Genomic DNA, 57671 nt, shown 5'->3' on the forward strand with positions numbered 1-57671 from the left:
TGGAAAGCGGCAAAACAACAATAGCGAAAATTATTAAGAGAAATGAGCCGGGTGGAAGAGTGCCTATCTGGCTAATGCGTCAGGCTGGCAGGTCTCTTCCTGAGTACCGCAAAGCAGTAGAAAATATGAATAATTTTATGGAGATATGCTACAACACAGATTTAGTGACAGAATTGACGTTACAGCCGGTGACAAGATTTGACATGGATGCGGCGATAATTTTTTCAGACATTTTAATAATAGCTGATGTTTTGGGTTGTGACGTGAATTTCGTACGCGGTGTAGGTCCAATAATAAAACCCGTGGAAAGTCCTAAGGAATTGAAGGGTCCACAAGAAATTGAAACTAAAACCTTACCAATTCTAAACGCTATAAAAAAAGTCAGAAGCCAATTACCAAAAGAAAAATCTCTCATAGGATTTGCTGGTGGACCATGGACAGTAGCCTCATACATCATAGAAGGTGGGAGCAGCAAAACTTTTTCCAAAGTATTAAATTTTTATCCTTCGTGTTTGAAGGAAATAATTGAACGAATAACGGAAGTAACGATTATTTATCTAATTAAACAGATAGAATTTGGAGCAGATGTTATTCAGCTATTTGACAGTAATGCTGGTGCGTTGTCGGAACCATTGTTTAAAGAATATGTTATCGAACCAACAAAGAGAATTATCTTGGCAATAAAGGATAGATTTTCTGATTTTCCAATAATAGGTTTTCCAAGGTCTGCTGGAAATCTTTATAAAGATTACTGCGAACAAACAGGTGTATCTGCAGTAAGTATAGATTATAATGTTCCAATAAAATGGGCGAAAGCGAATCTAAACATCCCTCTACAAGGAAACCTTGATCCTAATCTTTTAGCCTATAATAAAACGGAAGCAATCAAAGAAGCAAAACGTATAATAGATTGCTTTAGAGATTTACCCTTCATATTTAATCTCGGACATGGAGTACTCCCTGATACTCCAGTTGAAAATATTGCTGCGTTGGTAAACCTGGTAAAAAGCTACTAATACAATACACAAAATTCTAGCTTTTTTGTTGTACGGGGTTTATCATTTGAATTTAGCTTCAGTAAGATATGTCAGACCTTGCAAAAAGAATGTCCCTAATAAAACCATCACCTACGATTGCTGTAACTGATAAGGCAAATAAGTTGAAAAATGAAGGAAAAAAGATCTGTGTTTTAGCTGCAGGAGAACCGGATTTTGATACTCCAGATCATATAAAAAAAGCAGCTATTCAAGCAATAAGTGAAGGTAAGACTAAATATACTGCTGTTGATGGAACGCGTGAGCTGAAAGAAGCAATAATTAATAAGTTAAGAAAGGATAATAACCTCGAGTACACGCTTAACCAAATCTGTGTTGGTACAGGTGCTAAGCAGGTGTTATTCAATTTGTTCATGGCAACAATTAACTCTGGAGATGAAGTTATTATTCCAGCTCCTTATTGGGTTTCATATGTTGATATGGTAAGTCTTTTTGGCGGCTTGCCAGTTGTAGTAGAATGCAAACAAAATTTTAAACTGACAGCGGAATTATTGAAAAGCAGGATAACTAAAAAAACTAAATGGTTAATTCTTAACTCACCGAACAACCCTGCAGGAGCTGTGTACACATGTGATGAATTGAAAGACATAGCACAAATATTGCTTGAATATCCACATATGAATGTCGTTACAGATGATATTTATGAGCATATAATATACGACGAAAAGTTTTTTACTATCGCTCAGGTTGAGCCGAAGCTTTATGATAGAGTTTTTGTAGTCAATGGAGTATCAAAAGCCTATGCAATGACAGGCTGGAGAATAGGGTATATTGCAGGTAGAAGTGATGTGGTAAAAGCTATCTCTACGCTGCAGTCTCAAAGCACTTCTAATCCAAATTCGATAGCACAAGCAGCAGCAGCAGCAGCATTAAACGGTGATCATAGTTTTTTGAAAGAAAGAACAAGGATTTTTAAGAGTCGTAGAGATTTTATGGTGAAAGAGCTAAATTCTGCCCCGGGATTATCAGCGTCTGTTCCACAAGGTGCGTTTTATTTATTTGTCTCATGTGAAGGATTGCTCAGTAAAAGCACAAAAAGTGGTAAGATAATAAATAATGATTTAGATTTTACTGAATACTTACTGGGAGATCATTTGGTTGCTGTGGTTCCAGGAATTGCATTTGGTCTAGAAAATTTTATCAGAATTTCTTATGCAACCTCTCAGGAACAATTAGAAATTGGATGTGATAGTATTACTAAAGCGTGCCAGGAGTTAAAATGAAATAGACTATCCATAAGTTGTATATTTTGCCATACTTCGCCAAGGTTATTTTGAATGTTCTAACTTGTGTTTTTCTATGGAAGGCATTTTTATTGATTGAGCAAGTGTCTTTCTAATATTGAATTCCTCATTTTTTTCATTTTGTTGCAGTAAGTTAATGTTATTTATTTTATTTACTAAATCTTTCCCCTTTTCCAGAGTCTTTAAATCACTTTCGTTAATGTGATGTTCATTGTAAAATTCTGCAACAATTTCTTTTCTTTTCGGATAAGTATTTAAAAATTCCGACACCTGATGTTTAGCAACAGCTTGAATAAATTTCTTATTAAATCTTGAATCGTTATATAGATCTTCTAAATTTTCATCGTAGTGTTTTGCTTCATTTACAGCAAGCTTTATTATCTCTTCTATACCACTTAGAAGTTTCCTATACAATTTGTCGTATCTATTGCCTAGCACGTGTGTAGCGAATGTTTGTTCAATGTATTTTGTTATGTAATTTTGCGGCGTATTATCTATCGTGCTTATATTCATCAGCCTGCTTTAATATTATATTAACTATTTTACACATAAAAAGGTTAATATTGAATTAATAGAATACTTCTGAAGTCAAATTTTACTGAAAATTATGGTATTTAAGATATAATTGTCAGCATGAAATAAAAACATAAATAAAATGGATCTTGTAACAAAAGTGAAGCTCAAGATAAAGATGAATAAGGGTAAAATCATAAATATACTTATCATTTGTGGTGTAATTTTTTTCATATACCTTATTCATGAGCCAGTTGTAGATATGGTAGAAAAAATTATAAGTAAAATAAAAGGTCTCTTTTAAAAATAGAAAAAGTGAACTTTTTCCATCATCCAAACTTGAACCTGGAAAATTTAGTTAATGCATAAACTACTTATGTTGGCTATGAGTTCAACTGTATAAAATTCCGGTAAATTAAAATAAGTATTCATAAAAATATTGTTTTCTATAAACAGAGTATCTATAATGCTAGCTTTGGGGTAAAGTATTGCAGAGGAATTTTTTAATCTGGTTGTTGGCGTCACTGTTTTATGCATACCAATATATATTACGCGTAATTCCAAATATTATAATTCCTGAATTGGTAGTAAGGTTTAATATAGGAACAACAGAAATAGGACAATTTTGTGGACTGTATTATGTAGGTTATGTGTTAGCACATATTCCTGTAGGTATTCTTTTAGATAGATTTGGTTCTAAAGTTGTTATACCGATTTGTATTGCATTAACATCTTTAGGTGCTTTACCTTTAGTCAGTTCTAATGATTGGAGTTATTCTATTATTGGAAGAATAATTACTGGTATTGGATCCTCTGCTTCAGTACTTGGACTCTTTAAAATAATAAGAATCTATTACCATAGAGAAAAATTTGCCATGATGTTCAGCATATCGGTTATTATTGGCATTTCAGGTGGTGTATTTGCCACCAAACCATTACATGTCTTACTTGATAAGTTTGGGTGGGATTATTTATTTACTGTGTGTATAATGCTTGGATTATTGCTTGCTTTAACTACCTTTATATCTATACCTAAAGTTGGCACCTCAGACGAAGAATTAAATATTAAAAATTTAAGCAAAGTTATATTTAATAAAGATATTTTATTGATAGGTTTGTTTGGCGGTTTTATGGTTGGACCATTAGAAGGCTTTGCAGATGCGTGGTCCGCAACATTCTTGCATGAGATGTACGCTATAGATAGACACATTGCATATAGCATTTCAAAATGGATACTAATAGGCTTTGGCTTTGGGCATTTATTACTTCCTTACATATTAGCAAAAAATCCAACCAAGCACTATGAAATAATAATTTCTTGTGCTATGGCCATGATAATTGTGTTCTTATTACTTTTTATATGCAATATTAGTGAACTCCTGGCATGTATATTACTATTCATTATTGGTCTTGCTTCTGCATACCAAATTGTTTTTACTGCTAAAGTTGTAAGTTGTGTAAAAAACGAAGCAGTAGCAAGTGCAGGATCTGTAGGTAATTCCATAGTTATGAGTTTTGGTTATTTTTTTCACGTCATTATTGCAAATATAATGAATTTTTATTGGAACGGTGAAATTATCGATGGAAAGCCATTTTATGGAACTGATGTAATGGTTAAGTCTATGTTAATAATACCTATATGCCTACTAATAGGAATGATAGGCTTTTGGTTACTTAAAGTTATAAGCTGTAAAAAGAGCTAAGCAGATTTAGATGATTAATATAGTATTGTTTTTTATAACTAAAGTATCTATAATCCTAAATTTTAGCTGAGATTCATGTTGCAGAGGAATTTTTTAATCTGGTTGTTGACGTCACTGTTTTATGCATACCAATATATATTACGCGTAATTCCAAACATAATTGCGCCTGAATTAATAACAAAATTTAACATAAGTATTGCAGATGTTGGCCATTTTGGTGGGTTATACTATGTAGGCTATACGCTAGCTCATATACCTATTGGTCTTTTCCTTGATAGATTTGGACCAAAGTTTGTTTTACCTGCTTGTACCGTTTTGACATTTACCGGAACACTACCGCTTATATGCTTTGATGAGTGGAGTTATTCAATAATTGGAAGAATAATTGTGGGAATTGGGTCATCCGCTTCGGCAATTGGAATCTTTAAAGTTGCAAGCATGTATTTTGCGCAAGAAAAATCAGCAAGAATGGCCAGCTTATCTATAATTATAGGAATTTTGGGAGGGATATGTGGCGGGTTACCTTTAGACTTCTTACTCGATAAATTTGGCTGGAATTATGTTATCTATACATTCTCAGCATTTGGGTGTTTACTTGCTCTTTTGCTGTTCTTAGTAACGCCTGAAAGCAATGCTCAACAGGAAAAAGTTAGCATTAGAGACTTAAAAAACATACTTTTCAACAAGCATATTATTCTAATTAGCTTTTTTGGTGGACTCATGGTCGGTCCAATGCAAGGTTTTGCCGATGGTTGGGTGAAAGCATTCTTTTTTGAAGTATATAAAATGAATGAAGACTTGGCATCTTCTCTCTCTTCCGTAATATTGATAGGAATGTTAACAGGATCATTCTCTTTGGCTTATTTATTGGAAAAATATAAAAATAAGCATTATGAAGTAATAATTGCATGCTCATTTGCAATGATCGCTAGTTTTCTTTTGCTTTTTACTCAGATTGGTGGCTTGTATGTTGTATTACCTACGCTTTTTATTATTGGCTTCACATCTGGATATCAGGTGGTTACCATTTACAAAGCGATAAGTTATGTAAATAATAACTTAGTAGGCCTGGCTACAGCTGTGTCAAACATGATAGTTATGGTTTTTGGCTATTTTTTTCACACTGGGATCGCAAAAATAGTAGATTTGTGTTGGGATAGAACAATAATACAAGGAAATCCTGTGTATGGTGCTGAATTGCTGATAAAAGCAACATCAGTTATTCCTGTATGTTTGCTGGTGGCTGTTTTTGGGCTCTTATGGTTAAAAAATAAAGATTTTAGAGAAGTTGATTGTAATAAGTAGATAATTTATCGAAGGCTCGTATGATAAAATCGTTAGATGTACTAATTTAAGGCTCTTGTTATTATGAAATATAATACTTTATTTTACTTTGATATTTTTGTTTTAATTGTAATAGGGTTTTATTAGGTGGTAGGTATGTCGAAAAGTAATTTTTTTGTATGGTTGATAGTATCTCTTTTCTATGCATACCAGTATGTGTTACGTGTCATGCCAAACATAATTGCGCCTGTATTAATAACAAAATTTAATATAAGCATTGCAGATTTAGGGCAATTTAATGGTCTCTACTATGTGGGATTTACACTAGTTCATATCCCTGTTGGTCTTTGTTTTGATAGATTCGGTCCAAAAATTGTTTTACCTATTTGTGCTGTCTTGGTATCTATTGGAACATTACCTCTTGTGTGCTTTGATGAGTGGTATTATTCAGTATTAGGTAGAATAATTGTTGGGATTGGCTCGTCTGCGTCAGCAATAGGAGTATTTAAAGTTGCCAGTATGTATTTTTCGCGAGAAAAATCAGCAAAAATGGCAAGCATATCTGTTATTATAGGGCTATTAGGGGCAATATATGGTGGTCTACCAATAGAACTTTTGCTTGATGAGTTTGGTTGGAATTACGTAATTTATATTCTTTCAGGGTTTGGTTTCTTACTTGCTTTATCTTTATTTTTAGTTATTCCTTACAATGCTTACGACTTTCGAAAAGAAAAAATTAGCATGAAGGATCTAAAAACTGTGCTTTTCAATAAATATATCATTCTAATTAGTTTTTTTGGTGGCTTAATGGTAGGTCCACTAGAAGGTTTTGCTGATGCTTGGACAAAAGCTTTTTTATGTGAGGTATATCAAATGGCCGGTGATCTAGCGTCTTCAATTTCTTCTGTTATATATGTAGGATTTGCAGCTGGATTGCTCTCTTTTGCTCACATATTAGAAAAATACCCAAATAGACATTATGAAGTTATTATTGTCTGTTCCTTTGCAATGATTGCTAGTTTCCTTTTACTTTTTACACGGGCTGGCGGATTGTATATTGTATTGCCTGCACTTCTTGTTATAGGTTTCGCTTCTGGATATCAAATAGTAACACTGTACAAAGCATTAAGTTATGTAAATAATAACTTAATAGGATTAACTACAGCTGTATCAAATATGATAGTTATGGTTTTTGGCTACCTCTTTCACACTGGAATTGCGAAGGTAATAGGTTCTTATTGGGATAAAGCGATTATACATGGAAGTCCTATTTATAGTGCTGAATTGCTGATAAAAGCAACATCTATTATTCCTGTATGTTTGCTGGTGGCTGTTTTTGGGCTCTTATGGTTAAAAAAGCAGGACAAGCAGTCTTAAAATTGCTTGTGCATCTTAAAATTAAAGCGAGGTTTGATCTATGATGAGTGTTTTAAAAAAAATCTGTGGCTCTAAAAATAGTTTAAAGTCTTTTGATAACGAGGTTTATCAGTCTATAGAAAAAGAATTGCAACGCCAAAGATCACAACTGCAACTAATTGCATCAGAAAATTTTGCAAGCAAAGCGGTAATGGAGGCACAAGGCTCTTTTCTGACTAATAAATACGCAGAAGGTTATCCAGGTAAAAGATATTACTGTGGTTGTGAGCATGTGGACAAAATTGAAAGTCTGGCTATAGAGAGACTTTGTAAGTTGTTTGGTGTAAAATTTGCAAATGTTCAGCCTCACTCTGGTTCTCAGGCAAATCAAGCAGTGTTTGCTTCACTGCTTACTCCAGGTGATACAATACTTGGATTGTCACTGAATTGCGGTGGGCATCTAACTCACGGTGCGGCGCCAAGCCTTTCTGGTAAATGGTTTAAGTCGATTCAATATACAGTGAATAAAGACACTTACTTGCTGGATATGGATGAGATAGAAAAGCTGGCGCTGGAGCATAAACCAAAATTGATCATAGCTGGTGCTTCTGCTTATCCGAGAAAAATGGACTTCAAGCGCTTTCGCGAAATTGCAGATAAAGTTGGTGCTTATTTGCTTGCAGACATTGCCCACTATGCGGGGCTTGTTGCAGCAAGTGAATATCCATCCCCTGCTGAATATGCACATGTTATGACTTCCACGACTCACAAAACTTTGCGTGGTCCTCGTGGTGGAATAGTGATGACCAATGATGAAGCATTACACAAAAAAATTCAATCTGCAGTTTTTCCAGGATTGCAGGGCGGGCCACTTATGCATGTGATAGCTGCAAAAGCTGTTGCATTTAAAGAAGCATTGGCGCCAGAATTTAAAACTTATAGCAAGAAAGTCGTGGAAAATGCGAAAGTACTAGCTCAAGAATTGCAAAAGCATGGACTCGACATTATAACCGGTGGCACTGACTCTCATATAGTGCTAGTTGACTTAAGATCGCAGAAATTAACTGGAAAAGACGTTGTAGATAGCCTTGAGAGGGCTGGCATTACCTGCAATAAAAACTCTGTGCCATTTGACACAGAAAAGCCAACCATCACCTCAGGGCTCCGTTTTGGCACCGCTGCTGAGACAACACGCGGACTTGAGGCAGAAAATTTTAAAGAAATAGCTGGTCTAATGAATGAAGTAATTCAAGGATTAATCAGCGGAAATAGCCCTGATATTGAAAGAACGGTGAAAACTAAAGTTGAAAAGATTTGTAGTAATTTTCCTATTTATTAATTTATGTGGTGTCATCCAAGTAGCTGGTAGAAACGAAAAAACTTACTTGACACCCTTCGCCAGCCCTCTTATCATGAAACTGAAGGTATTCATTTATCTTCAATCTGTGCAGATTAAACGACAACAGTATTACGTAATTGGCGTCTTATTTTTAATTTTTTGCACTATGCGCACCCTACGTCTTCACAACATTTCTGGGTTTTTACCTATATAAGCTGAAACGCGCTTATAAAGCGTTTAAGACAGTATAGCACGCCAATTTGCAGGATTAGAGAGTGACAACTAGCTAATACGGGATTTCTTTTGCCTTTTTTTCTGCTTAGTAAATTTCTTAAACATTTAAACTAAGATGAGTTGCATTTAAAAGCAGCTAAATTGCAGTGTTTAAGACTTAAAAAACGCCAATACTGAAAATAGACAATGACTAGGCAGTGTCGACATTTATTTTAACCAAAGATAAATGCCAGCAATGTGAACAAAAGACAGAAAAGCTATGGCCAATTTGTCGTAGCGTGTAGCAACTCTGCGGAAGTGCTTGATTTTGTTGAACATCCTTTCGATTAAGTTTCTCTCTTTATACAATTCTTTGTCATATTCTCTTGGTGTTTTTCTGTTGGAACGCGGTGGGATTACTGGCTCAGCATTTACAGCTTCTGCAGCCTCAATCATATAATTTGCGTCATACCCTTTATCGGCAATAAGTGCCTCCATGTTCTTGCCTTCTATCAGGTCTAAAGCTTTTACGTAATCCGATCTTTGCCCTGCAGTAACAAAGAATCTCAGTGGGTTGCCCAAAGCATCACAAGCAGCGTGTAATTTGCTTGAAAATCCTCCTTTGCACCGTCCCAGCTCTTGTTCTTGTCTACCAGTTTCCACATTTTTTTCTTGCACCAGCAGCATGTTGATGTGCCCTGATTATTGTTGAGTCTATCATGAGCCACTCTGTGTCTCCATTAACAGCTAATGTGTTGAAAATCATCTGCCAAACACCAGATTTTGCCCACCTTATAAAACGTTTATGTACACTTGACCATTTTCCATACTCAGCCGGCAATGCTCTCCATGTTGCTCCTGTTCTACCTATCCACATTATTGCAGCTACGAATCTCCTGTTATCTTTTGCGCTTCTTCCTCTATCTCCTTCCTTACCTGGCAGACTGTTTTTTATTCCATACGCGTCAAGTTAAGAGATTGTGAGCAAATTTAGAGAGGTTAAAGTGGATACTCTAGCCCTTCTACGTTTGTCTTTTAATGAAAATCGCGACCAAGTTATAGTGAGTTTTTTAAGAAATGCTTTTAAACTATTAATTTTGGTTAATACTAAAAATAACTCTCTAACCCGCCTTTTTAGCTCAATAAATGCCTTTGTTAAGCTAAGTTCTGTATTCTTTTTCACTTCTGTGCAACCAACTATGCCGTGAAATATAAGAATTGCGCACAATTTAGCATATAGTTCACATAATACTCTGCATGGCTTTCCTTTTAGCTTATCAAGCCTGATATGGCTTTTATACAATTTAAATAATAACTCAATTTGCCACCTTACTCTGTAAATCGTTAATACTTGCTCAGCACTAATTTTATTTTCTGGAACATTAGTTATAAATATTGACCAGTTCAACAATTTTTGATTTCTTTTAGAGGATGTATATCCCTGCGATCTTGCTAATCTATTAGCTTTCCTTCTTCTGGCCATAGACTGTTCTTCAGTTAGTTTCTGACATATAATTCTTACTCTAATTTTTGCTTCTTTTCCTAACAATACCTCGTTTTCTAAAAATAACTTATCCTCTAAACATTCTAATAACTCCATTTTTTGATTTGTTTCTACATCATATATGTTGGTATCGGATTTATAACGACTTATGAAATAAGCTCCTATTTCATTGATTTGTTTAAAAGAACTTGGCACAAAATAACCGAGATCAGATATTAGCAAATCATTGCTTAATATATTACTTAAATGTTTCCTATATCCCTGGTCTGATCTTACCCCCTCCGTTAAATTAAGTTGGTCTATTATCTGATTCATGTAGTCGAAAACTAATTGTAACTTTATTCCAGACTTAGTATTGCTTTCATAGCCACTGTAGCTAGTACCATAACCTTTATACATCTCTTCCATACTGTTAGGTAGAGTAATATAGCTACTGTCCAATAATTTAACACTATTAAATTGCTGTAAGATTTTGCAATCAACTTGCAAGATATTTTTAAAGAGAATCACAGATTCATTATACATCCTTTTCATAAATTCCACTGCTTCTTCAGTAAATCTAAAATCCAAACCTTGTTTTGTTATATCTATCGAGTCCTCGTTTAGTAATTGACACATTGTTTCTACGCTACAATTATCAACTCCTATATTACCCAAGACCATGGCTTTTACGAATGATGAACCTTTTAGCTTTCTCTTTCTTTTTATAAACCTTGTTGTAATTGAGATTTTCTCTGCTTTTTCATTAAAAAATTCTTTGAGCTTTTTTGATAAGCAAGTTATTTTATTCATTGGTTCTCTCACTAAAAGTATATCTGGGAGAACTTATACCTTATTATTCTATCTCTTTCATACCTTTATTTCCTTAACTTGACGCGTATGGTTTTTTATTCTCTCCCATTGCTCATCTTTTAAATCATATAGCATTCTCTTTACCTATTAATAAAGAGTACTCTATATCACTATTTTTTTATGTCGACAAGACCTAGGGCTTCTTTTGCCTTTTTTTCGTTTGGTAAATTTCTTAATGTTTGTAGCTAACATGAACAAACATTTGAGAGTAACTTCTGCTAGTAGGGTGTCATCCCAGTGCTTGACACTGCTCTCCTTTGTCATCCCAGTGCCCAGACACTGGGATCCAGGAATTTTATTAAGTTGGTAAGCATAAAAGTAGCCGTTTTATGTTAAAATACAACATTTTAATGATTATGAAAAGGCTGGATTCCAGCGTCACGCGCTGGAATGACATTGTAGGGTGTTATCCGAGTCCTTTTTCCGTCATCAGAGGACCATATGACGTCATCCAAGTAGCGTGACTACTTGGATCTAAGCTGTATTACCAAGTCCAATTAAGTGCAGCATCATCACTTGTTGGAGGCTCAAAATACGGTTGTGACATTTCCTCTTGCACAGCTCTTTTAAATTCTGGACTTTGTATGCTTATCTTTGTTACATGCTCTTGTAAGGCTTTCTCAGCAGCTATTTCAGCAGCTATTGGACTTTTACCATCTGCTCCTGTCTCCCCTGTCTCTCCTTGTGGGCCTTGAGCTCCATCTTTACCATCTGCTCCTTTAGGACCAGTGGCTCCTGTCTCCCCTTTTAGCCCTTTACCTCCTAAGAACACCTTTGCTGTTTGATCATTTTTGTCACCATACGCTGTGTCAGTAGCATCAAGAAATCCTCCTAATTTATCCACTAAAATTGATTTGTCGCCGTCTTTTGCATCAAATATAGCATTCACGACATCTTTCGCTGCAGCTTTTGTTTTAAGCTCTGTAGCTTTAACAAAAGCAGTCTCTGCAGCAGTTTTAGTGTAAACTTCATCGGCTGGAGCAGCTTTAATATATACCTTATTTGTAAAATCAGGAGAAGCAGTTATAGCATCCACAACAGGCTGTTTTACTACTTCTGTTTTTAGCGTATCTGTAAGTCCTAAAGTTTTAACAAATGCATCATCCACACCTTTTTTGGTATAGATACCATTATCATCATCACCTTTTGCTAATTCTGGTATTAAAGCATCCACAACAGCTTTTTCTGCAACTTTTGTTCCAAGATCTGCAGTTTTAAGAAACGTGTCATCAACACCTTTTTTAGTATAGATACCATTATCATCATCACCTTTTGCTAATTGTGGTATTAAAGCATCCACAACAGCTTTTTTTGCAACTTTTGTTGCAAGATCTGCAGTTTTAACAAACGCAGTATCTGCATCATTTTTAGTGTATACTTTATCGGTAAAATCAGTAGAAGCAATTATAGCATCCACGACATCTTTCGCTGCAGCTTTTGGTTTAAGCTCTGTAGCTTTGACAAAAGCAGTGTCTGCATCAGTTTTAGTGTAAACATCTGCAGTATTAGCTTTGTTGGCTAGATCAGCTGCACCAGCTTTCTCTCCTAGCTCAGCATCGACGTAATTCTTGTCAGCTTTTTTTGCCAACTCATCATTTACATTTCTTTTAGTGTAAACATCTGCAGTATTAGCTTTCTTTCTCAACTCATCATCCACACCTTTTTTAGTATATATACCTTTATCATTAGCACCTTTATTGAGTTCCACTATCAATTTTCCTAAAAAATTTTTGTTAGTTGCAAGGTTTTCTATTGTATCTATTGTACTCAATTTTTCACTCAACGCCATATCACCCTCCATTAATTACAAAAACCATAGCATGCATGAAAATAGTATAATTTTTGTTAATGCTAGATTTTACATAAGATTTCCTTGAAACTTGTTGTTTCAGAATTCTTCTCTTGTCATTCAAGTGTGTAGCAGATGATGTCATTCCAGTCTGGAATCCAGCCTTTATTATGCAGCCACTTATTTAAAGTTAAGTTTTCTGGATCCCAGTGGGCTTTGTTGCATCGCTAGCTATGATGGATTAAAGATAAAAAAGATAGGGAATATCAGTAGCTTATTATTCTGGTATTTATAACAAGAACGGTCAATGAATACCTAAATTTGAGTAAAAGAAATTTCACTACCATTTACCAATCCGGCTAAAATTCAAGAATTTCAATGCTTTAGCTATTTTCAATAGAATTAAATTTATTAATATAAATAATAAATTACTATTCTTAAATTTGATCAGATTGATTGCAAAAAAACAAGATTTTCAATAGGTTGCTTATAATCCTAATTATAGTTAGCCTTTCATAAGTAGCGATGCAACAAAGCCATCCCAGTGTCTGGGCACTGGGATGACACCGAAGGGGCTACTCGGATGACAAACCCTGTCATTCCAGGGCGTGACGCTGGTTTCCATCCAAGACGGCAGTGCTTGACACTGGAATGACAAGAAGAGGGCACTGCCCTCCTTGTATGTATTAGATATAGGCCGAGTTGTGGTCGTGATAAATGTGATCGCTTGCGCAATCGAACATTTTCACAAAACCATTCTCTAGATAAAGATTATATTCGTGATGTTGATCTGATAATACAATATTATCTTGCTCCCCTGAATTGAAATGACTTGAATCTGACAGCAATTCGTAATTTGGATTATCTATTTTACTAATGCTGTTTATTACTTTGCCATTACCACTTGATATAGCTAAACTATAACTATCACCATCCTTCATTATCTTGATGGACACCTTATCTTCAGGTAACACTATAAGCTTCTTTGTGCCACTATCGTGGATTACGAATTTGCCTTTTTCAAAATAGTATTTGTCTTCCGGCAAAGCACCAACCTTATAATCTGATGTGTGCAGTTTGTTCCAAAAATCTAACACAGATTGCTTTTCTGCTCCTTCCGCTCTATCATACAAGGCTTTCACATCATTATAATTTATCGTTACATTTGCCTTATGCTTCCCTTCTGAGTCCTGCTCGTAGCTCTTTTCTATTTTGAGAATTGTGTCTTTTAATACTACCTGTTCTTGCTCTTTCTCCTCCACTGAAGCTGACCTTTTTGCCCTTGTTGGAATTTGTGGCTGATCAGACTGCATTTCACTATTGTCGTTTGATGCAGTTTTCTCTTCAGCAGCTTGTGCAACAACATTAGTAGTACTATGAACTTCTGTCTTAGTTTCACTTACTTGCCCTTTTGGACTTTCGGTTTGTTTCTCTTTTGTGAATATTTTCTGATAGTCCGTGTAGCCTCTATTAGTATCACCGATATCACCACTACCTTGATCGAAAGTTATTTTTTTACTTCCATTTCCCATATCCTCAATTTCAACTTGAGGAGAAACAGATGCTAGGAAATCGTTATAACTGTAGTTGTAGTCAGCAGAAAAGAATATTTTACCTTTGAAGTTATGGAAGTTATTAGATAACATTCCAATTTCTTCGTCGCCATCAAACAATTTTACTTTAGTGAAATATGTTTGATCTTTTATTCTAACTATTTCACCGCTAGAGTTTCTTTGTATGTGGTAATCATTTGGGTCGTGCTTTATAGCAAAAAGTTTGCCAGAGCCATATTTCTCTAAGTTTATAAGGCCCACATTTACATGTTTATGGGAATAATCTCTCTTTTCATATTCATGTGCAAATATTGGATCTATATATCTATATTCGTCTGATATATTTGGCATACCTACTGGATGTTCATTCCCATCTTTCGTCACCGGAACAAGCTTATATGCTCCATCTTTTTCCACTAATTTTAGATGAGTAATACTTTGTGGTAGTTGAAACCTTACATTTGCTCCATGGTCATGAATAAATAGATCACCTTTCTCGGTAATATAAAAGCCCATATTTTTAAATTCATGTAAGCGCTCGTCTCCTTGCTTTACGACAGCTTCATATACATCATCGTCTGTCCTATCTGTTCCCTTATTATCCAGTAATTTTCCTTTTTCCACGATTACTCCATTTGCCTTTTGCTCATCAGAATATTGTGCATGTTCTGAATCCTGATGATTCAAAATTTTGGTACCTCTAAGAAGCAGAGAATCTAAATCTTTTTGGATGTGTCCAGTGCTAGGATGCAACAATTCATTTTCATGTAAATGCGCTTCATCAAAGTATTCATCGCGTTCAACTGTTCTGCCATCTATTAGGGAAGCTTTATAATGACCATTTTCTTTTGTAACTGCCATGTAAGCACCGCCTTCGTATGAAACATTTAAGTTGTGCAATATATCCTCAAAAACGAAAGTTTCTTTAGTTTGGCCTTCAACTTGCTTAAAAAATCCTGATTCGCTCAATAATTCTCCAAGCTTTGTATTTCCGTCATATATAGACAGTGCACCCATATCTCCTTGACCATGAGCTTGCATAGAAAAAATCTTACCTTCTTGTAGATTAATGTGAGTACCTCTGATTAAGTTTGAATCGATATTGACCAGCCCATCTAATATTTTTGCTGCTTGGGAATTATTTTCAATTTCATCAACGGCTTTGTTTTTTAGTTGATCAAACTTTAAAAATGCTGGTCCGTATTTTGTATTTTCCTCATTACGTAACTCTTCAATAGTAATCTCTTCTTTATGATATTTTTGATACATTTCACCACGTTCTTTATTCAAATTATCAAATTCATCTACCTGATTCTTAACTTCTGTATCATATTTTGATAATACCCTTAAAGCCTGATTTTTATACTCTTGACTGTTTTGATATTCATTACCTTGTTGGTCAGAGTAAGTTAGTTTATCCTGTCCATCGGAAGTTTTTACTACCTTAAGGAAATGATATTCCTTTGATATATCAAGTGTATCATTTGTTGCTCTATTTATAGCACGAGCAACATCATAAAACGCAACGTGTTCTACAGGAGAAAAACTTCCAACGTTTTCTCCATCCATTTTTTCTATATTTGCTTTATAGTAGGATACGTTTTTAATTTCTCCACCCACTATTTCTTGACCAGTTGCTATGAAATCTCCTTTTGTAACTTGCAAAGCGTTGAGATGTTCCATTGCAGTTTCTGTATCATTCTCAGCAAGCCAGCCTTTAAAGGCGTTATCATGCCCTTTTATTTGATCTAAAAAGCTTCCTGATTTATGTGAGTCACCTTGACGTAAAGCATCTAGGTCTTGTCGACATAAAAAAATAGTGATATAGAGTACTCTTTATTAATAGGTAAAGAGAATGCTATATGATTTAAAAGATGAGCAATGGGAGAGAATAAAAAACAGTCTGCCAGGTAAGGAAGGAGATAGAGGAAGAAGCGCAAAAGATAACAGGAGATTCGTAGCTGCAATAATGTGGATAGGTAGAACAGGAGCAACATGGAGAGCATTGCCGGCTGAGTATGGAAAATGGTCAAGTGTACATAAACGTTTTATAAGGTGGGCAAAATCTGGTGTTTGGCAGATGATTTTCAACACATTAGCTGTTAATGGAGACACAGAGTGGCTCATGATAGACTCAACAATAATCAGGGCACATCAACATGCTGCTGGTGCAAGAAAAAAATGTGGAAACTGGTAGACAAGAACAAGAGCTGGGACGGTGCAAAGGAGGATTTTCAAGCAAATTACACGCTGCTTGTGATGCTTTGGGCAACCCACTGAGATTCTTTGTTACTGCAGGGCAAAGATCGGATTACGTAAAAGCTTTAGACCTGATAGAAGGCAAGAACATGGAGGCACTTATTGCCGATAAAGGGTATGACGCAAATTATATGATTGAGGCTGCAGAAGCTGTAAATGCTGAGCCAGTAATCCCACCGCGTTCCAACAGAAAAACACCAAGAGAATATGACAAAGAATTGTATAAAGAGAGAAACTTAATCGAAAGGATGTTCAACAAAATCAAGCACTTCCGCAGAGTTGCTACACGCTACGACAAATTGGCCATAGCTTTTCTGTCTTTTGTTCACATTGCTGGCATTTATCTTTGGTTAAAATAAATGTCGACACTGCCTAGGTAGTCTCTTAATAAACTAGGATCTTTTTCCTGTAAGTACATTATCAACGCATGACCTGTTTTATAAACTAGGCTATTTGCTTCGCTGTCATCTGAATATTTTAAGCTTAAAATTTTATCTAAATCCAGATTTGCAGCTTCGGTCTTGTCAATACTTGATCCTTGAGAATTGAATTTATGATCTGAATGGTGCTCAAAGTAATCTGCAATTCCTTCCATTAATACTGTTGGTAAAGATTCGCCTCCTGTAGCCAAGTAAGTTAAACCATGTGCAAATTCATGCTGAAGGTTATGAACGCCACCTTGCTGGTAGACGTACATTTCAGCAAAAACATCAGCTTTCCCTTTGTAGTAACATTTACCACCTTCGTCTCCAAGGTAAGAACCGAAACGCTCGCTTCCGCCAAGGTGAGTGTAATCATCCTTGTCATCAAACATATAAATTTTAAATGTTTGTTCTGAACTGCCGCGTTCTAACTTGAATGTATCTTTAAAACTAGTAGCTGTTTCTCTTATCTCACTTTCAATGTTAGCAACTTTACTTGCTCTTAAATTGTGAGAATAAACCTCTACTTTAATATTTAAATCTTCAACTTCTGTAACATGTGGCGAATTAAACCCTTTGCCGTTATTGTTGAAGTATCCTTCTTTAGTTATATTTTTATTTACTTGTTGACTAATTGTCATAATTTTAACCTCTAATTTGCTGATCTTTCAATATCAAGCATAAAGTAATTTCCCTAAAAAAAACGTAAATCCCTGTATTAATATAATTTATATCTTAATAAATAAAGTATAGATAGTTAACTTAATATGTAAAATTTAGAATATGGCTGAAATTCTATACAGCTATATTCCGGAATCACATTGGACAAGGACAAAAGCAAAGTGGTTTATTGACTTTCATTCCACCAAAGCACTATACTAAAACCACGATGGGTAATTAGCTCAGTTGGTAGAGCACTTGCTTGACGTGCAAGCGGTCGCTGGTTCGAACCCAGTGTTACCCACGTTTTTGTTTATGAAAAGATTTTATATGACAGCAGTGCATAACGGTAAACACTCAGCAGCGCAGTCCAAGCGCTTAATCTATTCCATAATAATAGTTGCGATAACAATGTTTATGGAAATAGTAGGTGGAATAATTTCACATTCGCTTGCTCTATTATCAGATGCAGGGCATATGCTCACTGACCTCTTTGCCTTGGTTTTAAGCTGGTTAGCACATAGGTTTTCAGCTAAGAAATCCGATTTGCAGAGATCATACGGATATCATCGGTTGCAGATAATTGCAGCATTTGTTAATGGTTTAACTCTATTCCTCATTGCAGTAATCATTATAATTGAGTCAATAAAGAGGTTTATTTTTCCAGTCAATGTTGAGTGGAAAGTAATGTTAATAATTGCTACACTCGGTCTTGTCTCTAACATAATAGTCTTTTTTATATTACATAGTAAATGCGAGAGCAATATAAACATAAAAAGTGCTGTACTACACGTTATAGGAGATATTTTAGGTTCTGTAGCTGCTATACTTGCATCTATAATTATCATGCTTACTGGATGGCAAATAGTAGATCCAATCTTATCAGTATTTGTTAGTGTGATAATTCTAAATAGCGGCTATAAAATTCTCAAAAATTCTTGCCATATACTCCTTGAAGGTACGCCTGAGGGTATATCTGCTGAAGAGATAAAAAGTAAGATCACATCAGAATTACCTGAAGTGATAGATGTGCACCACATACATACATGGTCGCTGTCTGATAATTATTTTATAATTACCATGCATGCTAAAATAAAGCAAAATGTGCAGCACACCAATGTTTTATATGAAATAAAAAAAATATTGCTAGATAAGTTCGAGATAGCACACTCTACAGTCGAGATCGAATACGATGAGTGTGCGGATAATAAGATACTTAAACATTGACGTTTTAAATTATTATGCTATTACTAGAGTGTAATGATGTTGAAGGTAAGCTATGATAGGTATTTCTCAAATACAATTTCCTTCAAAGGATTCTAGTAAGCTAAAATTTGTTAGCTACTTTGGAGCTTTTGTCTCGTTAAGCATTATCACTAATCCTGTTAATGTTCTTTTTTCTCTTGGTACTATGTTCTTCAGGTCTGAAATTAAAACTCTTTATATCTACAAAGAAATAAAAACGGCAAAACAGCAAAAAATGAGCAAAAGGGAATATTGGGAAATATTTTTTAAAAACAATACAATCAAGGTAGCAGCCTTCCTCTTGTTTTCTGCTTTCATAACATATCTAACTTTCACTACCACTCTCTTGCTTATTTCGTTACTGGGAACTATACCACTTACAATGCTATTAATTTTATTGCAGAGTGAACTAAGGCCAAAAGATTTTAACCCATTTACGCTGCTTAAAGCTTCTATAAATTTCTTTTTGGAAGGTATAAAAGAGAATTTACGTGGTATGGTTAATAGTTTTGATGTTAAGCTTGAACATTTACTGCCCCATCAATTAAATGATGATATCATTAAAAATATTGATAAATTAAAAGGTAAGTATAGTGAACAAGTACCTGAAGACGTAATCAAAAATGATGAATATATTCAATTCATTGGATATATAAACAATTCATATGAGTTTAGTGATGAGGATAAAGGAAGAGTAATTGCATTTTTAGATGACTTTTGCAAAGATGATCAAAAGCATAGCTCCGGCTTTACAGGTGGGCAGGTTCTGCTTTTAGTTTTAAGGGCTTGCAATGATGGAGACGGAGAAGCCGTTAAGAGTAAAAAGGATGCATTGATTTCTAATTTAATTGATAGCCAAACTTTCTCTAGAAAAGAGCGAATTCCTAACACTTGCTTCACCGGTATTATCTATAGAATGTTAAGCACGCTAGAGGGTATTCATCCTGATCCAGAAATTAGATTTACTCCCCCAAGGGAAATGTTGCTCTCAGAAGCACAAAATAAAGCACGTGAGTTTATGTTAGACAGGTTAAAAAACAAGAAAAACAATAAAGAAATTCTTAAGGCTTGGTATGACGTTCAAAATGGTTATGAAGACGATGAAAGTCAAAAAATAGTTGATGATTTTATTTCAGAAGTAAGTATTCCTTTAATGAGAAAATTATTGAGTATTACTTCTCAATATAGTGAACAAATTGTGCTGACGTTAATGAAAAATATTAGCTCTATAAAGTTAAATAAATTACAATGTTGTGAGCTGGTTCAGCACATGAGAAATAAACTGCAGGAGCATGATTTAGATGACCAAGAAAGTTTACTCGAAAACATCGGAAAAAAAGTATTCTTAGAGCTATTAAATCGAGATCTACTCGAGACAGATTTTTCTCTCAAGGGTTCATCTTTGGATGGAGCTAAGAGAATAGCTAATAAGATAATAGAAGAAGAAGTAGCAGAATTTAAATTAAAGGCTGAGAAGACTATTGAAGGTCAGATAATTAGCATGTTAGATGGGTTAAGAATGCTCCCAAGAGAAAAAAGATGTTATAGGGTATATGTAGAACTCAGTAAAAATAACGAAAATGATAAGGAAAAAATAAAGAAAATTTTGCAAGAAAGGTTAAAAGTAACAAAAGCAGCAATGGATGAAATGTTAAAAAAAGGAGCTTCACATAAGCTAGAGTTAGAAATTGAAAGTGTATATGAAGGAAATAAAGATCACGTTACTCAACTTTATGAAAAAATAAGAGAAACAAAAAAGGAATTCATTGAAGATGGTCTTTTAACACCTCAAGAAGTAGAGAATATAACAAAAGCAAAAATCATAGACTTAAACAAAGAGGACAAAATCATACCGTCAAGCAATTTGTCTCGTAGTTTAAGTGTCAATAATTTGGCAGTACATTATCTATAAAATTTATACTCTTTACCTTGCAGAAGATTCACAATATTTCTGTGGTGTTTTAGGAAGACCAGTGCTCCTATAATTAGTAATGTTAAGAACAAATTCCTCTGAAAAAAAAAGGACCATGCTACAGCCGTTGAAGTAGCACTGAGTGAAGCAAGGGAAGAGTATCTAAAGGCAAGAAAGACTATTATCCAAATTATTACGAATACTAAAGTAATATCGATGTTAAATGCTATCAGTATCCCTAGAGTGGTTGCAACGCCCTTTCCTCCACTGAATTTTAGCCAAATAGGAAACATGTGTCCTAAAACTGCTAAAATTGCAGATACATATATATAAAAATCGTTATTATCACAAAATTGTTGTGCTATATAAACGGCAATAAATCCCTTAAAGGAATCCAGAAATAATGCCAAAGCAGCAAGAAATTTATTTCCCGTCCTTGCAACGTTTGTAGCACCAATGTTTCCTGAACCTACTTCTCTTAAGTTTATCCCTTTTATTCTTGTAATGATTAAGCTAAACGGTATTGAACCGAGTATGTAGGACAGTATAAGGACTACATACTTTTCCATTATACCAAGAACCTAATTAATTTTATTATTCCTCAGCCTTTTTAGGTAGCACTGAACTTCATCGTTAATCTGATTACTAAACAGTATAAGCGCTGTCATGTTGATGAGAGCTAAACAAGAGAATAAAGTTCCACCGATATTGGCAATAGCCATTATATCTTTAGAAAGACCAGAGAAAAACGCCACAATTATTACCGCTATGCGGTATATCACTATACTTTTTGCACCGAATAAATATAGCCACCCCATTTCACAACAATATACAAACGAAATTACTGAAGAAAATGCAAACAAAGGAGCAGCTACTGTTAGAAGGATAGGAAACCATGGAGAAACTGTCTCAAATGCTTTGTGAGTAATTAATATTCCCTCACCAACACCTGTTTGGTATGCACCTGTTATTACTATTGTTATTCCTGTTAAACAGCAAATTAACATTGTGTCAAAGCATGGTTCTATCATAGCGACTAGTCCAGTTCTTACTGGTTCTTCATCTTTAGTTGTTGCATGAGTAATTGAAGCAGAACCAACACCTGCTTCGCTGGCAAAGATTGCCCTTTGAATTCCAGCAACAAATGCTCCTACCATCCCTCCGCCAACAGCATTGAAATCTATCATAGTGGAAAATAATATTTTCAACGTATAACCAAGGTTATGAATATTAAATGCAATAATAATAATACAACTAAAGATATATATAAGTGACATAATAGGCACTAGTGCAGAAGATACTCTAGCTATCCTTTTAATTCCGCCAATAATCACTAGAGCAAGCAGCGCAGAAATTATGGAAGAAAGAAACCAAGAGTGACCATCTACCCAACTTGAATAGCCAGATAATATTGAAACCATTTGGTTGGTTTGAAACGCTACACTTCCACCAAGACCTGATAATACAAAGAATACTGCATACATGGCAGCCAGCACAATACCAAGTTTTTTAAATCCAAATTCCTCCAGACCATTCCTTATATACTGAAAGGGACCACTAAACAATTGGTCCTGATCTTCTGTTCTATGTCTAAACGCCAACGTTACCTCAGCAAATTTTGCTGACATACCAAAAAAACCTGTAATCATCATCCAAGGCACCGCTCCTGGTCCACCCATTGAAACTGCAATTGCGACTCCAGCAACAGTTCCAAGGCCTACTGTGCTTGAAAGTGCAGTCATAAATGCCTGAAAATGCGTAATATGACCATCATGGTGATTCGTGTCATATTTTCCACATAAAATAGCAAACGCATGCTTAAACATTCTTATGTTGAGAAATCCAAAACGTAATGTTAGAAACACATAACCAAAAACTAGTAGAAGGATTATAAATGGCACGTAAAGGATCTTGAAAAACAGTACTTCATTCATGAAGTTATTTATTCCATTCAACACAGCGTCATAACTTTCGTAAAAACCTGAAGCAGCGTACACATCATTAAACAATAGGCAAAATAACACCATACAAAGCAATCTATAAATCATGTTAATACCCTTTAGAATTGTAATAAGAATCTATTGTATTCAAAACTTCCCTTCTTAGTAGATATATTGCAACAGCATTTGGAATCATAAGGCACATAAACAAACTGTCACCTAGATAAGATATAAATTCTATATTCTTTGACATACAGCTGATATACACTGAAACCACTATAAGAATTTGGAACGGTATCAGTATTTTTTTACTACCAAATAAATACAGCAAAGCAACTTCACAGTAGTAACAATAAGCTATTATTGTGGAAAATGCAAAGGAAAACATCATTAGCGGAAAAACTAACTTGCTGAACAAGGGCAAAGCTGTTGAAAATATCGAACTAATTAGTGTAATATCACCCACGTTATCAGTGCTATGCATACCAGTGATAATTATCACAATACCAGTCAAAAATGAGATTAATATTGTGTCTATAAGTGGTGCAATCATTGCAACGCACCCAACTTTAATTGGATCTTCTTCTTTTACAGCTGAATGTGCTATAGCTGCTGTTCCGGTACCTGCTTCGTTAGCAAACACTGATCTTCTCACTCCGGCTATTAATCCGCTCAATACTCCGCTTCCTATAGCTGATTTATTGAAGATATCTTGGAATATTATGGATAGAGCATTCAGCAAATTACTTCCGTTTACATAAATTAAATATATACACATACCCACATATAGCACTATCATAATTGGTGTTAAGCTCGTTGAAACGAAAGCAATGCGCTTTATTCCTCCCAATATTACAATAAAGACAAGCAGGGATATAATAATGGATGCGTTGTATTCTAGGAGGTTATTTGATAGTGCTGCTATTTGATTTGCTTGAAATGGTATACCGCCCAAAATCATTGCAATAAGTAGCATAATCGCATAAGTGAAGGCAAGAAATCTACCAGTTTTTGCAAATCCAATTTTTGCAAGCCCGTACTTCATGTAATAAAAAGCCCCGCCAGTTGTATTTTCAGAGCGATAAGTAAATGCAAGCACCACCTCGGCAAACTTTATCGACATACCAAGTATTCCGGTAATTACCATCCAAAAAACTGCACTTGGGCCCCCTATTGTGATAGCTATTGCAACTCCTGATATTGTTCCAAGACCAACTGTTCCTGAAATTACTGTTGCAAACGCTTGAATATGAGTGATTATGCCATTGTTGCTGTTATTACACTTTAGATTGAATAGCGTCTGTATTCCATATTTAAGTAACCTAAAGTTAATGAATTTGAACTGGGCAGTACAAAAGATTCCAGTTGCAATTACCCAAATAATTATAAATGGAATGTTGAATATCTTTATATACAGAAATGAATTTAATAGTTCACTTATCTTCAAAATCATGCAGTTTTCTATTTTTTGTTAGCTAACGAGTTTTATATGTAAAATATATGTAAAACCCGATGCTTATTGGAATAGTAAGTGTATACACTATACCTAAAATTGGTAGAGTCATCCAGGGCTTACTGATGAAAAATACAATAAGTACTCCAAAAAATGACACAAATATATAGGATAGGCTTTTGGGAATATAAATATATTTTGCAGAGAAAGTTGGAATGTGACTTATCGAAAAAAATGAAATGGCCAGAAAGTAACAAGCTACGTTTCTTGTGTTAAAAAATCGCTCTATGAGAAGTAAGTATTCACTCTCATGAGATTGAAAGGTAATAATTATTGGTAACAAAGAAAGTAAAGCACACACTGGAGCTGGAACACCAGAAAAGAAAAATTTTTCCCAGTATGGTTGTTCTGAGTGTAGCGAAACATTAAATCTTGCAAGTCTTATTGATATGCAGATTACGTATATCATTACTAAAATCCAACCTATGACTTTGATTTCGTTTAGCTTCCAAAAATACAAAAGAAATGCAGGCGCTGCACCAAAATTTAGAAAATCTGCAAAAGAATCAAGTTGGGCTCCAAAATCGCTAGTTGATTTTAGAATTCTAGCTATTCTGCCATCCATTCCATCTATTATTGCTGCAATGATGATAAAAATTACTGAGAATTCCCATTGTTCATTAAATGTAAATTTAAGTGAAGTGAGACCAGAACATAAACCCAATAAAGTTATAAAGTTTGGGAATAATTTAGTAATAGGTAAGAATCTACTGTTACTTCCATCGTTATTCATATAACGTCAAAAGTAAGCTTCTCTTGAACGTTTTCCTTATTTAAGTTTGCTATAATTGTTTCACCACCAATAACAGTTTGCCCTTCTGAAACTCTGACTTCTGTATCAGCAGGAACATAGATATTCACTCTACTGCCAAACCTTATAATTCCAAACCTTTCACCTGCTTTTACGTTCTGGGATATTCCTAAATTACAAACGATACGACGTGCAATTAATCCAGCTATTTGCTCCACAATAATTTCTTTCCCCTTTTCGTATTCAATTACAATAACCTGCTTTTCATTTTCATTACTAGACCTATTGCTCATTGCGGATACAAACTTGCCTTTTTTATAACTCATTTCCTTTATCGTACCAGATATTGGTATACGGTTCACATGGACGTTCAAAACACTTAAAAATATGCTAACAAGCGTAAACTTCTTCTCCTCTCCGTTTTCTGCTGATAAAGGATAATTAACTTCTTCAATTTTTGAAATCACACCATCAGCAGGACTTAATATAAGATTCTTATTGTTTGGCACAGCTCTTGCTGGATCACGAAAGAAATAAGTACACAATAATGTCGGAAACAAGCACGTAACGCCAAACCCCCAAGATATAGAGAATGCTATACACGTTACTATAAAGGAAACTACTATAAATGAATAACCTTCCCTGTTTATATTAGGTAAACCAAAACACATAATCTTATTAACAATAACCTATTGTTAACAATTTATCATTTATAATTTCTCATGAAAAGCTTTTTTTAACTGCTTCAGCAAAGTCTTTTTGATACAAGGTAACATTACAGATTGTTATATTAGCACATAGAATTACCGTCATACTGTAACAACCCGTCCAACACAAAATCTAATGCCTAAGTTTAGATCAGAAAACTGATTCTTCTAAAAGTTGCTCACTATCCTCGTCTATTATGATAGAATTATCATGATTTCTGAGTAAATCTCTGATTTTCGTTTCTATTTCATTTGCGACTTCTTTGTTTGTTTTTAGGTAAGTTTTTACATTCTCTCTTCCTTGCCCAAGACGTGTGTTGTTATATGAATAGTAAGCGCCTGCTTTTTCAAGCACACCAAGCTTTGCTCCCATATCTATTATTTCTCCGAGTTTTGATATACCTTCATTGTACATTATATCAAATTTCGCTTCTCTAAATGGAGGAGCAACTTTATTTTTTACAACTTTAACTCTTGTTTCATTACCTGTAATATTTTCTTTGTCTTTTATTACACCAACTTTTCTTATATCAAGCCTTACAGAAGTATAGAATTTTAATGCATTTCCACCCGTGGTAGTTTCAGGATTTCCATACACTACTCCTATTTTCATACGAATTTGATTAATAAATATCAATATACAGTTCGCTTTTGAAACGGCAGAGGTTAGTTTCCGTAGCCCATGACTTAGAAGCCTTGCTTGCAGCCCCATATGTTGATCACCCATATCACCTTCAATTTCAGCTCTTGGAGTTAATGCTGCGACAGAGTCAATAACTATCACATCAACCGCACCAGAACACACTAAATACTCAACAATATGCAACGCCTGCTCTCCAGTGTCTGGTTGTGAAATCACTAAATCATCAGTGCTTACCCCAAGTTTACGAGCATATAAGACATCCAATGCATGTTCTGCATCGATAAATGCGCATGATCCTCCTTTTTTTTGTGCTTCAGCAATCACGTGCAAGGCAAGAGTGGTTTTACCAGAACTCTCGGGGCCAAATATTTCAATTATACGCCCTTTTGGCAGACCTCCAACACCTAGAGCCGAATCAAGCGCAATTGATCCTGTGGATATTGTGTCTATTTTTTCTACAGGGTTTTGCTTCAACTTCATTATTGCACCTTTACCGAATGCTTTTTCAATCTGGCTTATTGCGTTATCTAGCGCTTTTTGTTTATCACTATTTCTTTCTTCTGGGTTACTTGCCATAGATCATTTATTAATTTATATAATTCTCTATGATAATCAAACGCGAATAACCTGCCAAGGTTTTTCTAGTATTTATGTATTATTTCAATGAAAAATATTAACGTTTTCATAAAGCAGATATTTGTTTGCCTTCGTTAGTAACACACTATACTTTAGTGTACGAACGTTGCAATTTGCAGCATAGCAGGTGGTGTCATCCAAGTAGCCAACACTGAAATGACTAAATTCGAAATGGCTACATGAATTTATTGTAAATTACTACCGTATAAGGTGCGATGCAACAAAGCCATTCCAGTGTCAGCTACTTGAATGACACCTCTTAGATGGGTCAGCTACTCAGATCTGCCATGAAAACTGCAACCCTAAATGTTGGAGCACTGTCGTACACTAAGCGCTGTAATGACAATTTTAGTCGCTTCATACACTTATCATGCTAGTCATAACAGAAATAATTTTTACCAAAGATATTTATGAAATAATTGACATAGTTTGGAAATATGTATATTATAGAACATTAATAGTTAGTTAATTTGTAGGTGTAATGTGGCTAGAAATGTTTTGAATGAAAATGAGTACCACGCTTTAAAGCAGTTGTTTTTAACATTTAATATTCAAAAGGAGGATGTGGTAAATTCTGACATTAAGAATATTAAGAAAAAGCTTAGTCAACAATACCGTAAATTATCGTTAAAATATCACTCAGATAAAAACCCAAACAATAAAGAAGCGGAGGAGAAATTTAAGGTTATTGCATTAAATAAGCCATTTTTTGAAGAATTTATAATAGAGCCATTGGAGAAAGGTCTCAATAAAAGAAATAATTTAATAAAAGAATTACGCGGTAAGTTGTGGAGTCGCAGTTATGAAGAATTGCAAAAATACTTAGATGATAAGTGCAGAAATAAACTCTATAATAAGCAGCAGTCAATTAACAATAATGTAACTGCTTATGTAAAATATTCTTCTTATTCAAATCTCTTAGGAGTTCTTTTAGTATCCTTCACATCAATTGCATTTTTAATAATTAATGGTATCAACTATGTTTTTTAAAAATTTTTTTATTTGTGTAATTTTGCAAATTATATGGGCAATAAAAACCCGTTTGTCATAGAAATAGAATTTTATATCAAACAGCTACCACAGCAATTTCTGCTTAAGCTAATGAATATGTGCTTTAAGTCTGTGTGGACGCACATATTCATTAGCCAATTTCAGTTACCGTTGTGAAGATTTTTAAGTATGCAAATTAATTGCTTCTTTAAGTCTTGTATTAGCAATTACTATAATTTTACGCATTAGGGCTGTTATAGCCACCATCTTCTTCTTACCACTTTCAACAAGCTTAGAATAAAAGGCGCCAAGTATAGATTTCGACCTTGTAGCAGCCATAGCGGCTGTAAAGAGCTTTGAACGAACGTTACTTCTACCACCTGTAATCCTTCGGTAACCAACAGCTTTACCACTTTCTTTTGGATGCGGTGCAACTCCGGCAAGACTTGCTACTTCTTTTCTATTTAAGTAACCAAGCTCTGGCATTAAACACAAAAAATCTTGTGATAACTTTTTACCTATTCCAGGAACTGTTTTAAGAATTTTTTGGCGTTGTTGTAATTCGCGGCTTTCATCAATAATCTTTTGTATAGTATCATTGAGTTCGTTTATTTGACTATCGAAAAACTCAATGGTCTTTTGACAGCTTTCTTTTATATGATCATTTTCCGGTGCTTCAAGTCTGCATTTTTCTTGAGTTCTCATTTGCGTAATATCATCACGACGTTGACAAAGTGCAGCCAAAGTTGATTGTTCTGTAGAGGTAGGTACAAATAGAGAGATAGTTCTATGGCGTTCAAATCCATATTGAGCAAGAGCTCTTGCATCTGATCTATCAGACTTTGCTAAAGTTCCGTGAGATAAAATAAAGCTTTTTACTTTACGAGTATTAGCTCGATGCACGGCAATATTTTTGTCGGTAAGAAAATGTGATAAGCCAAGCTCATATTTCCCTGTATTTTCTAAAGTCACTAAAGCATTAGGTAGAATATCTGAAAACTCTTGAAATAATTGTTGCCAACCAGAAGCATTATTATCAAATTCGACAGCATTCTTCTGTTTGTGAATTGCAACGACATTTTTAAATTTTCCGATGTCAATGCCAATAAAATTTTGATAAGATGTAACCATAATAAACCTCGATAGTTTTAGTTAATTTAAGATTGTAAACGGGTGCATATATATGTCCCAAGCAACTATTCAAACGTATCGAGAGATAGGGCTAGCGTACCTTGATACCAACGGTTGTAATACCAATTTCCTTTCGGTCGCGCACGCCCGCTATTCCTAGTGAGCAGGGTTATCTTTCTCTCTTATCTCTTTTATATCACGTTTTTAACTTACAATTGCCTTAGATGGAAAATAGAGATATTACATAAAATTTTAAATTCGGTCTCAAAGTTGAAGAATGTAGGCTTGGAATAGCAGAAAGACTAATGAGATATCTAACAGTTATGAGTATTATTGCTTGGAGGATCTTCTTTATTACATCAATTGCAAGAGCTAACCCAACATTACCATGTACTACCTTATTAGCTGAAGAGGAATGGAAAGTTTTATACGTTAAAATACACAGAAAACCATGTCCAAGTGTAGTTCCCAACATAAAAGAAGCTGTTTCATGAACTTGGAGGCCATTTAGCAAGAAAAAATGACCCAGAACCAGGACCTTATGTTCTTTGGAAAGGATATAAACGTCTCTTTGATTTAGCAGAAGGATGGCGACTTGCTCACGAACCTCATATTTGTGGGTAATAGTAAGTTGTTAGCGGGATCTGGAGATACCGCGGCGGTATGACGTAGGGAATCTTACTTATTATAGCTATAGTTCTACATGAATTACAAAAGTAATATTTACTAGATCTTAATATTTTAGATCTATATTTTAATAAATAATGAGCTGTAATTAGTATGAATAATCCATTTAAAAGTGAGAACTATAAAAAAAATCTCGATTCTCTGATCAAAGCTGTAAAGCTAGGAAATGCAGAGAAACAATATAACAAAACGTTAAGGGATTTATCTCATGCATTAGAAGGTTTTACAGGTGAGGCAAAAGGTATAGCTGAGTTTGTTATATATACTGACTTGAACAATTATGTAGAACAGCCATTAGGTCTTTTTAAAACATTAATGAATAGAATTTTGGGAAAAAATTTTCCAACCAAGAACAGTAGTATAAGTAATTTTGTAAATGATGAGTTGTCAAGTTTCACTTTAGAAACAGCAGCTAAGTATACAAGAATTTTAAAAAAAATTGATCTCTTGGAACAATTAGAAAAAGATTTCAGAAAAAATAATATTTTAAAAGATTCTTTAAATTTAGAACAAAGTGAAAAGAGTCAAGGAAAAGATAGATCACACGAAGTGAGTTTGGAAGGTAGAAAGCAAAAGGAAGGTACTTTTGAGCTGCGAAAAGAAGAACAGCCGAAAGAAAAATTAGGTGGTAATCGCATGAGGCAAATAAAGCGACCAACAACAGCACCTCCGGCTGCTCCAGATTCGAGGAAGGTACGCTTTAAATCAGAAATATCCTCAGATGGAGAAAGCAAGGCAAAGTCTACATCTTCTTTACTAAAAGGAGCTAATAGTTTTAGTATGCCTGATGCTAAGGAAAATCCTTCTGAGGATTCAGGCTATGAAAGTTCATTAGATCAGGGGTCTGAATATGAAGACATATCAAATTATCAAGAGAAAAAGCAAAAGGAAAATCCTTTATATGAGCAGAGAGAAGATTCAGGCTATGGAAGTTCATTAAATGAAGAGTCTGTATACAAAGAGATATCAAATTATCAAGAGAAGAAGAGTAAAATTTTAATAGAAAATTCGCAGAGTTCAAAATCGCCCAAAGAAGAGCCAATTTATGCAACAGTTCCTAAAGAACATATAGAAGCAAAAAGAGAACGTAAGCAGAAACAACAACCTCAATCCCTCGTACCACCAAAACCACCGCAAGTGCCAAAAAAAATGTTTACTACTGGTCAAGAAGTTAGACAAGAATCGAAAGTGGTAATCAAAGATAAACCTGCAGTACCGCCAAAGCCTAAAAATCTAAGCCGTGCTAATCAAAAAGTAAGCACAGAGCCAAAAGTAGTAGGAGTAATTCTTAAAAAATCAGCTGAAAGAGTACCACTAAAATCTGAAAATCAAGACAATAGGAAATCAGCACAAAAAGCTGCTGGTAAGGCGATACCAAAAGTAGCAGCAGCTACTATGAAAGGAGGAGCTAATCGCGAGATGGGCAGTAAAGTAAAGGCATTAAAAGAAAAATTTGAGCAAAATCAAGCAAAAGGAAATGCTAATGTACAGCTTGCTGAAAGCAAAACCACTCCAGCAGCACAAGCGGATATCGGTGTGAAGAAAAAACAATCTCATTCATTTCTAACAGAGAATAAAAGATCTGCAACGAAACACGTAACAGCAAAATCTGATCCAAAATCTCATATCAGCAAAAATTCCCTTCTCACGCATGCAAATGTAAAGGAAATGGTTGCACAAATTGAGAAAGGAAAAGGAGGAAGATAGTAACATTTGGGAAAAAAACATATGTGTCAAGTCAAGAGATTGTGAGCAAATTTAGGAAATTATAGCTAAACTGACTTAGATTTACCGACAATTTGAAAAACCGTCATTCCGCTAACTATAGTATTTTCAAAAGCGAATGATAAAGGTATAATATGTTTTTTTAAAGTAGGGAAAGCGATGGTATATAGTGTAGATTTAAGGGAAAAAGCAGTGTCTTTGGTAGAAAAAGGAAAGTCAAAGGTTGAAGTTGCAGAGGTTTTTGAGATAGACACTATATAGATGGCTAAAAAAGAAAGCTACTGGCCAAGGTCTCAAAGCGGTAAAAAGTACTGGTTTTATTCGAAAAATAGATCCAGAAATACTCAAAGAATATGTCAAAAAACACCCAGATCACACACTAGCAGAAATGAAACAAAACCTTGGCTTTGGGATAAGTGCAATTTGGTATAGATTAAGACAGCTAAAAATAACCTTTAAAAAAAGTCACATTCTATCAAGAGCGCAATCAAGAAGATAGGCAGCAATTTATCGATAAAGTCTCAAAAATAGACCACTGTAGCATTTTATATATAGATGAAGCAGGAGTTGATAATAGACTATACCGAGAATATGCACGAGCTCCAAGAGGAGAAAAAATATATGCTGATGTTCCAGGAAAAAAGCGGGAAAGAGTGAGTATAATAGGTGGATGAGAAGTTTATTGCACCAATGACCTTCACAGGAGGGTGTAATAAAGATATATTTAATGTATGGTTAGAGCGAAGATTACTTCCACAATTACAGCGTGATACAACCATAGTTATGGATAATGCTACATTCCATAAAACTCCCAAAACAAAGTCATTAATAGAGTCTTTTGGCTGTCATTTGCTTTATCTTCCAACATATTCACCTGATCTAAATCCGATAGAGCATTGTTGGCACACCATCAAAAGTTGCCTCAGACCTCTAATGCATCAATGTACAGACTTACACCTTTTAGTTGGTAATACCATTTTAGACGTTTATCATTCGTTTTAGAAAATACTATAGTTGAAATAGCGCAGTTACTCACCCCATAAATTTGGTGCTCTCTTTCAATCAAAGGTGTCTTGCTGCTTGAAATGTTTTCTTTGTAAAAATTTGGCTTATCTTTATATCATCTCATTCAAACAGCATTAACATAACTTATGCCTTTTTTGGATGTAGAAATTTTCTAGGAATTGTCTTTTTGAATTCTATGGTATTTTGTTTAACATTGAAACAAGAGGCCAGTGTCACGCACTGGCATGACACCCATTTGTTCCTATAGTTGTCTTTTCTCGTCTACCTTATTTTGCCACTCTGCTGAACAGATACATAAAGAAAGTGGAAAATTGGACATTCTCAACTCGGCTCCTGCAGATTAAAAATTAAGTTGAATAAAAATTGGATTTGACGCAGTTTTTTCCCATAGTTTAAGAAATTAAAAGTTTAACGATTAGAATTATAATTACAAACCACAATAAAAAATAGACTTTTCCATTTGATTTATTTTTAATTTGGATGTTTTCTAATTTTTTATCAGCTATTAGGTTTAATTTTTCTATAAGGCTAAATATCCCTTGGATTGTTTTTACAGGATAAGAACTTCTAATTTTTTCCCTATACCCTATTTTACTTTCATGTTGACTGCTTATCCACGCTTCAACTACTTTCCACATATTGATTTCTGGGTAGATCTTTCTACATGTCCCTTCCAGTAAAATCATAGTTTTCTGCAGCAATAACAATTGTGTTTGAACTTTCATATCAAAATCACCAGTTATTTTTAATAGCTGAGCAAGTAAACTAGCAAATGAAATCTTCTGTATAGGCTGCCCAATAATGGGTTCACCTATTGCCCTGCAAGCTGTGACAAAATTTCTATGCTGTGATGAAACGTAACCAGCTTTAAAGTGCATTTTTGCAACGTGATCATAATCCCGATTTAAAAAGCCTTTGAGTATCTCTATAACGTAATAGCATGTCTCACGATCTATTCTACCCATGATTCCACAATCCAGAGCAATAATATTGTTATTACTATCAACCATTAGATTTCCAGGATGCATATCAGCATGAAAAAAACAATCCCTGTATACCTGATTACAAAACGATTCTATAAGATTGATAGCTATTTGCTTATGATTATTCAGTTTTTCAACTTCGTATATTGGCGTTGCTTCTATCCATTCTAATGTTAAAACCTTTTTCGAAGTTCTATTCCAATCTACTTCAGGTACGTAAAAACCTCTGTCATTTTTTGTGTTTTCCTTTAGTTCCGAAGAGTGAGCAGCTTCAAAACGTAGATCTAACTCTAATCGGCAAATTTCAGCAAAAGTTTTAACTAATTCAATTGGCCTCAGCCTTTTTGATTGTTCGCTAAATTTTTCTGCAATTTCTGCGAGCCAAGAAAGCATTTTTATATCCCTTGAGAATGTTTTCTCAATATTTGGCCTTAAAACCTTCACAGCAACTTCCTTACCCTCAGTTGTAACCGCTCTATGCACCTGAGAAATCGATGCTGCTGCAATTGGCTTTTCAGAAAAGCTTGAAAAAATGTCGCTCAATTTACAATTAAACTCACTTTCTATAGTTTTAACTGCTATTTTATGTGAAAACGATGGCAATCTATCACATATCAATAACAAGTTATTTGTTATATCTTCATTTAAAACATCAGTACGTGATGAGATAGACTGCCCAAACTTAATGAACACCGGACCTAATTTTTCAAGAGCACACTTTAGCTTGTGGCCTTGTATTTTATTTATTGATTTTTTTGATGGTGGAAGTAAATAAGGTAATATATTGTAACGCGTCAGCACCGTAGTTATGTGCAGAAGACGCAAAATATTTTGAATCATTTCGCTGCGTAACTGCTAAATATTTCATTTAGGGTTCTATTTTTCATAATCTCATCAGGCTTGCCTTGGCAATAGATAGTATTATTTATACAAATTATGTAATCTGAGGATGGTAGAGCAGAGTTAAGATCATGAGAAGTCATAAGAATCGATACCAATCGTTTTTTTGCTATTTTATTTATAATATCATAAAATTTAGCCCGCGCGTTAATATCCATTGCACTAACTGGTTCATCTAGAATGATCAAGTCAGGCTCTGCAATTAAACAACGTGCAAGTAGCAATAATTGTGTTTGCCCTGCAGAAATTTCTAACACTTGATTCTTCAAAATGTTACCGATACCAACCAACTCTATCGTTTCTGTAATAATGGATTGATTTTTCTTTAGTCTTTTCAAGGAGCTATTTAAAAGAAAATATTCAACTGTTATTGGCATCAAATTACTAATACTAAAATTTTGCGGCATGTAGCTAATTTTTGTGTTCTCAGCTAACACAATATTTCCAGTATAATTTTTATTTATACCAGCAATTGCTTTCACTAAAGAGGTTTTACCTCCACCATTTGGACCAAGTATTGTAATTATGTCTCCTCTTTCCATGAACATATTGATATTGTCAAGGATTCTTTTACCATCATATGCGAGAGCAAGATTTTCTATTTTTAGAACACGATTATTGACATTATTCAATTTATTGACAAAATTTAACTTCTTCTCAACGTTTATATGAGACATTTACTGACTTTTTTTCTATTACTTTCATTTACACTATACTATAATATCGCCTTTTCATCCAATTTAAAAGTTGTAGCTACAATCAAACCTATCCACTCACTTGTAGCTTCTGTTACAGAAGGGATTTTAGAACCGGAATTGCTTGGCTATGCAACATCTGCACATAATTATATATTAAAGCCATCTGATGCGAGTAATTTAGAATCAAGTGACGTTATATTTTATGTTGACGATAACTTAGAGACGTTTGTTCAAACTTTCGCCAAAAATAATAAAGAACTAGTGCAATTGTCAAAGGCAATCAACCTACTTCCTACTCGGCCACATTCATTTTCTAGAAAAATCACTCACATTCAAGATGAAAAAGATTTACACATGTGGCTGAGTCCCGAAAATGCAAAGAGCATGATACTTTCTATAAGTGCAACATTGTCTGACATAGATAAAGGAAATTCCCATCGATACAGTTCTAATGCAACAAAAGCTATAAAAAAAATAGACCAAGAAGTAAAAGAAATCATGAAAGAACTGAATGATTTTAAAAATCAAAAATACATCGTTACTCATGATGCTTATCAATATTTTGAAAAATATTTCGGTCTAAATCATCCAAGCGCTATTCTTTCCATAGAAGAGGATTCTTACATAGGTATGAAGAGTTTAATGAAGCTAAAAAAGATAATGAAGGAAGAAAACGTTAAATGTATATTTGCTCATTCACAGGAAGATAGCATAAAGCCTAACGCCCTTTCTAATGACGCAAAAATGGTAGTTCTTGATCCTATTGGATCAGACATAGAGCCTGGAAAAGATGCATATCTAGCTATAATCAATAGCATTGCACAAAATTTTAAGTCTTGTTTTGTTGAGTAATAAGTTCCCTTTTAGCTTACTGTTTTATTGTTCTACAAATCAAGAAGAAGTGAGTTTACAACAAATGGTGTCATTCCAGTCTGGAATCCAGCTTTTTCATAATCATCAAAACGTTGTATTTTAACATAAAACGGCTACTTTTATGCTTACTAACTTAATAAAATTCCTGGATCCCAGACTGGGATGACATCGTAGGGGTGCTGGCCTGATAACCGTCATCCCGCTACTTGTTAGCGGGATCTAGAGATACCGCGAATGAATCGCGGTATGACGGTTCGCGGCGGCATGACGATAAGGTTTATACCTTGTCATCCCAGTGCTTGACACCGGGGTTGATTTATCTTGTCTACCTTATTTTGCCACTCCGCTGAACGGATACCATATTATGCAGGTTTAGAATTATGCTTTATTCTTACGTTTATGTCTTGGCCCAATACAATCAATAAGTTAAGCAAGTATTCTAAGGAGAACCCTTCGATTTTTGACCTATTGATTTGAGATACTTTAGGTTGATCAATCTTTAGAGCGTTTGCTGCTTTTTTCTGTGTTGTGTACTTCTTACTTATTAATTGTGCAATGACCTTTATTAATTTCAGTTTTGTATCTTTCACATCCCCCAACTCTACTATTATAGGATAACTTAATTGTAAATTTTGCATAATAATAAAATTCCTTATAAAAAAATTACTTTAGTTTTTCTTCTTTAAATAACACATGCCTTCTGACTACTGGGTCATACTTCCTAAACTCCAGTTTTTTGGTGAGCTTTTTTGGATTACGCTTTTTTACATAAAAATAGCCAGTTGATTTTTCTTCACCAGTTTTTGTTATCTTGATTGCAGTGCTGACTAACTTAACGAGCAAAGAAGCATTTTTTTTCGCCATACTTATAATGATATAATAAATTCTATGCGAGTTTATTACGCAAAATACTAAAAGTCAATCGAATAATGCAGATTGCAAAATCCTTGACAATCAACAGTGCATTAAGTAGCATAAAGTTAACTTCAGAATAAAAAGCAAACGGTAAATAAGTGACAAATAGTGGTAAAAGGGTATTATTGATAGAAAATTCTATCTGTTCTAATGAGGTAAGAGTTGCCTTGTCAATTAATAACAAGGTTGTAGAATTTGAACAAGAATTCAAGGAAAAAAAACAATTAAGAGGTAATATATACGTTGCTTATATAAAGCGTATAGAGCCTTCTTTGCAAGCCGTATTTATTGAATATGGGAAAAATAAGCAAGGTTTTTTGTCTTTTTCCGAGATATCTCTAGATTACTTCAACATTCCAGAAAAAGAAAAGGAAACTATCTTTGAGGGCTACTCAAATGACGATTGTATAGAAGAAGCCTCAGCAAATGTTTCTTCAGATTCTGCAGCTAGTAAGAATGTCAACGGATCAGGTAGTGGTTTTGTAAGAGAGGTACCTTTATATAAAAAATACAAATTACAAGATGTTATTTCAGTAAATCAAAAAGTATTGGTCCAGCTAACTAAAGAGGAACGAGGCAATAAAGGAGCTTCATTTACAACATACATAACTTTAGTGGGTAGATACTGTGTTTTCATGCCAAATTCCATGAGTAAAGGTGGAGTGTCTCGCAGAATTGAAGATGCTAATGTCAGAAAGCAGTTAAAGGAGATACTGAGTTCAATAAACTTGCCAAAAAGATCAGGTTTAATAGTAAGAACTGTTGGTTCAGGAAAAAATAAGAAAGAAATTGAGCAGGATTACAATTACTTATCCTCATTATGGCAGAGCATTCAAAAAAATGCCTTCTCTGTAAACGTTCCATCATTAATTTACAATGAAGCAGATGTAATTATGAGATCTGTTCGTGATTTTTGTAGCGATGGTATAGAAGTTATAGTGTCTGGAAAGGAAGCTTTTGAGGCAGTTAGGCAATATGCTAACAATGCACTAAAAGGTAGTAAGTTGCGCTATAGATTGTATAGAGGTTATGCTCCGATCTTTACTTACTACGGAATCGAAGATCAAATTTCTGAGTTATATAGCAATAGAGTAGAATTGCCATCTGGTGGGTCTTTGATAATAACTTTAACTGAGGCGTTTGTTTCAATAGACGTAAATTCAGGAAAGATGACAGGAGAAGATAGCATAGAAGAAACAGCTTATAGAACCAACATGGAAGCAGTACCTGAAATATCAAGACAGGTGAATCTTAGGGGCCTATCAGGATTAATAGTAGTCGATTTTATTGATATGTTGAAATATCAGTATTGCAGAGCTGTTGAGTCTGCTATAAAGCAAGCGTTTAAAGATGATAAAGCTAAAGTTCAATTTAGCTACATAAATGACTTTGGTTTAATGGTATTTTCAAGACAAAGAATTAAACCAAACATACAAGAAATTAATACTACAGAGTGTTTACACTGCAAAGGTACTGGAAGAGTAAAATCAAACGAAGTAATTGTTTCATCAATACTAAGGGATTTACAACATATTGCTAACAAGAATCGAAATAAGTCTTTTGATTTAGTAGCACACAGTGCAGTTATAGCGCACATTTTTAATAACAAACGCAATACAGTTTCTACAATCGAAAAAGAGTTTAATATTACATTGAACGTTAGTATTGATAACAGTTTAGATGTAAATACATTTGTTTTAAAACAAGGAGATGATGTTAATTTAAACGGTTATAAGCCATTACAGAACTCTGGATACCAAATTGGGGATAGCAGCAATGAAGAAGCTGATAATTCAAATAAACTACGAGGCAATTTTTGGCTGACTAAGTGGCTTTCGCGCCTTTTAAGTTCTAATAACTAATTAGAAACCTAAATTGGGCTTGTAATTAATGAGCCCTATACTTATATATTCTTATATCAGATAATATTTACAATGGGGTACTCATTATGGGAAGAGCAATAGGCATAGATCTCGGAACAACAAATTCTTGTGTTGCAATAATGCAGGGCAAGGATACAAAGGTAATAGAAAATAAAGAAGGGGCAAGAACTACTCCATCTATAGTTGCATTGACTTCTTCAGGAGAAAGGTTGATTGGTGCTCCAGCAAAAAGGCAAGCAACCACCAATGCAAGTAATACCTTTTTTGCTACTAAGAGATTAATAGGCCGTCAATATAGTGATCCTGAGATGAAAAATCTAAGTGTACCATACAAAGTATTTGCAGCAAAAAGTGGTGATGCATGGGTTAAAACAACTGATAATAAAGAATATTCTCCTAGTCAAATTGGTGCATTTATACTACAAAACATGAAAGAGGCAGCAGAAGCTTATCTTGGAGAGGAAGTAAAAGATGCTGTGATAACAGTGCCAGCATACTTCAACGACTCTCAACGTCAAGCAACAAAAGATGCAGGAAAAATTGCCGGATTAAATGTACTCAGAATAGTAAATGAACCGACTGCTGCAGCACTTGCTTATGGTCTTGATAAGAAACATGGGCACACAATAGTAGTATATGACCTTGGTGGTGGTACATTTGACGTTTCAATACTTGAAATAGGTGATGGAGTTTTCGAAGTGAAAGCAACAAACGGTGATACCCATCTTGGAGGTGAAGACTTTGATAATGGAGTAGTGAGTTATTTACTAGATGAATTCAAGAAAAGTAATGGCATTGATTTGAAAAATGATCCAATGGCTATGCAAAGAATCAAAGAAGCTGCTGAAAAAGCGAAAATTGAATTATCAAGTGCAATGGAAACGGAAATAAATCTACCGTTTATTACAGCTGATGCAAGTGGTCCAAAACACTTAAATATGAAATTAACGAGAGCAAAACTTGAAAGCTTAGTGAATGATTTAATCGAAAGAACTATGGCTCCTTGTAAAAAAGCTCTTGAGGATGCTGGTTTATCTGCTAGTCAAATTGGCGAAGTGGTTCTTGTTGGTGGCATGACTCGTATGCCAAAAGTCATAGAGAAAGTTAAAGAATTCTTTGGCAAAGATCCACATAGAGGAGTTAACCCTGATGAAGTTGTAGCAATTGGAGCTGCAATACAGGCGGGGATCATTCAAGGTGATGTAAGAGATGTGTTACTACTTGATGTGACCCCACTTTCTCTTGGTATTGAAACTCTAGGAGGAGTATTCACTCCACTTATTGAGCGTAATACTACAATTCCTACTAAAAAATCTCAGGTGTTTTCAACTGCAGAAGATAACCAAACAGCTGTTACAATTAAGGTGCATCAGGGTGAAAGAAAACTGGCAGTTGATAATAAGCTACTCGGTCAGTTTAGTTTGGAAGGGATACCTCCTGCTCCGCGCGGAAGGCCACAAATTGAAGTGACATTTGATATAGATGCAAATGGAATAGCACACGTTTCTGCAAAAGATAAAGCTACTGGAAAAGAGCAAAAAATACGCATTCAATCTTCAGGTGGTTTATCTGATGATGAAATAAATCGCATGGTAAAAGAAGCTGAAGAAAAAGCGCAAGAAGATGAAAAGCGCAAAAAGTTTATTGAAGTGAAGAATCAAGCGGATAGCTTAGTCCATTCTACAGAAAAGTCTCTGACAGAGTATGGTGATAAAGTTTCACCAGAAGATAGATCTGCTATTGAAAATGCAGTTAACGAATTAAAAGAAGTTAGTAAATCTGATAACATTGATGACGCTGATTCAATACAGCAGAAAGTCACTAATCTTTCTCAATTATCTATGAAACTTGGAGAAGCTATGTATCAAGCATCTCAACAAAATAGTGCTGAAAATGGCTTTTCATCAGAAGGAAATCCAAATGATAAAGAGGAAAAAGTAGTAGATTCTGATTATCAAGACATAGATAATAAAGAAGAGAATAAGTAATTGCGATTGTCATCCAAGTAGCTGATACTGGGATGACAAGAGGAGCATATTGTTGCTTAAAGAAACCATTATGGATATTATTAAAACAATAGAAGAAAAGATACGCGATTCGATAGATGTAATTGATATCAACATTATCGATGAATCAGCAAAGCATGCTGATCATTATTTTGCTTCATCTTCAACATTACCTTCGCACATTAAATTAATATTAATATCTGACGGCTTTATTGGAATGAGCGTTCTAAAAAGACACAAGTTGATTTATGAGTTATTGAAGGGTGAGATAGAGCTAATACATGCAATTTCTCTTCACTTGTATACGCAAGATGAGTACAATTTAAAAAATAAATAATAAAAATGTGAAGGAAGAGTCTATATTAGTTAAAGCAGGAAGAAAATTTAATGACTATAAAGGTTCTATGAACCCGCCAGTTTATCATTCTTCTACCATATTATTCCCTACTTACAAGGACTACTTAAATGCAGCAAATGGAGAAAGTATATACGATGTAATCAACGATGATGTTGCAAGAGATTACAGCTATAGTAATGTTGGTACTCCCACTGTTCATTATTTTTCAAATGCACTGGCTGAAATTGAAGGAAGTGGACAAGCGCTTATTTTTCCTTCCGGACTATTTGCACTTACTTTTGCTATTTTGACTTTCACTAAAGCAGGTTCTCATGTTTTAATTCAGGATAACAGTTATTACCGACTCAAGAGATTTGCCGAAAATGAGTTACCAAACAGGGGAATAGAAGTAACTTTTTATGATCCAACACAGGATATAACTGATTTAATTCAGAGTAATACTTCATTGATAATGATCGAGACTCCTGGTTCTGTAACGTTTGAGATTTCGAATATAGAGCATATAGTAAAAGTTGCTAAAGAACGTGGAATCGTAACCGTTTGCGACAATTCATGGGCCACTCCTTTGTTATTTAAGCCGCTTGATTATGGAATTGATGTTGCACTATATGCGGTAACAAAGTATCTAGCCGGTCACTCAGATTTAGTGATGGGAGCTATGGTTGCTGAAGGTGAAACTTTTAAATTGCTTTATGAGAGCCATAAAAATTATGGGGTAACCATTCAATCGCACGACTGCTACCTTGCACATAGGGGACTAAGAACACTGCACACACGTATAAAAAGGCACCAAAATACAGCAATGGAAGTGGCAAAGTGGCTAGAAAAACATTTAAAAATCAAAAAAGTTTTGTACCCAGCACTTCCCTCCCATCCTCAACACGAATTATGGAAAGGTTACTTTAAAGGAGCAAGCGGCGTATTCAGTATAGTATTGGGTAGAGAATATTCATGTGAAGAACTAAGCTGCATGGTTGATCACATGAAAATTTTTGGTATCGGTGCTTCTTGGGGAGGGTGCGACAGTTTGATATTACCAATAGATCGTAGATCTATGTCAAGATCTGTAATGAATTCAGATTATGGTGGAAGTTTTATACGGATATTTTGTGGACTGGAAGATCCTGAAGATTTGATCTTTGACCTTAATGACGCACTAAAAAGGTTACCATGTTTAGACTTTCAAAACGATGAAGTAGGACATGAAACTGAGAGAATTACTGCATAACATTATTGATGTTAACTTTGATATTGAAATCAAAGGCGTCACATGTAATCCCAAGAAAATCAAGGAAGGTTATCTTTTTGTTTGTGTGTCAGAAAGGGATAGGATTTACATAGATCAGATATTATCTTGTGGAGCTAAAGCGATAATTGCAAGTGATTGCATAACAGAAGCTTCAAGCCTTGGTATCATTCCAACGCGTGATGCTGGAATCTGTATCTTCCACCCAAACCCTCAAGAAATATACAGCGAAATAGTCAGCAGGTTTTATCAATTCAAACAGCCAAAATATGTTGCTGCTGTAACAGGCACAAATGGCAAGACTTCAGTAGTAGAATTTTGCCGCCAGATCTGGCAAAACGCTGGCTATAATGCTGCGTCTATTGGAACACTTGGAACATGCATCAATAATGGTAGAAAAGGTAATAGCAACAGTCTTACCACTCCAGGTGCAGATGACCTTTACGCAGCATTACGTGATATAGATAATAAAAACGTAGAGCACTTAGTGTTAGAAGCATCAAGTCATGGGATTGATCAATATAGAATCCATGGATTAAAGTTGAGTGCTGCAGCTTTTACTAATTTCTCGCAAGATCATTTAGATTACCATAAAAGTCTTGGTGGATATTTAGAAACTAAAAAAAGGTTATTTTACGAAGTATTACCAGAAGGAAAAACAGCGATTTTAAATGCGGATATAGATGAATACGGCGCATTGCTTAAAATAGCTGAAAAACGCAGTAATAAAGTTGTGACTTATGGAAAAAAAGGCTCTGATATTACTTTATTAGAGCAAACATCAACCCCTAATGGTCAACATCTTACAGTAAAAATTGATAACCAAATTTACAATACATTTTTCCCAGTTTTAGGAAAATTTCAAGCATATAATCTGCTATGTGCAATTGGTATATCTGGATTAAATTACAGAGAAATATGCGTAGAAAAACTCGTTTCTCCACCAGGAAGAATGGAAAAAGTGAAACCTTTTGCATTCGTGGATTACGCTCATACTCCAAGTGCGCTTAAACAAGCCCTATTGTCTTTAAAATGGCATATCAACAAAAAAATAATTCTAGTTTTTGGATGCGGTGGAAATCGCGATCAGACGAAACGTTCAGAAATGGGCAAAATAGCACAAATGTATGCAGATAAAGTAATAATTACAGATGATAATTCGCGTGATGAAGATCCGGCAAAAATTCGCCACGATATTTTGCTACATTGCCCTGATGCACTGGAGATAGGAGGTAGGAGAGAAGCTATAGAGAAAGGCGTAGATATTGCCTATAACGAGGGTATGATTCTGCTAGTTGCAGGAAAGGGAAATGAGAAATTTCAAATTATAGGCAACCAAACTTTTGAATTTAGCGATGTTGAGGTTATTAAAAATCATGCCTTAACATACTGATTTTCGCAATGGGCTTACCTCCGCTAATGTGCGAATATTGAAGCAAAAGTGATGTCATCCCAGTGCTTGACACTGGGATGGCTTTGTTGCATAGCAACTGAAAAAATCTGGTGGCTACTGACAAAATTCATTATAAAATAGCCATTTAACCTTGAAAGAAAAAATATGCCACAAAAAATGAGGGTCAGTAACCATAGCGAATATAACAAATTTCTAGAAAAAAGAGGAAATATTTTTCATTATATCAACGAAGCCATAGAAAAGTGGTACGAGAATGGTCCAAAAATACCAGGTGGCAACAATATTTATAGCGATAAAGTTGTAATTTTGGTGCACATAATAACTTGTTTATTTAGAATAGGCCTGAGGCAAACAGTTGGGTTTATAGCAGGATACCTTGAGCAAATTGGGAAAAATTTGCAAGTTATCAGCTATTCACAATCATCAAGAAGGTTTAAGAAACTCAATATTAAGATCAATGATTGCAGAAAATAATATGGAAGATATCGAAATTGCTATAGACAGTACAGGAATTAGTATATACAACAACACTCCTGGTCATAGCAAAGAAAATAGCGAAGATAGAAAGTATCGCAGCTATGAACAGACAAGAAAATTGCATGTAATGTTGAATACAAACAGCAAAAAAGCCATAGCTGTAAAATACAGTAACGGCTGATCACTATGGAGCTTGTGATTTGCTAAAAGAAGTCGATTTTCAGTATGTCATAAAAGTACTATATGCAGATAGGGCATATGACAGAGAAAAGCTCTATAAGCTGTGTAATCAATATGGTATAAAAACGAAAATTCCTCCGAAAAACAACGCAGCAGAGCATCCAAAGTTAGACTATATGGCTGAGAGAAATTCTGCAGTCAAGCTCATAAAGTCATATGATGAAGATGGTATAAAGAAGTGGAAAAAAGAGATGAGTTATGGAAAAAGATCTTATATAGAAAGTTTTTTCTCGCGACTGAAACAAACATTCGGGTTTAGTTTTAGGAATAAATCTGAGACAAATAGAGAGAAGGAACTACTTGTTAAATGCTATTTGCTCAATAAGTTCACTGATATTGGTATGGCTAAATTTGAGATAGCTTCATAAATTTATTGTGCGTTACCTACTATCCGAAGAGCGATGCAACAAAGCCATCCCAGTGTCAAGCACTGGGATGACACCCTCCTTGGCAAACAATGTTCGTACAGCTATGTGCGTGACGCTGGCGCTGGAATCTAGAAAAAAATAGATCCAAGTAGTCAAGCTACTTGGATGATACTGACTGCTAATTTTTTATGCAAGAGGTCCAATCATTCACCGTTCTTGCAAGTGATAGCACTCTCACTTCTTTTGCACCGGAGTTTAAAATTTCCTGAGAGCAAGATCTTACAGTTGCTCCGGTTGTTACCACATCATCAACTAATATCACGATTTTATTTTCGATAATTTTCTTGTTGCTTGTTTTAAAAGCCTTCTTTAAATTTTTTTCACGCTGTTTAAGTGAAAGACCAGCTTGAGGCGCAGTATGGCGAAGGCGTTTTATTGCAAATGGCGTATAGGATAAATTGGACAACTTACTCAATTCTTTTGCAAGCAGTGCTGCTTGATTATATTTACGTTTAAACAAGCGCATTTTATGTAACGGTATAGGAATTATGATCTCTGCGTTCTGAAATGTATCCTGATTAGCTTGGTGTATCCACTTTGCATAGATTTTTACGTAATTCAAATTATCAAAAAATTTGAAATTTATAATCATGTTTCTACTATGTTGATCATAAGCAAAAACTGATCTTAATACTTTAAACGGTGGAGGATTGATGATGCACTTACCACACGTATAAATATTGTCTGAGATTACTACGCCACAAACATTGCAGTAATGCTTAGTTAGAAAATTGATTTTTTTGTTGCATTCACTACACAGATTAAGATTTTCATCAATGATACATTCGCAACTTACGCATACGCTTGGAAATATGAGATTTGTAGCTTTTTTTAGTAAGAGAAGGTTCACAACTCATTAAATATATTATAAAATAATTTATATAGTATAACTAAAGTAACTTAAGCTTACACTCTTTCACTTTTTATTCCATTTCAATATAGTTCATGCTGCTGAAAAGCAGAACTTATAACTCAGTTTGTGGTATACCATTGACTGAAGTAGTCTTTGAATTATCCTTAGATAAAAATTGATGTTTTTCTGGCTTCTGTACTTCACTCAACTTACTTTGCACTTTGTCACAAGCCCACACAAGTGGCGTTATGATTGACGCGGCAGCCCAAATGATAGCAGCGCAAGCATAACTTACAATCTTGTTAAATACTCTAGCTACTGCATTAGCACAATCTTGCCCCATTTCTAAAAATATGTTTGAATAATTAACGAATGATTTTGTATCTGTTTTAAAACAATAGTCCCCTGTTATTTTTGACAATAACTTGACTGGAAAGTATGACAAACATGCCACTATCAAAAATAAAGGTTGCAATATTATGTTGGCTGCTAAAACAGCACCCAGTGTACACAATGAATACACTCCCTCTGCTCTGTGGCCCACGTATTCACATTTATCATTATCTTGATAATACTTGTTATAATTGTCTTTACTCTCAACTCCACAAATTACATCTTTCACAGGTCCTAGCACATTATCAACGTAACGTACAGATTTATAGAAACTATTTTCTGGAACTAGTGTGTTATCTTCTGCTTTCTTAGCAGGTACAACTCCATATTCAACGTACCTTCTAAAGTATCGATATACTGACATTCTTATCTCCAAATCATAAATATGCAACCTAGCCTAATATAATTAAGAAATAGTTTATAATAAATACGTTTTAAGATACCTGCCTGTAACACTTTCTGGAATTTTTACCACTTCTTCTGGAGTTCCAGTAGCAATCACTTCTCCGCCTTTTATTCCGCCCTCTGGTCCGATGTCTATTATATAATCTGCAGTTTTTATAACGTGCAAATTGTGCTCGATAACTATAACAGTGTTTCCCAGATCGACTAATCTATGGAGTATTTTTAGTAAGTTATTTATATCTTCAAAGTGTAATCCAGTTGTTGGCTCATCAAGAATATACAATGTTCTTCCGGTAAATCGTTTTGATAGCTCCTTGGACAGCTTTATTCGTTGTGCTTCACCCCCAGACAACGTTGTTGACGACTGTCCGAGTTTTATATAGCCAAGCCCCACTTCCTGCAAAGAAATCAACTTTTCTTTTACCATTGGAAGGTTTTCAAAAAAATCACAAGCTTGATCTATCGTCATATCAAGGACATCAGAGATTGATTTTTCTTTATAAGTAACTTCCAATGTTTCCCGATTATACCTTCGCCCTTTACATTGCTCACACTTCACATAAACGTCCGGTAGAAAATGCATCTCTATCTTTAAGTGCCCATCACCTTTACAAGCCTCACACCTTCCCCCTCTGGTATTAAATGAAAACCGGCCTATATTATATCCCCTTGCTTTTGACTCCGAAAGACCTGCAAACCAATTTCTTATATGAGTGAACATACCAACATATGTTGCTGGATTTGACGCAGGAGTTCTACCAATTGGCGACTGATCAACTTCTATAACTTTATCTATATATTCAAGGCCTTCTATTCTATCACACTGACCATACCTTGCAGACGAATGATGTATCTTATGTGCTGAATATTTATATAACGTTTCTATGACTAAACTTGATTTTCCCCCTCCTGATATTCCAGTAACACAAATAAGATTCCCTATAGGAAATTTAACGTTCACATTTTTTAAGTTATTTTCACATGCATTTATTACTTTTATGAACTGAGTTGCTTGCTTTCTTCTCCTTGGAATTAAAATTTTTTTCTCTCCACTCAAATATTGCCCTGTTATGCTCCCCGAATTTCTTTGCACCTGGTCTGGTGTTCCTTCTGCAACAACTTTTCCACCATTTACGCCAGCTCCAGGACCAATATCAATCGCATAATCAGCAGCCATTATTGTATCTTCATCATGCTCAACAACGATTACAGTGTTACCCATGTCTCTTAAGTTTTTTAGTGTGGCAATTAACCGATCATTATCACATTGATGAAGGCCAATCGAGGGTTCATCAAGAACATATAAAACCCCCGTTAATCCTGAGCCAATTTGCGAAGCAAGTCTGATCCTCTGACTCTCGCCGCCAGAGAGAGTGCTAGATTCTCGATCAAGCGTTAGGTAATTCAACCCTACATTCTTTAAAAATGTTAGCCTCTTGATTATTTCACTTAGTATTTTATTTGAGATTTGCTTCTGTTGTTCTGTGAGCTTGTCTGGCAAATTTTCAAACCACTTAAGGGATTCATCGATACTAAGCCCTGATATTTCACCTATATGTTTGCTATCAATTTTTACTGTAAGCGCTTCTTTTCTCAATCTATAGCCAGTGCATTCTCTGCAGTGAGTAACAGAGCAATATCGCTCAACAAGCGTTTCATCATAATCCATCTGGTTTTCTAAGATACTGACCAAACCTTGAAATTTACCGAAGCCAAAGAGTATCATATCTTTTACTTCTTGATCTATGTTCTTCCACGGAACATCAAGGCTAAATTTACAATTTTCAGCCAGTGATAGAATTGCACTTTTTAAAAATCCATAACCTGTGTGCACTTGACGGAACATTGATCCCACTGGCTTTAAAGCGCCTTCAGATATTGAAAGAGTTTCATCTGGCACTATCAGCTTCACATCAATAGCCAGCTTTTTACCAAGCCCATTACACGAACCACATGCACCGTAAGGGCTGTTAAAAGAAAATAATCTTGGTTCTATTTCCTCAAGAGTGAAACCAGACTCGGGGCATGCAAAATTCTCTGAAAAAGTCAGAATTTGACCATTTTTATACTCGGAATTATGGTTGTCAGGTAGGTTTACTATTTCTACATACATTAGACCATTACCAAGTTTTAGTGCGGATTCTATACTACTTGGCAGTCGATTTCCTATATCGCCCAATATTGATATTCTATCTGCAACCACAAAAATGTCGTGTTTCTTGTTCTTATCGAGTTTAGGCAAGTCATCTACATTGTACACTTCACCATCTATTTTGAACCTTACGTAACCTTGTCTTTTAATTTCCAATATCTCTTTAAGATGTTCTCCCTTTCTACCACGCACAACAGGGGCAAGTATATATATCTTAGTTTCTAAAGGTAACGCAATTATAGTATCTACAATTTGAGACACCGTTTGTTTTGTTATTGGTAATCCAGTTGCAGGTGAATAAGGAACTCCTATTCGTGCATATACTAAGCGCAAGTAATCGTAAATTTCGGTAACAGTTCCAACTGTTGACCTTGGATTTTTTGAGATCGATTTCTGGTTGATAGATATTGCAGGAGAGAGACCTGTAATCGACTCAACATCTGGTTTATCCTGAATGTTGAGAAATTGACGCGCGTAAGCTGACAGGCTTTCAACGTACCGGCGTTGGCCTTCTGCATAAATCGTATCAAATGCAAGGCTAGACTTGCCAGAACCACTTAGCCCAGTTATAACAACTAGCTTATTTTTCGGTATATTGACGTCTACACCTTGCAGATTATGTTCCCTTGCGCCCTTAACTCTGATAAAATCGTCCATATTATACCATATAGCGTATTAACCATTATAGCCTCAAAATACGTGAATTTATAGTGATATATTGATTTTCTATTGATTTTTTCAACTGTTACGGAAAATTAAGCAGCGTTTGATAAATCGTCATTCCGCTACTTGTTAGCGGCTGAGATACCGCGACGGTATGACGGTTAAGTAGGCCAGTGCCCCTATGATGTCATCCCAGTGTCAAGCACATAGCTGTACGAACGTTGTAGTTTAGGAGCAATTCCCACCAGTGGGCCAGTGCCCAGACACTGGTTCTATGCAACTTAATTAAAAACGTTTGTTTTAGCGTAAGACAACTACCTTTAGCTCATCAGCTCAGTTATAAGCAAAATTTCTGGATTCCAGACTGGAATGACACCATTTGCTGTGCAATTTACCTTCAAAAATGAATGTTCGTACAGCTATGTGTCAAGCACTGGGATGACACCATTCTTTTTTCTGGATTCCAGTGTCTGGGCACTGGAATGACACCCCCCTGATAGGCTCAAATCATAGTGTTTGTACAGTTGTGGGTTTAGGCTACCTATAAATTCTAAACTGTTGTTACGTATTAGGACCACCAAATACACCCCCAGGACCCAAAGTCAGTTTAGCTATATCAGAAAACAGGTTATGTGGAAATCTTAAAATACTTCTTGTTCGCCAAGCAAAATAAATACATTCCTACAAACAAGCAGATGCTCAATACTGACACATAAGAAAACTTAAAAATTAAATCTCTAATGTATATTGATAAGCATTTACCTGCAGAAAATTTGTATAGTAATCCAACACATACAACGGCACTATCAACCACTGATGCTATAATTAAAGTAATGAAATTTGCCATATGAAAATTCAACTTGGACTTCAATTTTTCAAAAATAATTATGCTTGAGAGAAGAGATACTAAAATTGCAGTATATGAAATCAATATCATCAAATTAAAACTTTGCCATTTAAAAACACAACATAGCGCTGTACACACTATTAAGTTGTACGTAGCTTTGCTTCTGCCATAAAATTCAACCATTGAATTTACAACTAAAGCAGCTCCCACAAATAAGGCAGCACATATCATCAATTTATTTGAAGTGTTGAGTAAAGAAAGACTGATAAACAGGAGTATCGATAAAATAGACATAATTACCTACCCAAAATTAATAACATACATTCATTCTAAATAAACATTACATATAGTAAAAGAGTTATTTAGCATAATAAGAAAAATATTTTATATTAGCATGCCACATCTTTCAGATCTACTTTTAAAACATCCTTTATGTTTAGCACCTTTTTCTCTGTTACTTTGCCAATACATGAATAAACTGCACCTTCAAACAATTCTTCAAACCTCTTCTGATTTTGTGGTGCAATAGTAACCAAAATTCTACTTTGCGATTCAGAAAACATTATTATCTTGTTTATTATGTCTGTATTTTGTATTTTTCCTATTGGCACTAGTGAAAGATCGATTTCAGCACCAAGGTCTCCTGCAATTAGCGATTTTGCCAGAGCAATAACTAATCCGCCTAAGTTTGGTGCAATTGCAGAGGCAATTATGCCATCTTTTATTGCCTGGTTGTAACGCTCATACAACTTCCTAGCGCTCTTTGCATCAACTTTTGGTACGTTGTTATTACCTATTCCACTATATAACTGATATTCAGATCTACCAAGTTCATCAAGTGTTTCTCCAAGCACATATATCAAGTCCCCTGGCATTTTTACATCAAGCGATACCGCATTTTCAATATTTTCTATAATTCCAATTGCTGAGATGAGTAATGAAGGTGGTGCAGAGATTATCACTTTCTCGCCATTTTCATCATATCCCTTGAAGTCATTGAACATACTGTCTTTTCCGGATATGAATGGTGTTTTAAATGCAGTTGCGAAGTCGTAACAAGCCTCTGCAGCTTTCTTTAGTTGCCACAACCTTTCTGGATTATAAGCATCACACCAGCAAAAATTGTCGAGCAACGCTAGATGATTTATATTTCCTCCTGCGGCTACATAGTTGCGTATCGCGGTGTCAATTGCACATGCTGCCATGTGGTAGGTGTCAATTTCTCCATAACTTGAGCCAAATCCTTGCGATTTTACAACACCTTTATTTGAAGAAAGAACAGGCCTTGAGACAATAGCTTCGCTGCACATTCTTCCCTTGCCTTGCAGTGGTTTTAACACTGACGATCCTTGAACCTCATGATCATATTGCACCACTATGAACTCTTTACTGCAAATGTTTGGTCTGCTTAACATTTCTTTTAATTCAATTTCTAAAGAAGGCGAACTTGTTGTCATTCCAGCGCGTGGCGCTGGAAGCCCCTTAGACCACGGCTTTGTCTGTAAATGCATTTTAGGATTACCATCATGCAGAAATTCAGTTCCGATATCCATTATTACTGTCCCTTTAGGACATTTAACAACGGCTTTACCACTCTCATTAAACTCTCCAATCACACAAACCTCCACATCATGTTTTTTCATGATTTGCTTAAACATAGGGAGATTTTCTTCTGGCACTGCTAAGGTCATTCTCTCTTGTGATTCTGATATCCATATTTCCCACGGAGCCATACCATCGTTTTTAAGGAGAACCTTGCTCAAATCAACTTCAAATCCGTCTTTTCCCATTTCACCAATAGACGACGACAGCCCACCTGCTCCATTGTCCGTTATTGCATTATAAAGACCAAGATCTCTTGCTTTTATGACGGCATTGGATAGTTTTTTTTGTGTTATAGGGTCACCAATTTGCACAATCGTTGAAGGGCTGTTTCCCGACAAAGCCTCTGAAGAAAACGTTGCGCCGTGAATTCCGTCCCTTCCAACTCTTCCACCAATAATTACGATTTTATCGCCATTTTTTGGTCCTTTAATGTGAGAAGGTGCGTTATTTATGTTGCGCGGAATAATTCCGACACTGCCAACAAAAACCAGCGGCTTGCCACAAAATCTATCGTCAAAATATACCGATCCAAGTTGTGTTGGAATACCAGAGCAATTACCAGCAACATTAACACCATGGATCACTTTTTTCATTATATATTTTGGCGGTAAGATCTCATCAGTGCGCTCTTTATCCCTATAAAATTTGCCTTTTGCTTCTTTGGCAAAGCAAAAGTAATAGGTATTCATTATAGGCTCCGCGCCTTTCCCGAAACCAACTATATCACGATTTACTCCAAGTACCCCAGTCATTGCTCCACCAAATGGATCAAGAGCTGAAGGGCTATTGTGGGTTTCAACTTTATCTACAATCAAGTAATCGTCATCAAAAATTATTCCTCCTGCGTTGTCAGAGAAAACTGACACACATATGTCAGAATTTATCTCACGCGTTGCACGCTTAATATAGTGAGCATATAGACCGTCTTTTATTTCATCAATAGGGGAGCAAAAAATATTGTGTTTACAATGTTCAGACCAAGTCTGTGCCAGAGACTCAAGTTCGATATCATATGGATTTCTGCCAAGTTTATTGAAGTAATCCTTTATATCCTTCATTGCTGCAAGGGAGAGACCTAAAGTGCCATTGCCATCGATTCCATCTCTACTAATTTTTTCAAGCTCTTGGTCACTTACATTGAGGTCAACAGACTTAGCCCCATTACTACTTGATGTCATCCCAGTGCTCTCTTCTGTCATCCCAGTGCTTGACACTGGGATCCATTCTTTTTTTTCCTGGTCACGCGCTGGAATGACACCGGAGTGGGTATCTCCAGCTCTCCCTTCTGTCATTCCTGTTTCCCCCTCTGTCATTCCAGTGCTTGACACTGGAATCCAGTTTTCATTATACAATTGCTTGAAGTTTTCTGGATCCCAGTGTCTGGGCACTGGGATGACACCTTTTAATTTACCGTAATGCCTCCAATAGCAATTGCCGTTTTCTTTATAAACAAGAATGCAATACTCAGTGATAGGATTAAATTCTTGTTTTATATCATCTTCAGTTGCTTGACTTAGAATCAATTTTGAACTTCTTGCTTTTATACAAACATTTTCATCAATGTAGTCCTTGTTTATTAAATATTCTCTAACAATTTGTTTCACTGTGTTGCCTACATTATCGGTCATGCCAGGTAAGAAGCTTATTTCCAAGCCCCACTTTGCTTGTGGTTCTATGAAATCATACGGAACTTCTTCAAGGTTTTCATTGTAGGAATAATAACGGCAGTCTTGTATGACTTTATTATAAAATAGCCCGCAAATTTCTTCATATAATTTGGATGGTAATCCTTTGCGTATGTAAATCGAGTAAACGTTGACTAACCATCTGCGGCCAATTTGCTCGCATTTATTTAAAACTTCTATTCTAATGTTTGCCATGTAATGTTATAAAAAATTTTAATATATAATAGCATACAAGCACGTTTATATTTTGAATAATTTCTATACAATAAAATATTGTATTAATTGTTACTGTTAGTGGGAAGAGTTTTTACCGTTAATGTGGATGAATCTCTTTTTGATGTGCTGGTTCAGCACATATTTTCTGAATATGAAAGAGAAAAAATTCCTGAAGTAAAAATCATACTTCCTTGCAAGAGGGATGTGATAGCGCTGCTGAGTGCATTCAAGAATCATAACGCTAAAAAATGCATAATTTTGCCAGAGATAGTTTCGCTAGAGAATATTGATGAGGAAGATTTAATATTAAATCTTGATAGGGTTAAAGTTATCAAGCCAACAAAAAGGACACTGCTACTCATTCAATTCATATTGGAGTGGAATAGAAAAAATAATGATAATTTTCCAATTGATTTAGCTTATAGCCTGCCATCACTGCTTGATAAAATTCAATCTACCCAAACAACGGATTGTTATCAATTTGATGAACATTCAAAAAAAATAGAGAATTTCATAAGCTTACTCACTGAGACTTGGAGTAAAACTTTAAAAGATTTAGAAGTAGTAGATATATTAAAACATAAGAGTGATTACATAAACAATATGATAATCTCTTTACAAAAAGACCAACATATAATCTTTGTTGGAATTGGAAAGGATAAGTCGTTAATTAAGGCTATATATGACCTGCCGTTTGGAGAAATAATTTTGCCTAACCTGAATTTGAAAATTAAAGAGAAAGACTGGAAATTGCTTGATAAAAAACACTATCAATATTGTCTGAAAGATCTGCTAGGTTATTTAAGTATAGGCAGAGAGGATGTAAGTTTTCTGCCAGAAGCGTGTTCTCCAGTGCCCAGACACTGGGATCCAGAAAACTTAACTTTAAATGAGCGCACCAGGTGGCTGTATAATGAAAACTGGATCCCAGTGTCAAGCACTGGGATGACAGAAGAAAGGGCTGGGATAACAGGAAGTCCTGAGGAATATCTAGATTACGTCTTTGATACAACTGCCGATCTAAGCAAAGTTAGTAGTGGACATGTTGGCAATATTGAAGTCATCACTTGTGATTCCAGAGAGGAAGAAGCACAAGTGACATCATTAATTATAGAAAATGAAGGTTATGAAAACATTTCTTTGGTCGTCTTTGATAAATTACTTGCAGCTCGTATAGCATGTTTATCAAGGCAACACAGTGCCATACCGGAAAATTACCCTTATATAACGCTTCTGCTTTATAGTATCGAAGTTTTGACCTCAAATTGGAGCAGTGTGTCATTACTTTCGCTCCTTAAACATAGGCTAGTGACTTTTGGTTACACTCAAGAAGAGTACACTCGGATTTTATCTGAATTTGAAATAGAGATATTACGCAACTTTAGTACAAATGGCCTGAGCGATATTATAAATGCTATCAATGCCCATAAAAAGCTAAAACATAAAGAAGATATATTACTTATTATCAATAAGTTAGAGGCTATATTTAATCCTTTGCTTAATTCTATAAATTACTCTATTTCTGATGTGGTAGCAACTCATTTGCAGTGTATTAATATATTATCTGGTATAAATTTTTCAGAGCTAAATAGTGAAATAGGTAATTTCACCTGTAATTTCTTGAATGCATGTGAGGGTGTAGAAATTAAGTGCTCCTTAGAGTTATATAGCCAAATTCTGACCTTATTTTTAGAGAAAGAGTTTTTCTCTGTAGCAAGTGACTTGAATAAATTCAGCTTATATCACAACAAAGTTGTAATACTTGCTGGATTTAATGAAGCGCCAAGCTTTCAAAATCCGCTTTTGAATGCATTTACGAGAGAAAAATTTAATCTTCCTTCCGTGCAAGAAGAGCAGGGGTATTTTTTTTATACTTTACACAATTTGTTTTGTGCAAGTAAGGTTTATATTACAAGATCGCTAAGCCATAGAAAGCCAATTCTATTGCAGCGTTTGGAAATTCTACTCAAGGAGGGGAAGCAGCCGTATCGTGATTGGCTAAGGATATTAAATACGCCTGAATGTATTGTTCCATGTACTCAGCCTATGCCAAAACCTCAAACCGAAGTTAGAAAAGAAAAAATGCAGGTGATGTCTTGCAGTGCAATAGAAAAGCTAATTCGTAATCCTTATTCATTTTACGTTGAATATATACTGGGTCTTAAACAATTAAGAGACTTGAATTTTAAGCCATCGATATTGGAATTTGGCACTATGGTACACAACATTCTTGCAAGATATTTACGCAACAAAAAATCTCCAATGAGCATTGCACGAGAAGCATTTTCGACTAGTCAGTTTAATTTTTCAAATATGTGGTGGGTAAGACTACAAAAGATAATTCAATCTTTTGTCGAATTTGATGAAACTCGAAGCAATTATGTTGAGTTGGAAAAGAACTTTTCCTGTCCGATATTTCATATTCCAGCGCGTGACACTGGTTCTTGTGATCAGTATGAAACTGCTTGGATGACAAATAAGCCACAAGAAATTTCACTGATAGCAAGATGTGATAGAGTTGAGTATCTACCAAGTGGGCAAGTGGCAATTATAGACTATAAGCTTGGTACACCACCTTCCAATGAAGAAGTAATGTCGGGATTTTTTCCGCAATTAATTTTACAAGCCTTAGCGGTAGAACATATAACAAAAAGAGAAGTCTCAGAACTTGCTTATTGGAAACTTGATTATGATAAAATAAAAGTTATTTCTATACAAAATTATAGATACAAAATGCAAGAATTAAAAAATGATCTGCCTGGTTTTTTATCTAACTATTTAAGTAATTCCACACCCTTTATTGCCTCTCCATATTTTGATAAATTCCTGAGATTTAACAGCTATAAACAGCTAGAAAGGGTAGGAGAGTGGTTGTAAATGGTGTCATCCGAGTACCTGACACTGGTTTCCATCCAAAAGGGTGTCATCCCAGTGCCCAGACACTGGGATGGCTTTGTTGCATCACACTTTATGAGATGGTGATTTATGGTAAATTCATGTAACTATCTCAAATTTAGCCATACCAATATCAGTGAATTTATTAAGCAAATAGCATTTGATTAGCAGTTCTTTTTCTCGATTTATCTCAGATTTATTCCTAAAACTAAATCCGAATATTTGCTTTAATCTTGAGAAAAACCCTTCAATATAAGATCTTTTCCCATAATTTACTTCTTTTTTCCATTCTTTCATGCCATCTTCACCGTATAATTTTATTAACCTAATAGCAGCATTCCTGTCAGACATATAATCTATTTCTGGATGTTCTGCCGCATTGTTTATTGGTGGAATTTTTGTCTTTATATCATATTCGTTACACAACTTATAAAACTTGTGCCTATCACATGCTCTATCTGCATATAGTGCTTTTATGGCATGCTGAAAATCAACTTCTTTTAGCAAATCACAAGCTCCATAGTGATCAGAGTAGACACCGTTACTGTATTTTACAGCTATGGCTTTTTTGTTGTTTATATTCAACATTACGTGCAATTTTCTCGTTTGCTCATAGCCACGATATTTTCTGTCAGTGCTATTTTCCTTGCTGTGTGTTGTTGTATATACTAATTCCTGTACTGTCTATAGCAATTTCGATATCTTCCATATTATAGCTCTTTCCATAAAAGTCCGGATGTGATAGGATAAGGGTAGATGATGATAAGGAGGTTGAATGCCAGCAGCATATAGTTATGATTTAAGAAAAAAAGCAATGGAAGCGCTAGACGAAGGAGAAAGCAGAGAAACAGTGGCAGCAAGATTTAAGATTGGACGAACTACTT

45 protein-coding genes, 1 tRNA gene and 5 pseudogenes (1 of these 51 running past the window's edge) are annotated in these 57671 nt (G+C 35.0%); 27 read left to right on the forward strand and 24 right to left on the reverse strand.

Features of this window, described 5'->3' with window-relative positions; all coding sequences use genetic code 11:
• Positions 1–74: 74 nt before the first annotated feature.
• Both hemE and AAGD66_RS00010 read left to right on the forward strand, forming a co-directional pair.
• Positions 75–1016, forward strand: coding sequence for a uroporphyrinogen decarboxylase (gene hemE / locus AAGD66_RS00005; RefSeq protein WP_410529792.1), 942 nt, complete (start codon positions 75–77; stop codon positions 1014–1016).
• 68 nt (positions 1017–1084) lie between these two features.
• The gene (locus AAGD66_RS00010; RefSeq protein ID WP_010082012.1) at positions 1085–2278 is read left to right on the forward strand and encodes a pyridoxal phosphate-dependent aminotransferase; all 1194 of its coding nucleotides are present in this window, start codon (positions 1085–1087) and stop codon (positions 2276–2278) included.
• Between the two features lie 45 nt (positions 2279–2323).
• Here the strand turns inward: AAGD66_RS00010 and AAGD66_RS00015 are convergent, their stop codons facing one another.
• Positions 2324–2812, reverse strand: a complete 489-nt coding sequence (locus AAGD66_RS00015; RefSeq protein WP_264723934.1) for a hypothetical protein — start codon at positions 2810–2812, stop codon at positions 2324–2326.
• 488 nt (positions 2813–3300) lie between these two features.
• On the opposite strand from AAGD66_RS00015, the gene AAGD66_RS00020 reads away from it, so the two are divergent.
• The 4 genes from AAGD66_RS00020 to glyA all read left to right on the forward strand — a co-directional run bounded on the left by AAGD66_RS00020 (position 3301) and on the right by glyA (position 8494).
• Positions 3301–4515: an MFS transporter gene (locus AAGD66_RS00020; RefSeq protein ID WP_174515889.1), complete on the forward strand. Its 1215-nt coding sequence runs from the start codon at positions 3301–3303 to the stop codon at positions 4513–4515.
• 75 nt (positions 4516–4590) lie between these two features.
• Positions 4591–5820, forward strand: coding sequence for an MFS transporter (locus tag AAGD66_RS00025; RefSeq protein ID WP_341814467.1), 1230 nt, complete (start codon positions 4591–4593; stop codon positions 5818–5820).
• A gap of 135 nt (positions 5821–5955) precedes the next feature.
• A complete protein-coding gene (locus AAGD66_RS00030) occupies positions 5956–7176 on the forward strand; it encodes an MFS transporter (protein WP_264723936.1) in 1221 nt (406 codons plus the stop codon).
• A 40-nt stretch (positions 7177–7216) separates the two neighbouring features.
• Positions 7217–8494 carry a serine hydroxymethyltransferase gene (gene glyA, locus AAGD66_RS00035; protein ID WP_264723937.1) on the forward strand — a complete coding sequence of 426 codons (1278 nt, stop codon included), beginning with the start codon at positions 7217–7219 and terminating at the stop codon, positions 8492–8494.
• A gap of 441 nt (positions 8495–8935) precedes the next feature.
• Here glyA and AAGD66_RS00040 read toward each other — a convergent pair.
• The 5 genes and pseudogenes from AAGD66_RS00040 to AAGD66_RS00060 all read right to left on the reverse strand — a co-directional run bounded on the left by AAGD66_RS00040 (position 8936) and on the right by AAGD66_RS00060 (position 16088).
• Positions 8936–9662 (reverse strand): annotated as a pseudogene (locus AAGD66_RS00040) (IS5 family transposase).
• A 15-nt stretch (positions 9663–9677) separates the two neighbouring features.
• Positions 9678–11003 carry an IS4 family transposase gene (locus tag AAGD66_RS00045; protein WP_264339118.1) on the reverse strand — a complete coding sequence of 442 codons (1326 nt, stop codon included), beginning with the start codon at positions 11001–11003 and terminating at the stop codon, positions 9678–9680.
• Between the two features lie 544 nt (positions 11004–11547).
• On the reverse strand, positions 11548–12852 hold the full coding sequence (locus AAGD66_RS00050) for a collagen-like protein (RefSeq protein WP_265024494.1): 1305 nt from the start codon (positions 12850–12852) through the stop codon (positions 11548–11550).
• Between the two features lie 513 nt (positions 12853–13365).
• The gene (locus tag AAGD66_RS00055; protein ID WP_153296799.1) at positions 13366–13521 is read right to left on the reverse strand and encodes a hypothetical protein; all 156 of its coding nucleotides are present in this window, start codon (positions 13519–13521) and stop codon (positions 13366–13368) included.
• A 17-nt stretch (positions 13522–13538) separates the two neighbouring features.
• Positions 13539–16088 carry a peptidase M2 gene (locus AAGD66_RS00060; RefSeq protein ID WP_265024495.1) on the reverse strand — a complete coding sequence of 850 codons (2550 nt, stop codon included), beginning with the start codon at positions 16086–16088 and terminating at the stop codon, positions 13539–13541.
• Positions 16089–16260: 172 nt separating this feature from the next.
• On the opposite strand from AAGD66_RS00060, the pseudogene AAGD66_RS00065 reads away from it, so the two are divergent.
• A pseudogene (locus tag AAGD66_RS00065) lies at positions 16261–17023 on the forward strand (IS5 family transposase).
• On the opposite strand, the gene AAGD66_RS00070 reads toward AAGD66_RS00065, so the two are convergent.
• Positions 17005–17727, reverse strand: coding sequence for a collagenase (locus AAGD66_RS00070; protein ID WP_265024496.1), 723 nt, complete (start codon positions 17725–17727; stop codon positions 17005–17007). The pseudogene AAGD66_RS00065 and the gene AAGD66_RS00070 sit on opposite strands and share 19 nt — an antisense overlap.
• A gap of 250 nt (positions 17728–17977) precedes the next feature.
• On the opposite strand from AAGD66_RS00070, the gene AAGD66_RS00075 reads away from it, so the two are divergent.
• From AAGD66_RS00075 to AAGD66_RS00085, 3 genes are all read left to right on the forward strand, one after another.
• Positions 17978–18050, forward strand: a tRNA-Val gene (locus AAGD66_RS00075).
• A gap of 26 nt (positions 18051–18076) precedes the next feature.
• Positions 18077–18973 carry a cation diffusion facilitator family transporter gene (locus AAGD66_RS00080; RefSeq protein ID WP_006280506.1) on the forward strand — a complete coding sequence of 299 codons (897 nt, stop codon included), beginning with the start codon at positions 18077–18079 and terminating at the stop codon, positions 18971–18973.
• A gap of 52 nt (positions 18974–19025) precedes the next feature.
• Complete coding sequence (locus AAGD66_RS00085) at positions 19026–20903, forward strand: hypothetical protein (protein ID WP_341814468.1); 1878 nt, start codon at positions 19026–19028, stop codon at positions 20901–20903.
• Here the strand turns inward: AAGD66_RS00085 and plsY are convergent.
• The 6 genes from plsY to recA all read right to left on the reverse strand — a co-directional run bounded on the left by plsY (position 20894) and on the right by recA (position 27033).
• Positions 20894–21472, reverse strand: a complete 579-nt coding sequence (gene plsY, locus AAGD66_RS00090) for a glycerol-3-phosphate 1-O-acyltransferase PlsY (protein ID WP_010963004.1) — start codon at positions 21470–21472, stop codon at positions 20894–20896. The genes AAGD66_RS00085 and plsY overlap by 10 nt on opposite strands.
• A 12-nt stretch (positions 21473–21484) precedes the next feature.
• Positions 21485–22951, reverse strand: a complete 1467-nt coding sequence (locus AAGD66_RS00095; RefSeq protein WP_155969383.1) for an alanine/glycine:cation symporter family protein — start codon at positions 22949–22951, stop codon at positions 21485–21487.
• A gap of 1 nt (position 22952) precedes the next feature.
• Complete coding sequence (locus AAGD66_RS00100; RefSeq protein WP_213863214.1) at positions 22953–24296, reverse strand: alanine/glycine:cation symporter family protein; 1344 nt, start codon at positions 24294–24296, stop codon at positions 22953–22955.
• A gap of 22 nt (positions 24297–24318) precedes the next feature.
• Positions 24319–25089: a CDP-alcohol phosphatidyltransferase family protein gene (locus AAGD66_RS00105; RefSeq protein WP_015589351.1), complete on the reverse strand. Its 771-nt coding sequence runs from the start codon at positions 25087–25089 to the stop codon at positions 24319–24321.
• The gene (locus AAGD66_RS00110; RefSeq protein WP_007548750.1) at positions 25086–25778 is read right to left on the reverse strand and encodes a phosphatidylserine decarboxylase; all 693 of its coding nucleotides are present in this window, start codon (positions 25776–25778) and stop codon (positions 25086–25088) included. Before AAGD66_RS00110 ends, AAGD66_RS00105 begins: the two co-directional genes overlap by 4 nt.
• Before the next feature lie 187 nt (positions 25779–25965).
• Entirely contained in the window at positions 25966–27033 is a 1068-nt protein-coding gene (gene recA / locus AAGD66_RS00115) for a recombinase RecA (RefSeq protein ID WP_010963008.1), read from the reverse strand.
• Positions 27034–27657: 624 nt separating this feature from the next.
• Between recA and AAGD66_RS06945 the strand changes: the two are divergent.
• A pseudogene (locus AAGD66_RS06945) lies at positions 27658–27786 on the forward strand (DnaJ domain-containing protein); the annotation flags it as partial.
• 480 nt (positions 27787–28266) lie between these two features.
• On the opposite strand, the gene AAGD66_RS00125 reads toward AAGD66_RS06945, so the two are convergent.
• Positions 28267–29214, reverse strand: coding sequence for an IS110 family transposase (locus tag AAGD66_RS00125; RefSeq protein ID WP_209472550.1), 948 nt, complete (start codon positions 29212–29214; stop codon positions 28267–28269).
• A gap of 216 nt (positions 29215–29430) precedes the next feature.
• On the opposite strand from AAGD66_RS00125, the pseudogene AAGD66_RS00130 reads away from it, so the two are divergent.
• The 5 genes and pseudogenes from AAGD66_RS00130 to AAGD66_RS06955 all read left to right on the forward strand — a co-directional run.
• Positions 29431–29838 (forward strand): annotated as a pseudogene (locus AAGD66_RS00130) (IS4 family transposase); the annotation flags it as partial.
• Between the two features lie 156 nt (positions 29839–29994).
• Complete coding sequence (locus AAGD66_RS00135) at positions 29995–31608, forward strand: hypothetical protein (protein WP_155969333.1); 1614 nt, start codon at positions 29995–29997, stop codon at positions 31606–31608.
• Positions 31609–31785: 177 nt separating this feature from the next.
• Positions 31786–31887 carry an IS630 transposase-related protein gene (locus AAGD66_RS00140; protein WP_213863610.1) on the forward strand — a complete coding sequence of 34 codons (102 nt, stop codon included), beginning with the start codon at positions 31786–31788 and terminating at the stop codon, positions 31885–31887.
• A gap of 49 nt (positions 31888–31936) precedes the next feature.
• Positions 31937–32125 (forward strand): annotated as a pseudogene (locus AAGD66_RS06950) (IS630 transposase-related protein); the annotation flags it as partial.
• Positions 32126–32316: 191 nt separating this feature from the next.
• Positions 32317–32628 (forward strand): transposase, encoded by a 312-nt coding sequence (locus AAGD66_RS06955; RefSeq protein ID WP_022626381.1) that lies wholly within the window; start codon positions 32317–32319, stop codon positions 32626–32628.
• A gap of 416 nt (positions 32629–33044) precedes the next feature.
• Here AAGD66_RS06955 and ubiB read toward each other — a convergent pair whose 3' ends face one another.
• Together ubiB and AAGD66_RS00150 are read right to left on the reverse strand one after the other, a co-directional pair.
• Positions 33045–34475 carry a 2-polyprenylphenol 6-hydroxylase gene (gene ubiB / locus AAGD66_RS00145; RefSeq protein ID WP_155969335.1) on the reverse strand — a complete coding sequence of 477 codons (1431 nt, stop codon included), beginning with the start codon at positions 34473–34475 and terminating at the stop codon, positions 33045–33047.
• Positions 34472–35212 (reverse strand): metal ABC transporter ATP-binding protein, encoded by a 741-nt coding sequence (locus AAGD66_RS00150; RefSeq protein WP_155969337.1) that lies wholly within the window; start codon positions 35210–35212, stop codon positions 34472–34474. The genes ubiB and AAGD66_RS00150 overlap by 4 nt, the downstream gene beginning before the upstream one ends.
• Between AAGD66_RS00150 and AAGD66_RS00155 the strand changes: the two genes are divergently transcribed.
• Positions 35204–36085: a zinc ABC transporter substrate-binding protein gene (locus AAGD66_RS00155; RefSeq protein ID WP_155969339.1), complete on the forward strand. Its 882-nt coding sequence runs from the start codon at positions 35204–35206 to the stop codon at positions 36083–36085. The two genes, AAGD66_RS00150 and AAGD66_RS00155, sit on opposite strands and share 9 nt — an antisense overlap.
• Positions 36086–36468: 383 nt before the next feature.
• Here AAGD66_RS00155 and AAGD66_RS00160 read toward each other — a convergent pair whose 3' ends face one another.
• A complete protein-coding gene (locus AAGD66_RS00160) occupies positions 36469–36744 on the reverse strand; it encodes a helix-turn-helix domain-containing protein (RefSeq protein ID WP_010082632.1) in 276 nt (91 codons plus the stop codon).
• Between the two features lie 25 nt (positions 36745–36769).
• Positions 36770–36970: a 50S ribosomal protein L33 gene (gene rpmG / locus AAGD66_RS00165; protein ID WP_010082633.1), complete on the reverse strand. Its 201-nt coding sequence runs from the start codon at positions 36968–36970 to the stop codon at positions 36770–36772.
• Positions 36971–37119: 149 nt separating this feature from the next.
• On the opposite strand from rpmG, the gene AAGD66_RS00170 reads away from it, so the two are divergent.
• From AAGD66_RS00170 to AAGD66_RS00205, 8 genes are all read left to right on the forward strand, one after another.
• A complete protein-coding gene (locus AAGD66_RS00170) occupies positions 37120–38883 on the forward strand; it encodes a ribonuclease E/G (RefSeq protein ID WP_095742804.1) in 1764 nt (587 codons plus the stop codon).
• Positions 38884–38969: 86 nt separating this feature from the next.
• On the forward strand, positions 38970–40892 hold the full coding sequence (gene dnaK / locus AAGD66_RS00175; RefSeq protein WP_012673300.1) for a molecular chaperone DnaK: 1923 nt from the start codon (positions 38970–38972) through the stop codon (positions 40890–40892).
• A 70-nt stretch (positions 40893–40962) separates the two neighbouring features.
• A complete protein-coding gene (locus AAGD66_RS00180) occupies positions 40963–41247 on the forward strand; it encodes a BolA family protein (RefSeq protein WP_077188332.1) in 285 nt (94 codons plus the stop codon).
• 7 nt (positions 41248–41254) lie between these two features.
• Positions 41255–42496, forward strand: coding sequence for a cystathionine beta-lyase (gene metC, locus AAGD66_RS00185; RefSeq protein ID WP_264723925.1), 1242 nt, complete (start codon positions 41255–41257; stop codon positions 42494–42496).
• The gene (locus AAGD66_RS00190; protein ID WP_264339652.1) at positions 42471–43907 is read left to right on the forward strand and encodes a Mur ligase family protein; all 1437 of its coding nucleotides are present in this window, start codon (positions 42471–42473) and stop codon (positions 43905–43907) included. The genes metC and AAGD66_RS00190 overlap by 26 nt, the downstream gene beginning before the upstream one ends.
• A 165-nt stretch (positions 43908–44072) precedes the next feature.
• Entirely contained in the window at positions 44073–44402 is a 330-nt protein-coding gene (locus AAGD66_RS00195; protein ID WP_007548762.1) for a transposase, read from the forward strand.
• Position 44403: 1 nt separating this feature from the next.
• The gene (locus AAGD66_RS00200) at positions 44404–44586 is read left to right on the forward strand and encodes a transposase (protein WP_167347183.1); all 183 of its coding nucleotides are present in this window, start codon (positions 44404–44406) and stop codon (positions 44584–44586) included.
• A gap of 19 nt (positions 44587–44605) precedes the next feature.
• Positions 44606–45013, forward strand: a complete 408-nt coding sequence (locus tag AAGD66_RS00205; RefSeq protein WP_007548764.1) for a transposase — start codon at positions 44606–44608, stop codon at positions 45011–45013.
• Between the two features lie 178 nt (positions 45014–45191).
• Here the strand turns inward: AAGD66_RS00205 and AAGD66_RS00210 are convergent, their stop codons facing one another.
• The 5 genes from AAGD66_RS00210 to AAGD66_RS00230 form a co-directional block, all read right to left on the reverse strand.
• On the reverse strand, positions 45192–45923 hold the full coding sequence (locus AAGD66_RS00210; protein WP_155969427.1) for a ComF family protein: 732 nt from the start codon (positions 45921–45923) through the stop codon (positions 45192–45194).
• Between the two features lie 115 nt (positions 45924–46038).
• Positions 46039–46683, reverse strand: a complete 645-nt coding sequence (locus AAGD66_RS00215) for a hypothetical protein (protein ID WP_174515954.1) — start codon at positions 46681–46683, stop codon at positions 46039–46041.
• Positions 46684–46737: 54 nt separating this feature from the next.
• Positions 46738–49533, reverse strand: coding sequence for an excinuclease ABC subunit UvrA (gene uvrA, locus AAGD66_RS00220; RefSeq protein WP_264373775.1), 2796 nt, complete (start codon positions 49531–49533; stop codon positions 46738–46740).
• Positions 49534–50167: 634 nt separating this feature from the next.
• The gene (locus AAGD66_RS00225; protein ID WP_006279733.1) at positions 50168–50680 is read right to left on the reverse strand and encodes a hypothetical protein; all 513 of its coding nucleotides are present in this window, start codon (positions 50678–50680) and stop codon (positions 50168–50170) included.
• Positions 50681–50775: 95 nt separating this feature from the next.
• Positions 50776–53871 carry an AIR synthase-related protein gene (locus tag AAGD66_RS00230; RefSeq protein ID WP_155969433.1) on the reverse strand — a complete coding sequence of 1032 codons (3096 nt, stop codon included), beginning with the start codon at positions 53869–53871 and terminating at the stop codon, positions 50776–50778.
• 99 nt (positions 53872–53970) lie between these two features.
• Here AAGD66_RS00230 and AAGD66_RS00235 point away from each other — a divergent pair, with 99 nt between their 5' ends.
• Positions 53971–56769, forward strand: a complete 2799-nt coding sequence (locus AAGD66_RS00235) for a WPE palindromic element domain-containing protein (RefSeq protein ID WP_196770128.1) — start codon at positions 53971–53973, stop codon at positions 56767–56769.
• Between the two features lie 117 nt (positions 56770–56886).
• Here the strand turns inward: AAGD66_RS00235 and AAGD66_RS00240 are convergent, their stop codons facing one another.
• On the reverse strand, positions 56887–57375 hold the full coding sequence (locus tag AAGD66_RS00240) for a transposase (protein WP_151807721.1): 489 nt from the start codon (positions 57373–57375) through the stop codon (positions 56887–56889).
• A 187-nt stretch (positions 57376–57562) separates the two neighbouring features.
• Here AAGD66_RS00240 and AAGD66_RS00245 point away from each other — a divergent pair.
• Positions 57563–57671, forward strand: a protein-coding gene (locus AAGD66_RS00245; RefSeq protein WP_264705388.1) for an IS630 family transposase (it continues 751 nt past the right edge of the window). Within the gene, positions 57563–57671 belong to an annotated coding region that runs on past the window's edge; the region does not span the whole gene.

Origin of the sequence: Wolbachia endosymbiont (group A) of Dendrolimus pini (assembly GCF_964026835.1) — a bacterium.
In the GTDB taxonomy this organism is placed as follows: Bacteria; Pseudomonadota; Alphaproteobacteria; order Rickettsiales; family Anaplasmataceae; genus Wolbachia; species Wolbachia pipientis.

What these genes read in the sequence shown, in the direction of transcription:
- hemE (WP_410529792.1), top strand. Translation starts at nt 75, where the DNA reads ATGCGTCAGGCTGGCAGGTCTCTTCCTGAGTACCGCAAAGCAGTAGAA.
- AAGD66_RS00010 (WP_010082012.1), top strand. Translation starts at nt 1,085, where the DNA reads ATGTCAGACCTTGCAAAAAGAATGTCCCTAATAAAACCATCACCTACG.
- AAGD66_RS00015 (WP_264723934.1), bottom strand. Translation starts at nt 2,812, where the DNA reads ATGAATATAAGCACGATAGATAATACGCCGCAAAATTACATAACAAAA.
- AAGD66_RS00025 (WP_341814467.1), top strand. Translation starts at nt 4,591, where the DNA reads ATGTTGCAGAGGAATTTTTTAATCTGGTTGTTGACGTCACTGTTTTAT.
- AAGD66_RS00030 (WP_264723936.1), top strand. Translation starts at nt 5,956, where the DNA reads ATGTCGAAAAGTAATTTTTTTGTATGGTTGATAGTATCTCTTTTCTAT.
- glyA (WP_264723937.1), top strand. Translation starts at nt 7,217, where the DNA reads ATGATGAGTGTTTTAAAAAAAATCTGTGGCTCTAAAAATAGTTTAAAG.
- AAGD66_RS00045 (WP_264339118.1), bottom strand. Translation starts at nt 11,003, where the DNA reads ATGAATAAAATAACTTGCTTATCAAAAAAGCTCAAAGAATTTTTTAAT.
- AAGD66_RS00050 (WP_265024494.1), bottom strand. Translation starts at nt 12,852, where the DNA reads ATGGCGTTGAGTGAAAAATTGAGTACAATAGATACAATAGAAAACCTT.
- AAGD66_RS00060 (WP_265024495.1), bottom strand. Translation starts at nt 16,088, where the DNA reads ATGGAACATCTCAACGCTTTGCAAGTTACAAAAGGAGATTTCATAGCA.
- AAGD66_RS00070 (WP_265024496.1), bottom strand. Translation starts at nt 17,727, where the DNA reads ATGACAATTAGTCAACAAGTAAATAAAAATATAACTAAAGAAGGATAC.
- AAGD66_RS00080 (WP_006280506.1), top strand. Translation starts at nt 18,077, where the DNA reads ATGACAGCAGTGCATAACGGTAAACACTCAGCAGCGCAGTCCAAGCGC.
- AAGD66_RS00085 (WP_341814468.1), top strand. Translation starts at nt 19,026, where the DNA reads ATGATAGGTATTTCTCAAATACAATTTCCTTCAAAGGATTCTAGTAAG.
- plsY (WP_010963004.1), bottom strand. Translation starts at nt 21,472, where the DNA reads ATGGAAAAGTATGTAGTCCTTATACTGTCCTACATACTCGGTTCAATA.
- AAGD66_RS00095 (WP_155969383.1), bottom strand. Translation starts at nt 22,951, where the DNA reads ATGATTTATAGATTGCTTTGTATGGTGTTATTTTGCCTATTGTTTAAT.
- AAGD66_RS00100 (WP_213863214.1), bottom strand. Translation starts at nt 24,296, where the DNA reads ATGATTTTGAAGATAAGTGAACTATTAAATTCATTTCTGTATATAAAG.
- AAGD66_RS00105 (WP_015589351.1), bottom strand. Translation starts at nt 25,089, where the DNA reads ATGAATAACGATGGAAGTAACAGTAGATTCTTACCTATTACTAAATTA.
- AAGD66_RS00110 (WP_007548750.1), bottom strand. Translation starts at nt 25,778, where the DNA reads ATGTGTTTTGGTTTACCTAATATAAACAGGGAAGGTTATTCATTTATA.
- recA (WP_010963008.1), bottom strand. Translation starts at nt 27,033, where the DNA reads ATGGCAAGTAACCCAGAAGAAAGAAATAGTGATAAACAAAAAGCGCTA.
- AAGD66_RS00125 (WP_209472550.1), bottom strand. Translation starts at nt 29,214, where the DNA reads ATGGTTACATCTTATCAAAATTTTATTGGCATTGACATCGGAAAATTT.
- AAGD66_RS00135 (WP_155969333.1), top strand. Translation starts at nt 29,995, where the DNA reads ATGAATAATCCATTTAAAAGTGAGAACTATAAAAAAAATCTCGATTCT.
- AAGD66_RS00140 (WP_213863610.1), top strand. Translation starts at nt 31,786, where the DNA reads ATGGTATATAGTGTAGATTTAAGGGAAAAAGCAGTGTCTTTGGTAGAA.
- AAGD66_RS06955 (WP_022626381.1), top strand. Translation starts at nt 32,317, where the DNA reads ATGACCTTCACAGGAGGGTGTAATAAAGATATATTTAATGTATGGTTA.
- ubiB (WP_155969335.1), bottom strand. Translation starts at nt 34,475, where the DNA reads ATGATTCAAAATATTTTGCGTCTTCTGCACATAACTACGGTGCTGACG.
- AAGD66_RS00155 (WP_155969339.1), top strand. Translation starts at nt 35,204, where the DNA reads ATGAGACATTTACTGACTTTTTTTCTATTACTTTCATTTACACTATAC.
- AAGD66_RS00150 (WP_155969337.1), bottom strand. Translation starts at nt 35,212, where the DNA reads ATGTCTCATATAAACGTTGAGAAGAAGTTAAATTTTGTCAATAAATTG.
- AAGD66_RS00160 (WP_010082632.1), bottom strand. Translation starts at nt 36,744, where the DNA reads ATGCAAAATTTACAATTAAGTTATCCTATAATAGTAGAGTTGGGGGAT.
- rpmG (WP_010082633.1), bottom strand. Translation starts at nt 36,970, where the DNA reads ATGGCGAAAAAAAATGCTTCTTTGCTCGTTAAGTTAGTCAGCACTGCA.
- dnaK (WP_012673300.1), top strand. Translation starts at nt 38,970, where the DNA reads ATGGGAAGAGCAATAGGCATAGATCTCGGAACAACAAATTCTTGTGTT.
- AAGD66_RS00180 (WP_077188332.1), top strand. Translation starts at nt 40,963, where the DNA reads ATGGATATTATTAAAACAATAGAAGAAAAGATACGCGATTCGATAGAT.
- AAGD66_RS00190 (WP_264339652.1), top strand. Translation starts at nt 42,471, where the DNA reads ATGAAACTGAGAGAATTACTGCATAACATTATTGATGTTAACTTTGAT.
- AAGD66_RS00195 (WP_007548762.1), top strand. Translation starts at nt 44,073, where the DNA reads ATGCCACAAAAAATGAGGGTCAGTAACCATAGCGAATATAACAAATTT.
- AAGD66_RS00200 (WP_167347183.1), top strand. Translation starts at nt 44,404, where the DNA reads ATGGAAGATATCGAAATTGCTATAGACAGTACAGGAATTAGTATATAC.
- AAGD66_RS00215 (WP_174515954.1), bottom strand. Translation starts at nt 46,683, where the DNA reads ATGTCAGTATATCGATACTTTAGAAGGTACGTTGAATATGGAGTTGTA.
- uvrA (WP_264373775.1), bottom strand. Translation starts at nt 49,533, where the DNA reads ATGGACGATTTTATCAGAGTTAAGGGCGCAAGGGAACATAATCTGCAA.
- AAGD66_RS00225 (WP_006279733.1), bottom strand. Translation starts at nt 50,680, where the DNA reads ATGTCTATTTTATCGATACTCCTGTTTATCAGTCTTTCTTTACTCAAC.
- AAGD66_RS00230 (WP_155969433.1), bottom strand. Translation starts at nt 53,871, where the DNA reads ATGGCAAACATTAGAATAGAAGTTTTAAATAAATGCGAGCAAATTGGC.
- AAGD66_RS00240 (WP_151807721.1), bottom strand. Translation starts at nt 57,375, where the DNA reads ATGTTGAATATAAACAACAAAAAAGCCATAGCTGTAAAATACAGTAAC.